Source organism: uncultured Bradyrhizobium sp., assembly GCF_936943645.1.
Lineage (GTDB): Bacteria > Pseudomonadota > Alphaproteobacteria > Rhizobiales > Xanthobacteraceae > Bradyrhizobium.
On sequence record NZ_CAKZJO010000088.1, the window covers coordinates 56,898 to 114,054 of the forward strand.

The window sequence follows — 57,157 nt, forward strand, 5'->3', positions numbered from 1 at the left end:
AGCGCTCCGTGCTGCCCTACCGCCGATACCCGCTCGCGCGCGAGTAGCCCTGGCGGTTCTGTTGCATCGGGCGGCTGGCGACGCTCGCCCGCGATTCGCTGGAGAGCGGGGTCGCGAGCTTCAGCTCCTCCAGGAAGATCGGGCGCGAGAAGTAATAGCCCTGCGCGTAGCGGATCTTGGTCGCGGCCTGGAGGTAGGCGAGTTCTTCGTAGGATTCGAGGCCTTCGGCGATCACGGTCATGCCAAGCGCCTCGCTCAGGGATTCGATCGCGCGCAAGATGCCCTGGCTGCGCGGGCGCTTGTGGATGTCGGTGATGAAGGAGCGGTCGATCTTGATCTCGTCCGCGGTGATGTCGGCCAGCGCCGAGAGCGAGGAATAGCCGGTGCCGAAATCGTCGATCGAGATGCCGACGCCGAGCTTGCGGAACATCGGCAGGATCTCGGCCTGGAAGTGATTCTTGGCGACGAAGGCGTCTTCCGTCACCTCGATCATGAAGCGCTGGGGAAAGCCGGTCTCTTCCAGCGCCCGCGCGAAGCTGCGCATGAATTCGGGATTGCCGGCCTGCTTGGCGGCGACGTTGATGCTGATGGTCGCTTCCGGGTCGAAGGTCTCGTTGATCAGGTCGATCGATTTGACGATCTCCGCGAGCACGAGGTGAGTGAGCTCGTCGATCAGGCCGAGCTCGCCGGCGAGGTTGATGAATGAGCCCGGCGCCTGGATCACGCCTTCGTCGTCGCGCAGGCGTACCAGGGCCTCGATGCCTTTCACGGCCTGGGTGCGGATGTCGACCTTGGACTGGAAGGCGCAGCAGAAGCGCTTCTCCAGGATGGCGAGCCGCAGCGACTGCTCGATCTTCATCCGCGCCAGCGCTTCGCGTTCCATGCTGGAGTCGAAGAAGGCCGCCGATCCCTTACCGTCGTTCTTGATGCGGTACATCGCGATGTCGGCGTTCTGGCGCAGCGTCTCGAAGCTGCGGCCGTGGTCGGGATAGAGGCTGATGCCGACGGAGGTGGAGGCGAAGACTTCCGAATTGTCGATGAAGAACGGCGCCGTCAGTCGCTCCAGCGTCGACTGCATGAACTCGGCGACCTCCTCCTGGCTCTGGATCGGGGAGAGCAGCAGCAGGAATTCGTCGCCGGAGATGCGCGACAGCATGTCCGAATCGCGCAAGTCGCGTCCGAGCCGCTTCGACAGCTCGACCAGCAGCGCGTCGCCGACGGCGTGGCCATAATAGTCGTTGATGTGCTTGAAATTGTCGACGTCGAGGAAAGCCAGTGCGAAACGCTCGCCGCCGCTTCTCTCCGAGAGCAGGCCGTTGGCGCGATGTTCGATCACGCGCCGCGAGGGCAGGCCGGTCAGCTCGTCGAAATAGGCCGAACGGAACAGCTGGTCCTCGAAATTCTTCTGCTCGGTGATGTCGGAGGACGCCGAGATCAGCAGCTCGCGCCCGGCGAGGCGGACGGGACGATGGGTGGTGAGCAGCACTTGTCGGGCAGCGCCTCCGTGAAGCGCCTCCTCGGTGACGACAGGCTGGCCGGCACTCAGAGCCTGACGGCAGGCTTCGCGGCGCGGCGAAAGATCGGGTGAGGGACGGCTGCCGTCCATGCCGAGCTGCGCGGCCGCGGCGTCGTTAACCAGCAGAAGCTCGCCATGCGCATCCTGCACGGTCAGGCCCGCCGGCAGCATTCTAACGATTTCCTTGAGAAATCCGAGCTCGGCTTCGCTCGCGCCGGAATATTTGTTGTCGTTCATAGAAGTCATGAATCTTGTTGTTTCAGCGCGTTTTGCAATGAGCGCAGTCTTGCGTGGTTCCCTCTTAAGTTTGGTTAAGGGCTCCGGAGAAATACGGGGGTGTTTTGGGGGAAACTTGCGACGATGCGAGGTGCGCCGACGATCGTCATTAACAGAGCGTCAACGGCACATGCGAAACGGCAGGTAGCGCGCGGGTTGCGCTTTCGCTTGGTGCGCGATGCTATTCGCTTCGCGGGATTCGACACTGCATGATGCAATGCAGCCCGGTCTTCAAATAGGAGATCTCGGTCCTGCCGTCGAAAGCCGACAATGCCGATTTCAGCAGCTTGGTGCCGAAGCCGGGTTCGGACACCTTGTCCACGCTCGGCCCCTCGTTTTCGTCCCAGGTGATGGTCAGGCGGTCGTCGCTGACGGTCCACGAGACCTGCAACAGGCCGCGTGGCGAGGAGAACGCACCATATTTGCCTGCATTGGTGGCGAGCTCGTGAAACATCAATGACAGCGTCACTGCGAGCTTCGGCGGCAGGAACAGCCGGTCGCCATTGAGGGTGAAGCGGACGTGGCCGTAGGGGCCGAGCTCCGAGATCAGGAGGTCGCGGATGTCGCAGCCGGCCTTGTCGATCCGCGAGATCAAATCGTCGGTCGCGGCCAGCGAGCGCAGCCGCGGATCGATCCGGGCCCAGACCTGCGGCTGGTCATGCAGCACCTGATGCAGCACGGCATGCACGGTGGACAGCTTGTTCTTCAGCCGGTGCTGGAGCTCGTCGACCAGCAGCTTGCGATACTCTTCCTCCTCGATCAGGCGCTTGGAGATCCGGCGCTGCTCCGCCAGCATGGTGCGATAGTGCTCGACGCCCCAGATGGTGAGCGCGCAGACTGCCCAATAGAGCGCCAGCAGCGCAAACCGGGCGTGGTCGGCCATCGCATCGCTGAAATTGACGACGACGCCGAGCACGCCGCCGATCAGCGCGGTCACGATCCCGATCCGGAAGCCGCCGAACGCGGCGGCAAAGAACACGGCAGGAAAGTAGGGCGTGAAGTAGACGTCGGGCCGCACATGGGCCAGCGCCCAGCGCGCCAGCGTCGCAACCAGCAGGCAGGCCACTGCAAACGCAATGCTCAGGCCGAGCGATGGCGGCGCCGCGCCCTGCCAACCCCTGCGGAATTCGTCGATCAGCTTCCCCATGGGCAGCTCAGTTGCGATATGCGTTCGAAATTCGATCGGTCCATGAGGATGTTACGCATCCCGTTCGCCCAAGCATAGCTTGCCTTGTCGGAGGCAGGCAGGGATAGTGGCCGCTGCTGCGACGGCAGCGGTCGATGTTCGCCATTTGTCATCAAATCGTTCGAGAACAGGAACATTCCATGGGCAGGCTGGACGGCAAGGTTGCGGTGATCACGGGAGCGACGAGCGGGATCGGATTGCGCACCGCGGAAGTCTTCGTTGCCGAAGGTGCCAAAATTGTGATCGCGGGCCGACGTGTACCGGAAGGCGAGGCGCTGGCATCGCGGCTCGGGTCGAACTGCGTCTTCCGTCAGACCGACGTGGCCGTCGAAGCGCAGATGCAGGCCCTGATCGCGCTGGCCGTGGACAAGTTCGGCCGGATCGACTGCCTGTTCAACAATGCCGGCGGCCCGGCGCAGACGGGCGGCATCGAGGGCCTCGAGGTCGAGCGCTTCGATGCGGCGATGGCGACACTGGTGCGCAGCGTCATGCTCGGCATGAAGCACGCCGCGCCGGTCATGAAGAAGCAGGGGAGCGGCAGCATCATCAACAATGGCAGCATCGCCGGTCGCCTCGCCGGATTCTCGTCCTCGATGGTCTATAGCGCGGCCAAGGCGGCGGTGATCCATCTGACCAAATGCGTGGCGATGGAGCTCGGCGAGTCCAATGTGCGCGTCAACGCGATCTCGCCCGGTGCGATCGCAACCGGCATCTTCGGCAAGGCGCTGGGTCTGTCGACCGACGCCGCGGAGAAGACGCCGGCGGTGATGCGCGAGGTCTACAAGACCGCGCAGCCGATCCCGCGCGCCGGCCTGCCCGACGACATCGCCCAGGCCGCAGTGTTCCTGGCCAGCGACGAATCCAGCTTCATCAACGGCCACGACCTCGTCGTCGACGGCGCCATGACCGGCGGTCGCAACTGGAGCCAGCAGCAGCAGGGCTACGTGGCGTTGCGCAAGGCGTTCGATCAGGGATCGTAGAGTTTGGTCTCGTGCCCCGGACGCGGTGCGGCGCGAAGTGCCGCTCCGCAGAGCCGGGGCCCATCCATCCGCAGCTTGCCTGTCGCTTCCTGGGTCCCGGCTCGCGCTTCGCGCGTCCGGGACACCAGAAACTCACACCGCCTTTACCCGCACCCGCAAGCCGTCCCGCGGCTTGGGGATCGGCCACATCTGCCAGTCCGGCTTGTAGCCCGGCTCCAGCGACACTTCGAGGTTCTGCAGGAAGTGCCGCGCGAAGCATTTCGCCTGCATGTAGGCGAAGTGCAGGCCGAGGCACATATGCGCGCCGCCGCCGAAGGGGACCCAGGCAAAGCGGTGGCGGCCCCGCTGCGCTTCTTCGGTGAAGCGCAGGGGATCGAAGCGATCCGGCTCCGGCCAGATGTCCTTCATGTGATGCGTATAGAGCGGATTGACGCCGACGGCGGTGCCGGCGGGAATCGTAAAGCCCTTGAACGTGAAATCGCGCATCGCGCGGCGCGGCATCGAGGGCACTGGCGGCTTGATCCGCAGCGCCTCCTTGAACGCCATCTCCGACAGCGGCATTTTTTCGAGATCGTCGAAGCTGCTGGGAGCATCCGTCGCGAGCCCGAGCGCGAGAACCTCGGCGCGCAAGCGATCCTGCCAGTCCGGATTGGCGGCGAGCTCGCCGATGAAGGAGGTCAGCGACGAGGTCAGCGTGTCGTGCGCCGCCATCATCAGGAAGCTCATGTGGTCGATGATGTCCTGCTCGGACAGCAGCGCGCCGTCCTCATGGGTGGCGCGGCAGAGCTGCGAGAACAGATCGTCGCCACCGTGATTGCCGCGGCGCAGCGGGATCTGCTCACGGAAATAGGCGACGATGCGTTTGCGGCCTCTTACGCCCCGCGCCATCTGGGTGCCGGGCAGGGGGCGGCGGATCGGCGCGACGGCAGCCGCGACCATGTCGACGAAGGCGCGGTTGATCTCGTCGACCTCCGGCCCGATGTCGGCGCCAAGGAACGAGGCCGCCGCGAGATCGAGCGTGAGCTGCTTCATTGCGGGGTAGAGCTGCATCTCGCCGGGCTTGGCCTTCCACTGCGCGACCCGCGCCGAGATGCCGCGGTCGAGATCGGCCAGGTAGGACTTCATCGGCCCGGACTTGAAGGCAACCGACAGCGCCTTGCGGTGCAGCCGGTGCTCGTCGAAATCGAGCAGCATCAGCCCGCGCGGAAACAACAGGCCGAGCACCTTGTTCCAGCCATGGGTCGAGGAAAACAGCTTCTGCTGGTCGAACATCACGAGCTCGTTGGCCTCGGGCCCGAGCAGCACGACGTTGGTCTCGCCGAACACGTGGGTGCGGTAGACCGGGCCATATTTGGCGCCGTTCGCCTCGATATGGCCTTTGGGATCGGCCAGCACCTGGAAAGTCTTGCCGACGATCGGCCAGCCTTCATCGCCGGGGATGTGCGTCAGGGCATTGCGTTTGGGCGCGGTGTAGTCGGGCGCCGTTGCGGCCACATTCTGCATCGACATGACGATTGCTCCGATTGGCAAGCACTACGAGCATAACACGATCCAGGCGCGATGAGCTGACGTCGTGTAACGCACAAAACCGTCACACCCACCGCTGTCGTCCCGGCGAACGCCGGGACCCATACCCCCAAGGAGAAGTTGTGGTGCGAGATAGAGGTTAGCAATCTTCGCCAAACATCTCCCTGCGGCTATGGGTCCCGGATCGGCGCGCGCTTTTGGCGCGCTTGTCCGGGACGACGAGAAGAGATCGGGGCTCGCCGACGGCTCCCTATCGCTTCGCCGCCTCCTTCTGCAGGTCCGGCGCGTTGACGGCGGGGATGGCGACTCGGCCGGGGCCGGTGACCTTCAGCGCCTCGGCGGCTTTCTCGTTCTCCATGATCTTGGCCATCACCGCCTGTCCCGCGCGTTCGAAGATGGCGCGGTTCTCGATCACGAATTTTTGCGACCTGCGCAGGCCGTCGATATAGCCGTTGATCTCGGGCACGACGTAGCGCGCGACCATGTCCCAGCTCCGGCGCGTGTTTTCCGGATTGGCCCAGTCGTGCACGAAGCCGATGATGGCGCCGACGCCGCCCGACACCTGCATCACGTTCTTGATGGTTTTGACGAGGTCGTCGGGCGTGCCGATGGTGGACGCCGCGCCCTCGACGAAGGCGGTCTTGTCGACGGCTTCATCGGGCGAAGAGAAGGCGGTGAGGCCCGGTCGCTGCAGCGTGCCGACATTATATTCGTTGTGCCAGCGCATCAGCCCGGCGCCGGCCTCGCGGCGCGCCTGCTCGCGGGTCTCGGCGATGTGGAAGGTCAGCAGCACGCGCCAGTCGGCGCGGTTCACCGTGGTGCCATGCTTCTTCGCGGCATCCTCGGCGAACTGCCATTGCTGCTGCAGCGACATCAGCCCCTGCGTCGTCATCGAGCCCAGCGAGATGATGCCGCAGCCGTATTTGCCGGCGAGCGTCATGCCCGAGGGGGAGATCTGCGACGCCACCACGAACGGCATCTCCTCCTGCAGCGGCAGGATCTGCAGCGCGGCGTCGTTCATGGTGAACCACTCGCTCTTCGCCGTGACGCGCTCGCCGTTGAACAGACGACGGATGATGCCGATCGCCTCGTCCTGGCGGTCGCGCTGCGTCATCGGGTCGATGCCGAGCGTATGGGCGTCAGAAGCCAGCGCGCCGGGCCCGGAGCCGAAGATGGCGCGGCCGCCGGTCATGTGGTCGAGCTGCACCATGCGCTGGGCGACGTTGTAGGGATGGTGATAGGGCAGCGACACCACGCCGGTGCCGAGCTTGATCCGCTTGGTACGCTCGCCGGCCGCGGCCAGGAACATCTCGGGCGAGGCGATCATCTCCCAGCCGGACGAATGATGCTCGCCGCACCAGAACTCGTCGTAGCCGAGCGCATCCAGCTGCTCGACCAGGTCGAGATCGCGCCGGAACTGGAGCATCGGATGCTCCCCGATCGGGTGATGCGGGGCAAGGAAGGCTCCGAACTTCAGGCGCGCCATGGCGTTTCTCCGGCTTCGATTTTCTGTTTGTTGAGAGGGTGAGGCTACGTGCCGGAGGCAGCAAACGCAATCGCGCCATGTCCCGTGTTACGGAATGCAGGCATGCGTTAGGTCTTCTTCCTCTCCCCGCTTGCGGGTGAGGGGGGGGACTCTCCACGGCGACAGAGTTGGTCAGGGCTTTCGGACCCCTCAGCGTCATTGCGAGCGCAGCAAAGCAATCCAGAGTCTCTCCGCGGAGGGAAGTCTGGATTGCTTCGCTGCGCTCGCAATGACGTGCTGAAAGAGCATCGATCCTACCTCGGAGGTAATCGCGGCGCGGCATGCCGTCTGAAATCATCGGCGATCCTCCCGAGGCCTCTTCCGATGCATCAAATCGTCACGCAACAAGTCGATTCCTCCCGCCGCTGGTGGGTGCTGGCGATCGTCGTGGCTGCCCAGTTCATGTTCGGCGTCGATGCCTTCATCGTGAACGTCGCCATCCCCACCATTGCGTCCGATCTCAAGGCGACGCCTGCGCAGATCGAATCCGTGATCGCGATCTACCTGATCGCCTATGCCACGCTGGTCGTCACCGGCGGCCGTCTCGGCGACATCCACGGCACGAAGAACGTATTTCTCGCCGGGGTGCTCGGCTTCACCCTGACCTCGCTGTGGTGCGGCCTTGCGCAATCCGGTGCGGAGCTGATCATCGCCCGGCTGGCGCAGGGCGCGACCGCGGCGCTGATGGTGCCTCAGGTGCTGGCGACGCTGCACCTGTTGTTCACCGACGGCCAGCGCAGCCGCGCCTTCGCCATCTACGGCATCGTGCTCGGGCTGGCCGGCGCCGCAGGCTTCCTGCTCGGCGGCCTCCTGATCACGGTTGATCTCGCAGGTGCCGGCTGGCGTTCGGTGTTCTTCGTCAACGTGCCCTGCGGGCTTGTCATTGCCTGCGCCGCCTGGCGCATCATGCCGTCGGTGCCGCGGCGATCAGGCACAAGGCTCGACATCAAAGGCAGCGTGGTCCTGTTCGCGGGGCTGCTGTGCCTGATCGGTCCCCTGCTGTTCGGTCACGATGTCGGCTGGGCACCCTGGCTGTGGGCGGTGATGGCGGTCGGCGGCGTCGTGCTGGCTGCCTTCCTGAAGCTGGAGCATGCGGTCGCGCGCGCCGGCGGCATGCCGCTGATCGACCTCACGCTGCTGGCGGACGCAGCGTTCCTGCGCGGGCTCGGCGCCGCCTTCTTTTTCTTCTTCGCCAATCTCTCCTTCTACCTCGTCATGACGCTGTTCATGCAGCGAGGCCTCCACATCCCGCCGCTCTCGGCCGGCTTGGCTTTCATTCCGCTCGCGCTCGCTTTCGTCGTCGCGTCGCGCCATAGCGGCGCGCGGGCGCGGCATCGCGGCACCAAGGTGTTGATTGAAGGCTGTGCGGTCCAGATCGCAGGCCTCGCCACGCTCGCGCTCGTCGCAGGCTTTGTCGATGCGCCGTCGCCGTTCCTGCTCGCCTTCACCATGATCGTCTTTGGCTACGGCCAGGGATTGGTGATGGCGCCGCTCTCCGGCGCGGTGCTCTCGACCGTCAAGCCCGTCGCCGCAGGCTCGGCCTCCGGCATCTACGGCACCATTGCGCAGATCGGAAATGCGGCCGGAGTGGCCGCAATTGGTGCGGTGTATTTCGCGCTGGAGGCGCTGCAATCAGCGCGCGCAGGTTTTCTGGTCTCGCTCGTCCTGTTTGTGACATTCATCATGATCTCAGCCGTATTTTTGTCGTGGCTGCGCCGCGCATCTGCATGAAGTTGAGGCATTGCGGTTAATACGTGCGGATTTCCCGGGGATTTCCGGTGATTTTAATCGGATTGACAGCGCACGGACTTTTTATTTTGCAGCGCAGCAACTATCTGGTTTGGCTGGACGTTGAACGTCGCCCACCAGGAAGTTGCCGTGTCTTTAGCCAGAAATGTTGATCTGTTGAGACGTCTGCCGAGGCTGGACGGTCTGCGCTTTGCCGAGCTCGGTCGCCGCGCGGATGAGTCCAGTCCGTTGCAAGAGGTCACGGGCTTCGGCGACAATCCCGGAGCCTTGCGCATGTTCGCGTTCGTTCCGGCGCAATTGCAGAAGCCGCGCGCGCTCGTCGTCGTGCTGCACGGCTGCGGCCAGACGGCAGCGGCTTACGATCTCGGCGCCGGCTGGTCGACGCTGGCTCAGCACTACGGCTTCGCGCTGCTGATGCCCGAGCAGCAGCGCATCAACAACGGCAACACCTGCTTCAACTGGTTCAGCCCGGAGGACACGGCGCGCGGCGGCGGCGAGGCGCATTCGATCCGCGAGATGATCGCGCACATGGTCGAGGCACATCGCATCGATCCCCGGCAGGTCTTCATCACCGGCCTGTCCGCCGGCGGCGGCATGACGTCGGTGATGCTCGCGACCTATCCGGAAGTCTTCGCGGCCGGCGCGGTCATTGCGGGATTGCCCTATGGCATTGCCTCGAATCTGCGCGAGGCACTGGACGGCATGTTTCATTCCCCGGTGCGTCCGGCGCGCGAGCTCGGCGATCTCGTCCGCAACGCCTCGGATCATCGCGGTCCCTGGCCGAAGATCTCGGTGTGGCACGGCAGCGCCGACCGCACCGTCAATCCCGGCAACGCCAACGAGATCGTCAAGCAGTGGCTCGATCTGCACGGTCTGCCTGATACGCCGATGGCAGAGACCATTGTCGACGGCTATCCGCGCCAGGCCTGGTGGGGCAAGAACGGCGAGACGCTGGTCGAATCCTACGCCATCACCGACATGGCCCATGGCACGCCGCTCGGACTTGCCGACAACGATCAACGTTACGGCGTCGAAGGCGCGTTTCTGATCGAGGCCGGCATTTCCTCGTCCTACCACATCGCAAAATTCTTCGGCCTCACCGACTGGATTGCCGACGCTGCAAAGGTGGAGGCCAAACCAGCCGCTAAGCCTGCCACCAAGCCGACGCTCTCGCCCGCGCCGCATCTCGCCCGCTCGATCCGCGCTGCGGTCGCCGAGCAATCGGCGGAGCCGAAGCGCGAGGAGGCCCGCAGCTTCGATCTCGGCCAGATCATCACGCGCGCGCTGACCGCCGCGGGGCTGATGAAGTAGCTCGTCGCTCGTTAGGCGACCCACACTCCGCTGTCGTCCCGGACAAGCGCGCCTCGAGCGCGCGCCGATCCGGGACCCATAGCCACAGGGTCAAGTGAGGTGCGAAAGCGCAACTCCGAATCCCCGCAACCACATCTCCCTGTGGTTATCGCGACGAGCGCAAGCGCTCGCGCGGGGGTCCCGGATCGGCGCTTCGCTTCGCTGCGCTTGTCCGGGACGACAGCGGAGCTTGTGGTGGCGTCAGCGGCTGAACCTGGCCTCGGCCGAGCAACCTCACATCTCGCCGGTGATGAACGGATTGGTCATCCGCTCCTGGCCGATGCTCGAGCCGGCGCCGTGGCCGCAGATGAAGCCGACGTCGTCGCCGAGCGGCAGCAGCTTGGTCAGGATCGAGTTGATCAGCGTCGCGTGACTGCCGCCGGGCAGATCGGTGCGGCCGACCGAGCCGGCGAACAGCACGTCGCCGACATGGGCAAAGCGCAGCTCCTTGTTGAAGAACACCACGCTGCCCGGCGAATGGCCGGGGCAGTGATAGATCTCGAACTTGAGGTCGCCGATCGACACGGTGTCGCCCTCGTTGAGCCAGCGGTCGGGCGCAAAATTGCGCACGCCGGTCATGCCGAAACGCGCGCCGCTCTCGACCACGTTGTCGAGCAGGAACTTGTCGGCTTCGTGCGGGCCCTCGATCGGCACCTTCAGCGCATCGCGCAAATCGGCGGCGCCGCCGACATGGTCGATATGGCCATGCGTCAGCCAGATCTTCTCCACGGTGACGCCGGTCTGCTTGATCGCGTCCAGGATCTTCGGCACGTCCCCGCCGGGATCGATCACCACGGCCTTCTTGGACGGCTCGCTCCAGATGATGGTGCAGTTCTGCTCGAACAGCGTCACGGGGACGATGATCGCGCCGGCCTTGGGTTGCGAGGAGTCTTGAGTGTCATTTTGCTCGGTCATGGCGCCACAATGCCGATTTTTGCCATGCCGCCAAGCAAAAGATTCGGGTGAAGGTCCCGGGAACAAGAGTCACAAGGCCGTCCCAATTGGCCTGCCAATTTGAACCCGGGCGGTGTTGTCGCGTTCTCCCGCGCAAGACGCGGATTGGGTGGTCTTCCGGCATGGCTCAAAGCGAAGAAAATTGGTGGCGCGACGGCATCTTCTACCAGATCTATCCGCGCTCCTTTCAGGACAGCGACGGTGACGGCGTCGGCGACCTCGCCGGCATCTTGCGGCGGCTGCCTTATGTGAAGTCCCTCGGCGTCGATGCAATCTGGCTGTCGCCGATCTTTCCCTCGCCAATGGCCGATTTCGGCTACGACATTTCGGACTATACCGGCATCGAGCCGCTGTTCGGCACGATGGCGGATTTCGATGCGCTGATCGCGGCCGTCCATGACAACGGCCTGAAGCTGATCCTCGATCTCGTGCCGAACCACACCTCCGACCAGCATCCCTGGTTCGTCGAGAGCCGCGCCTCGCGCGACAATCCGAAGCGTGATTGGTACATCTGGCGCGATCCGGCGGGCGACGGCGGTGTGCCGAACAACTGGTTGTCGGAGTTCGGCGGCAGCGCGTGGCAGCTCGATCAGACCACGGGGCAATATTACTATCATGCCTTTCTCGCTCAGCAGCCGGACCTGAACTGGCGCAACCCGGATGTCCGCAACGCCATCTACGATGTGATGCGGTTCTGGCTGGAGAAGGGCGTCGACGGCTTTCGTGTCGACGTGATCTGGCATTTGATCAAGGACGCCGAATTCCGCGACAATCCGCCGAACCCGCATTACGTCGAGGGTCGGCCGCCGAACGAAAGAATCCTGACGCAATATTCCACCGACCAGCAGGAGGTGCACGAGGTCATCGCCGAGATGCGGCGCGTCACCGATGCCTATTCCGCGCGCGTCCTGATCGGCGAGATCTACCTGCCGCTGCATCGGTTGATGGCCTATTACGGCAACGACCTTACCGGCGCACAGATGCCGTTCAACTTCGCGCTGCTCTCGACCTTCTGGAGCGCGCGCTCGATCGAAAAGATCGTCGAGGATTACGAGAAGGCACTGCCGCGCGGTGCCTGGCCCAACTGGGTGCTTGGCAATCACGATCGCCCGCGCGTCGCGAGCCGCGTCGGTCCCGAGCAGGCCCGCGTCGCCGCCATGCTGCTGCTGACGCTGCGCGGCACGCCGACGCTCTATTATGGCGACGAGATCGGGATGCACCAGGTGGCGATCGCGCCGGAGGATGTCCGCGATCCCTTCGAGAAGAATGTGCCGGGCATCGGCGTCGGCCGCGACGGCTGCCGCACGCCAATGCAATGGGATGCGTCCGACTTCGCAGGCTTCTCCGCGGTTCGGCCGTGGCTGCCGCTGCCGGAGCATTATGTGCGCGACAATGTCGTCAATCTCGAAGCCGACACACGCTCGATCCTCAATCTCTACAGGCGCCTGATCGGCTTGCGGAAGAGCTGCCCGCCGCTGGTCGCGGGCGAGTATCACCCAATCGCGGCGCAAGGCGACCTCCTGATCTATCGACGCGAGACTGAGGGCAAGGCGGTGATCGTCGCGCTCAATCTCGGTCCCGACCCGATCTCGGTGACGACGAGCGCGATCCGTTTCGGCAGCAGGATATTGCTGTCGACGTTTCTGGATCGCGAGGGCGAGGAAATCGAAGGCGTGCTGGATCTGCGCGACAATGAGGGGGTCATCGTCGTTCCGCCGTAGCTATTGGAGAGCATCGTGATCGCCTCATTCTCCCATGTCGTCCCGGACAAGCGCAGCAAAGCGGAGGGCAGATCCGGGACCCAAAGCCACAGGGAGATGTTTTGCGAAGACTCGGAGTTGCCCGCTCGCCTCCACACTTCTCTCCTGCGGTTATGGATCCCGGATCTACGCGCGCTTAGGGCGCGCTTGTCCGGGACGACGGCGGAGCATGTGATGCAGCGCCGCCCACATCACCCCGGATGCTTGTTCCCTCGCACCGTATTCCCGTCGATGTCGCTCCGCTTCAACAGATAATCCAGCCCGCCGACGCGGTACCAGCGATAGCCATAGGGCTCGAGCACAATGCGGTGCTGGCCGCGCTTGTCGGCGTGGCTGTGGTCCTCCGCGAGCAGATTGATCAGGTGCGCGCCGGCCTCGCCCGACAATCCTGTCGCGAACGCGATCTCGCGCGGCTTCTCGTCGAGATTATGCACGAACAGCACCGAATTGTTGCGCCAGTCGTAGCGCATGATGAACACGGCGGGATCGCGGGTGGCAATGATGGCGAAATCGCCCCAGCCGACCTCCGGCACTTCCTTCCGCATGCGGACGATGCGCTCGGTCCAGTTCAGCATGGAGTTGGGATCGCGCCGCTGCTTGGCGACGTTGACATGCGGATAGCCGTAAGGTCCCGTATCGATGACGGGGCAGGCGGGCTTGTCGCTCTTGGTGAAGCCGCCATGCGGCTCGGTCGACCATTGCATCGGCGTGCGCGCGCAATTGCGCTCGGGCAGCGAGAGGTCGTCGCCCATCGCGATCTCGTCGCCATAGCGGATCACGGGCGTTCCCGGCAGCGTGCACATCAGGCTGTAGGCGAGCTCAAGCCGCCGGCGGTCGCCGCCCAGCATCGGCGCCAGCCGCCGGCGGATGCCGCGGTCGTAGAGCTGCATGTCCTTGTCGGGGCCGAAGGATTTGAACACGGCATCGCGTTGCGCCTTGGTCAGCCGGCCGAGATCGAGCTCGTCGTGATTGCGCAGGAACAGGCCCCATTGCGCCGAGGCCGGCCGCGGCTTGGTCGCCTTCAGCGCTTTGCCCAAGGGCCGCGAGTCGGCGGACGCCAGCGCATAGAACAGATGCTGGTTGACGTGGAAGTTGAACATCATGTGCATGCGGTCGGCGTCGCGGCCGAAATATTCCATGTCGGTTTCCGGCAGCACATTGGCTTCGGCGAGGATGATGGCATCGCCCTGCCGCCATTGCAGGAATTCGCGGAACGCGCGCAGCATGTCGTATTGCTCGACCGGCTTCTTCACCTTGGCGCCCTTGGTCGCGATCACGAAGGGCACGGCATCCATGCGGAAGCCGGAGACGCCGAGCTGGATCCAGAAGCCCATGATCTTGAGGATTTCTGCCTGCACATGGGGGTTCGAGGTGTTGAGGTCTGGCTGGAAATCGTAGAAGCGGTGGAAGTAGTAGGCGCCGGCTTCCTTGTCGCGCGTCCATGTCGATTTCTGCACGCCGGGAAACACCATGCCCTTGTTGGCGCCGGCCGGCTTCTTGTCGGACCACACATACCAGTCGCGATACGGTGAGCTCTTGTCGCGCCGCGCCTCCTTGAACCATTGATGCTGATCCGAGGTGTGGTTGACGACGAGGTCGATGATGACGCGGATGCCGCGCTGCTTGCAGCCATGGGTGAACTCGACGAAATCGCCGAGCGTGCCATAGCGGGGATCGACGCTGTAGTAATCGGCGATGTCGTAGCCGTCGTCGCGGCCCGGCGAGGTCTGGAACGGCATCAGCCAGATCGTGGTGATGCCGAGGCCGTGGAGATAATCCAGCCGGCGCAGCAGGCCCTTGAAATCGCCGATGCCGTCGCCGTTGGCGTCCATGTAGGAGCCGACGGACAGGCAGTAGATCACGCCGTTCTTGTACCAGAGATCGTCGATCATGCGTCGCAGCCTCGGTGGTTCCGCCGAGGAGCGGCGGCTGCGTGATAAGTGCGTGGGGGAGGGGAGGTTCCGCGCTCTCGCACCACACTCGCTGTCGTCCCGGACAAGCGCAACGCCGATCCGGGACCCATAGCCACAGGGAGCAGTTTTGCGAAGACTCGGAGTTAACCTGAGAGCCCTGCAACAACTCCCTGTGGTTATGGGTCCCCGCGTTCGCGGGGACGACAACGGAGATCGAGGGTGCGCTTATCCTCCATCGAGCAGTGTGCAGTTCTACGGAATCGGCTATCCTCCCCGCCATGGACAGCCCCGCCCGCAACATCGCTCTCGTTCCACCGCCGGACCGCCGCCAATCCGAGACGGCGCTTGCGATCGCGCGCGGCACGTCGCGGCTGCTGCGCTCGCTCGGCTTCTGCTGCATCAGCGAATTGCCGCTACCCTCGGGCCGGCGTGCCGATCTGGTCGCGCTGAACGAGCGCGGTGAGATCTGGATCGTCGAGATCAAATCGTCGGTGGAGGATCTGCGCGCGGACCAGAAATGGCACGAATACCGCACCCATTGCGACCGGCTGTTCTTCGCCTTCACGCAGGATCTGCCGTGCGAGATCTTTCCCGCGGAGACCGGCCTGATCGTCGCCGACGCCTATGGTGCGCACATGCAGTGCGAGGCGCCCGAGCACAAGCTCGCCGCCGCCACGCGCAAGCAGATGACGGTGCGTTTCGCCATGGCGGCGGCACTGCGCATCAACCGCCTGGTCGATCCGCAAGGCCACGCGGAGTTTTGGGAGTAGGACGGTCTCGTGTCCCGGACGCGCTGCAGCGTGAAACGCTGCTGCGCAGAGCCGGGACCCAGAGGGCCGTGGTTCAAGCTGAGGCATGGGCCCCGGCTCTGCAGCGCATCACTTCGTGCTGCGCAGCGTCCGGGGCAAGCGGTGCTGTAGGGTGGGCAAAGCGTAGCGTGCCCACGTCTTTCTTCGATGCTGAGAAGAATGGTGGACACGGCGCTTTGCGCCTTTGCCCACCCTACGGCACCGTTACCGCGGCGCGCGCTTGGCCAGAATCCGCTGCAACGTCCTGCGGTGCATGTTGAGCCGGCGCGCGGTTTCCGAGACGTTGCGGTTGCACATTTCGTAGATGCGCTGAATGTGCTCCCAGCGCACGCGGTCGGCCGACATCGGGTTGGCCGGCAGCTAGGATTTCTCCGCGCTGGTCGAGAGCAACGCCGCGACGACGTCGTCGGCATCCGCGGGCTTGGAGAGGTAATCGATCGCGCCCATCTTCACCGCGGTGACGGCGGTGGCGATGTTGCCATAGCCGGTCAGCACGATCGCGCGCGCATCCGGGCGCTTCTTCTTCAGCGCCGAGACCACGTCGAGGCCGTTGCCGTCGCCGAGCCGCAGGTCCACCACGGCGAATGCGGGTGCTGCCTTGCCGATCTGCGCAAGACCGTCCGAGACCGTGTCGCATGACGTCACCGCGAAGCCGCGCGTCTCCATGGCGCGCGACAGGCGCTCCAGGAACGGCTTGTCGTCTTCCACGATGAGAAGCGAGCGGTCGGTCTGTTCGTTCAGTTCGGCGATGGCGTTCAAGGTTTTTCCTCTCTCCTGCTCATCTACATATGGCCTTGCAATCGGGCGGTGCCAAGGCCGCCGATAGTCGATCGGCCCCGTCGTGCGACGCAAGGTCGCGGCCTCAAGCGCGATGAATTGCCATCGCGCTCGCGATTCCGGTTTTCAGCATGACCCTATCGGAAAACCGCTGAACACTTTTCCGGGATCATGCCTATCCTATTGTTTCTTCGAGCGTCTCGATAGCCTCAAAACGCTCTCGCGGCCACGTGATGTGGACCACCGCGCCGTGTTCCGGGAACGTCCGGTTGGTAAACGAGACCTTGGCGCCGGTGCGCTCCAGCAGGGTGCGCGCGATGAACACGCCGAGTCCCAGGCCCCGCCGCTCGCCGCCGCCGTCATCCTGGGGGCGCCGCCGCGACAGATAGGGCTCGCCGATCCGGTTCAGGATGTCGGGCGGAATGCCGGGGCCGTCGTCGGAGATCACGAGCTCGATATTGTCCTTGTTCCACCACGCGTTCGCCTCGACGGTGGTATGGGCGAAATCGACCGCGTTCTCGACGATGTTGCCGACGCCGTAGAGGATCGCCGGATTGCGCGAGCCGACCGGCTCGGCCACGGCGGCCACCGCGATCCGCACCTTGATCTCGACGCCGAAATCGCGGTGCGGGGCCACCACCTCCTCGATCAGCTCCGACAGCTTCATGCGGTCGAACGGTGCGTCGGTGGAGAGCTGGGTGATCTTGCTCAGGATGTCGCGGCAGCGCTGGGTCTGCTCGCGCAGCGTCTTCAGGTCGGCGGCGAAGCTGGCGTCCTTCACCGTCTTTTCGAGCTCGCGCGAGATCAGGAAGATGGTCGCAAGCGGCGTGCCGAGCTCGTGCGCGGCGGCCGCGGCAAGCCCGTCGAGCTGGGTCAGGTGCTGCTCGCGCGTCAGCACCAGTTCGGTCGCCGCCAATGCGTCCGCGAGCTTGCGCGCCTCTTCCGTCACCTGGAACGAGTAGAGGCTGGTGACGCCGATCGCGAGCACGATCGAGAGCCAGACGCCGACCAGATAGATCGGCGGCAGCACCAGCGGATCGTCAGAATCCCAGGGCAGCGGCAGATGGAAGAAGAACAGCACCGAGGCGCAGGCCACGGCGAGCAGGCCGAGGCCGAAGGTGAAGCGCGCCGGCAGCGCGGTCGCCGAGATCAGCACCGGCGCGAGAAACAGGAACGAGAACGGGTTCTGCAAGCCTCCGGTGAAGAACAGCAGGCCGGCCAGTTCCACGATATTCAGCGCGAGCAGCCCCGCGGCCTGGATCGGCTCCAGCCGGTGCATCGGATTGGCTGCGGTCTGGAGTGCCAGATTCAGCGATGCCGACAGGGCGATGATGCTGACGCAGGGGACGATCTCGACGTTGAATTCCAGCCCCTGCGCCACGATGAAGATCGCGGCCAGCTGGCCCAGCACCGCGAGCCAGCGCAGCCGCAGGATCGTATCCAGGCGGATATGCCGCTGCGCATGGCGGAAGTTGGAAGCGGCAATTTCGGTCATGTCGGCCAATGTGGCGGTGCCTTCTAAGCTCACAAACGCTGGGCTCGCGGAACCACCGGATTACAAGCCTTGCGCTCCCTGCCGCAATAGCAGAAGAACGGTCAGCATGACGGAGAATGACGAGGCTTCAAGTCGGCCGACTGTCGCGGAGAGCAGCTTGCCCGCGGCGATCGCCGTCGATCACCTCGTCAAGGTCTACAAGCAGACCCGGGCCGTCGACGATATCTCCTTTTCGCTGCCGCGCGGCAGCATCACCGGGCTTCTGGGCGGCAACGGCGCCGGCAAGACCACGACGATTGCGATGATCATGGGCCTGGTGCTGCCGACCTCCGGCCGCGTGCAGGTGCTCGGTCATGGCATGCCCGAGGAGAGCGCTTCCGTGCTGGGGCGGATGAACTTCGAGAGCCCCTATGTCGACATGCCGATGCGGCTCACGGTGCGGCAGAACCTCACCGTGTTCGGCAAACTCTATGCAGTGAAGAACCTGTCGGAGCGCATTGCCGCGCTCGCCGACGATCTCGACCTCACCGACTTCATGGATCGCCCCAACGGCAAGCTGTCCGCCGGGCAGAAGACCCGCGTCGCGCTGGCAAAGGCGCTGATCAACCAGCCCGAGCTGTTGCTGCTGGACGAGCCGACCGCCTCGCTCGACCCTGATACCGCCGACTGGGTGCGGGGACATCTGGAGCGCTATCGCCGCGACAACAACGCCACCATCCTGCTGGCGTCGCACAACATGCTGGAGGTCGAGCGGCTCTGTGACCGCGTCATCATCATGAAGCGCGGCCGCATCGAGGACGACGATACACCCGAGGCGATCATGGCCCGCTACAACCGCGCCACGCTGGAGGAGGTGTTCCTGGACGTCGCGCGCGGCCGGGTGAACGGGGCGAAGGAGGCGGCGAGGTGAGGGGGAGTTGCAGATCCCTGGATAGAGTCCCGTCATTCCGGGGCGCGCGGAGCGCGAGCCCGGAATCCATAACCACAGGATCGAGTTTGACGAAGACTCGGAGTTACCAGTCTCGCCCTACAACAGCCGCCTGTGGTTATGGATCCCGGGCCCGCGACTACGTCGCGTCCCGGGATGACAGTTTCCATCCGGGCCGCGGATTACCCCCATGACCGAGCTCCCCCTCCACCGCGGCATCTCCGCCCATCGCATCGGCGCGATGATCCTGCGCTATTGGTATCTGCTGCTGTCGTCTTGGCCGCGGCTGCTCGAATTGCTGTACTGGCCGGCGCTTCAGGTCATCACCTGGGGCTTCATCCAATACTACATCGCGGAGAACGCCAGCTTCTTCGCGCGCGCCGGCGGCACGCTGATCGGCGCCGTCATCCTCTGGGACATCCTGTTCCGCGGCCAGCTCGGCTTCTCCATCTCGTTCCTGGAGGAGATGTGGGCGCGCAATCTCGGCAACCTCATGATGAGCCCGCTCAAGCCCATCGAGTTTCTGCTGTCGTTGATGGTGATGAGCCTGATCCGTCTCGCGATCGGCGTCATCCCGATGACGCTGCTGGCGCTGTTCCTGTTTCACTTCAACGTCTATGCGCTTGGCCTGCCGTTGATCGCCTTCTTCTGCAATCTGATCTTCACGAGCTGGTCGGTCGGCATCTTCGTCTCGGGCCTCGTGCTGCGAAACGGCCTCGGCGCCGAGAGCATCGTCTGGACCCTGATGTTCGCGATCATGCCGCTCGCCTGCATCTATTATCCCGTCAGCGTGCTGCCGGGCTGGCTGCAATATGCCGCCTGGACGCTGCCGCCGACTTACGTGTTCGAAGGCATGCGCGCGCTCCTGATCGAAAACACGTTCCGCGCCGACCTGATGCTGGATGCGCTGGCCATCAATGCGGTGCTTCTGGTTGCATCTTTTGGGGCATTCCTTGCCCTTCTGCGCAGCGCCAAGCGACAGGGCTCGCTGCTGTCCGGCGGCGAATAGCGTCACTTTCTCGTGGATTCGGGCAGGTTTAGCGGTTTCGGCCACGTAGATGTACGGAACCATGCATTGACGCAATATTACGCATTCGGCAGTATGCTGCGATGCGAAGAGGAATATAGCGATGCCCATTGGTGAGTTTGGCGGCGCGCCGCCCCTGGCGGCAGAAGGCAGTCCGGTCCTGACGACGCCGATGTACTGGATGTACGAGATGGCGCACGCCGCTCTCAATCCGGCACGTGCCGTCACCGACGCCACCAAGCTGCTGTTTCAGAATCCGCTCAATCCCTGGACCCGCACCGAGGTCGGCAAGTCGGTCGCCGCGGCCTGCGAATTGTTTGAGCGCACCACGCGCCGCTACGGCAAGCCGGAGTGGGGCCTCAACGACACCGAGGTCAACGGCATCCGCGTCCCCGTCGAGGTCCGCTCGGTCTGGGAAAAGCCGTTCTGCCGGCTGCTCTACTTCGATCGCAAGTTTGCCCGTCCCCTGCGCAGCCCGCAGCCGCGCGTGCTGATCGTCGCGCCGATGTCCGGCCATTATGCGACGCTGCTGCGCGGCACGGTCGAGGCTTTCCTGCCCGCGCATGAGGTCTACATCACCGATTGGGCCGACGCCCGCATGGTGCCGCTCAGCGACGGCCGTTTCGATCTCGACGATTACATCGACTACGTCATCGAGATGCTGCACGTGCTCGGCGGCAACACCCACGTCATGGCGGTGTGCCAGCCCTCCGTGCCCGTCGTCGCCGCGGTCTCGGTCATGGAAGCGCGGCGCGATCCCTTCGTGCCGACCTCGATGACGCTGATGGGCGGCCCGATCGACACCCGCCGCAATCCCACTGCGGTGAACAACCTCGCCCAGGAGCGCGGCATCGACTGGTTCCGCAACCACGTCATCACCAAGGTGCCGTTCCCGCATCCGGGCATGATGCGCGACGTCTATCCGGGATTCCTGCAGCTCAACGGCTTCATCAGCATGAATCTCGACCGGCACATGGATGCCCACAAGCAGCTCTTCGCCCATCTGGTGAAGGGCGACGGCGACCTCGTCGACAAGCATCGCGAGTTCTACGACGAATACCTCGCGGTGATGGATCTCTCCGCCGAGTATTACCTCCAGACCGTCGACACCGTGTTCGTGAAGCATTCGCTGCCGAAGGGCGAGATGACCCATCGCGGAACACGCGTCGACCCCTCCAAGGTCACGCGCGTCGCGCTGATGACGGTCGAGGGCGAGAACGACGACATCTCCGGTCTCGGTCAGACCGAAGCGACGCACACATTGTGCAGCTCAATTCCCGATCATCGCCGTGTTCATTACGTCCAGAAGGGCGTCGGGCATTACGGAGTGTTCAACGGCTCGCGCTTCAAGTCGGAGATCGTGCCGCGGATTCATGACTTTATGGTCTCTGCAGCGAATCCGAGCTCGTTGCAGGCGCGCGCGGCCGAATAACCTTCGTTTTCGGCTTTCCCGTCAAAAAATCAGGCCCGGCCGGAGACTCCGGCGGCGTCAATTTCCCGCCAGATTCGCGGTATTTAGGTAGCTCCATAGGAGTGAGTCGGCACTCACCTCTTGGGGGTGCCGCATGCGTCCAGCGGGGGCGAAAAAAGCCGGTTCCGACCCCAGTCTGTAGGGTCTCCCGGACGCCAGACCGCTGTATATTGGGCAAATGATTTGTTTTTGCGCCGAGCGCTTTCCCTGGCGGCGGTTATGGCAGAATCCGGGCGCCCTCCTGCCCCCCGGACTGACAGACATGGCCACTCGCGCTCTCCTCTATCGGCGGCCCCACGAACCGAAGACCCTCGTCATCACCCACGGATCGCAATTTTTTGCCATCCGATTGCGCCGGCATCGCCGCGCGCGCCGCTATACGCTCAGAATTCATCCGAGCGATCGCGAAGCCATCCTCACCATGCCGCCGCGCGGCACGCTGGCCGAAGCCAAGGACTTCGCGCAGCGTCACGGTGCGTGGATCGCCGCACGTCTCGGTCGTTTGCCGAAGGCCGCACCGTTCCAGCCGGGCACGGTGATACCGCTGCGCGGCACGCCGCATCGTATCGTTCATCGCGCGGGCACCCGTGGCACCGTGTGGACGGAGGTACGCGACAGCGGTGAACGCATCCTCTGCGTTGCCGGCGGGCTCGAGCATGTCGACCGTCGCGTCAGCGATTTCCTCAAGCGCGAAGCACGCCGCGATCTGCAGCGTTCGGCGGAGGCCTACGCCGCCGAGCTCGGGGTCAGGGTCAAGCGCCTCTCGATCCGCGACCAGTCCAGCCGCTGGGGTTCCTGCACCTCGGCGGGCTCGCTGTCGTTCTCCTGGCGCCTGATCCTCGCGCCGCCCTTCGTGCTCGACTACCTCGCCGCGCATGAAGTGGCGCATCTGGTCGAGATGAACCACTCGGCCCGTTTCTGGCGCGTCTGCGGCAAGGTCTGCCCGTCAATGGAGCGCGCCAAGAAGTGGCTCGACACCTACGGGAACGACCTGCACCGGTATGGGGTCGAGGACTAGTGCGCGGCTCGTTAAGGCGCAGCCGCGACCGCGAAGCGGTTTTCCGGAAAGATCATGCGCAAACAATAACCTAAAGCGCGATGGCGATTCATCCAGGTCTCATCGCGCTTTATAGTGCGTCGCCAGCCGACACCATTGCTTGGTCCTGTTGAAGCGTTTTGTCGTCCACGTCCCTGAACGACGTCACGCGCCGATTGCTGCACACAGATCACTGAGGCAGCGCCACCCCGTCGATTTGCATGACGCCGAGCTGGTCGAACAACTCAATGTGCTCACCGTTCAGCACGGGAATGTAGCAGCGACGTTTGGCACCCGAGATACAGAGCTTGTCCTCCACGACCGTCCATGTCCCGGCCTTAGGTCCAAGGGACTCGTCCCAATGCGGATAGGTCATCCGGCCGTCGGGCTCGAATCGCATCGTGAACGGGCCATCCCTGAGCTTGGTACCGAAGCTGATCGTCTTGCCCTGGAGTTTTGTGGCCAAGGTCTCACCTGTCGGTCGTTCGCCGGCCGCTGCGGTGAGCGAGGCATCGGGCCCGGGATCATAGCCCTCGGCTTTCAGGATCAGCCAGAAGAGCCTGCCAATGCTACGCATGGTCGGCTCGGTGAAGGGCATGTCGCGGTCGACACGGTGCACCACGACGAGGTCGAGTGCGGGCACGACCAAGGCGTATTGGCCGCCGGATCCCTGGGCCATAAAGCTGCCCTCCGGCAAAGTGACCGTAGGCGCAACGGCACCGCCCAGAAAACCGATCCACCAGAGATAGCCATAGCCCATCCCTAACGCGGCTCTCGAATGGCTACGCGTGCTCTCTTCCACCCACCCCCGGGGCACGATCTGGTGCCCGGCCCAATTGCCTTTGTGTAGATAGAGAAGTGCAAATCGCGCCAAGTCCCGTGCGCTCATGCGGATCGCATAGGCGGGGTGGATCGAGGCTTCGCCGCGGACGTAGCTGCCATCCTGTGGCCGGTAGTCCTGCATGCCGATTGGCTTTGCGATCTTTTGGTCGAGCGCCTCGAAGATGCCGTTGCCAGTTGCGTGCTCGTAGATCGTGCCGAGCGCGTTGAAGTCCCAATTGTTGTAATACCAGAAGGTCCCGGGCGGGTGGCTGCCGCGCGGCGGTCTCAACTTGGCCATGTCCGGCGTCTCGTAGAGCGCGACGTGGTAAACCCCGGAACGCGCTTCGAGGAGTTCGCGCGCCGTCGCGCCCTTCTCGATCACGGTCAATCCAGGCGGATTATCGTCGATGCCGAGTTCGCCAAGCGTGCTGTCGAGGTTGAGCAGGTGATCCGACACTGCGATGCCGATCAGGGCGCCGAGCACGCTCTTGCGGATGGAAGCGAGTTCCATCGGCTTCGTGGTATTGCCCCACTCGGCCACCACCTTTCCGTGCTGAACGATCACAACCGCGCTCGAGCGAATCTGATCCGAAAAGGATCGCGCTTGGGCCAATTCGGTCTCTGACCAGCCCAATTCTGCAGGGGTGACGCGCTCCCACTCCGCGGCCGGGAAGCCATCTTCGGCCGTGGCGGCCCCGGACCGAACCAAAACGCAGAGCAGCACGACGACGAAAACAATCTGGCGCATATACATTGGGTCCCACGCGCTGCGCGCTTCACCTGATCGCAGCACGATACTCATTGACGGCGCCAAGCAGAACGCCTGTTGACGCATTTTTGGGATTCCCGCCAACGCTATCGTCACCCGGCCTGGCCGGACGCCGTTGTTGTTACGCCGAGAAAGCCGCAGCGAACTGGATTCCCCGCCCCAGTGCGCAATTGCGCACAAGGCGGGGAATGGCGGCGAGAGTGGAGCTGCATCAGGCAACCCTCACGGCACTCCTTCCCGCTTGCGTGCCTGACGCCAGATAAGCCGATTGCCGCTGCGCGCTTGCCTTCTGCCCCTCCGCCAGCATCGCCTGGAAGGCGGCGTCGAGTTGCTCGCGGCTGTAAGTCGTGGACGCGCTTTCGCGCGGCGTCCATTGCGATTGGGTGATGGCGGTGGAGGCCTTCTCGACGGTGCCGCCGAGCCGCGCGGCGTATTGGTCCGCCCGCCATTGCGCGAGGTGCGGTCCGCCCAAACCCGGGGGATCTTCCAGCTTGCCGATCCTTGCCGCCGCATCGTTGGTCATCGTCGAGGATCCGCCGTTGTACAGCGTGGCGACCACCTGACCGTCAACCTTGACCTGAGCGTAAGTGTTCTCAGGCGCATCGTCTGAGACGGTGGCTTGCGTCGCGGTCGCGCCGTGAGTCATCAGCCAGTTCGTGGCCATGAGGTCATGCAGGACAGGATCATCCGCCACCGAGATCGGCGTGGCGCCCGACAGCAGCTTCACCTGCGAGACGTCGACCCGAAATCCGTTGGCGGCAGCTTTGGTCTCATCCGGTGCCACCGGCTCAAGACCCGATGTTGCATGTGAAGCGGACGTCGATGCGGGCCGCAGATAGGGCAACGTCGCGCCGGACACACCTGACATCATGGAACGCTCCTTCCCACTCGCTCAACTTATGAGAGCAAATTCCGGGCCGGTGGCGCGTGCTTGAAGAGACTGGTGTTTTTGCTTTTCGGGCGCAGCCCGACTCGGTTGATCTTGCCGTGGTCGGCAGGACTTGCCGAAGGGATGCGGCTGCTGTCCGGCGCGAGTTTCACGCGTCCGGGCGGCCCGCGCAAGCCGTTGATTTCGTTAGCCTCGGCTACTGTGCATGGGGTTGTTTTCGCGATTTTTGTTTTGAGGAGCCTCAATGCCCTCAACCCGGGCCTAGCGGTTTCCGCCAAACAGCCGGTCCATCAGCCAGCCATCGAGCCCTGCCGCAGGCTCCGGTCGCACGTTGGCGCGTGTCGGTGGCGGCGGGCGATAGCCGCCGTTGTTCGCCGCTGCCGGTGCGGGCGCAGCCGCCGTCGGCGGCGATACCTGCGATGCCGCCTGCGCGAGATTTGAAAGGCCCCAGCCACCCGGCGCGCTCGGCAGGGCCGCCACGGGTACGCCCTCGTGCGCCGTCTTCATGAAGCGCGTCCAGACTTCCACCGGCAGGCCGCCGCCGGTCGCCTTCTTGGTCGGCGAGTTGTCGTCATTGCCGAGCCAGACGCCGGTGACGAGATTGGCGGTGTAGCCGATGAACCAGGCGTCGCGATAATCCTGGCTGGTGCCGGTCTTGCCGGCTGCCGGCCAGCCCGGGATCTCCGCCTTCTTGGCGGTGCCTGAGATCAGCGTCTCCCGCATCATCGTGTTCATCATGCCGACATAGCGGGGGTCGATGACCTGGGTGTGCTCGTCCGGCTGGCGCATGTAGAGCAGCTTGCCGCTGAGCGTCCTGATCCTTGTGACGACGTGCGGCGCCACTGCGAAGCCGCCATTGGCGAAGGGCGCATAGGCGCCGACCAGCTCGACCACCGAGACTTCCGAGGTGCCGAGCGCGATCGAGGCATTGGGCTCGAGCTTGGAGGAGATGCCGAGGCGGTGCGCGGTCCGCACCACGTTCTTCGGCCCGACCTCGAGGCCGAGGCGGATGGCGACGGTGTTCAGTGACATCGCCAGCGCCTGCGTCAGCGTCACCGCGCCGAAATATTCGTGGGTGTAGTTCTCGGGTTTCCAGCCCTTGACCTCGATTGGCGCGTCCTGGCGCATCGTGTCCGGCGTCAGGCCCTGTTCGAGCGCGGTGAGATACACGAACGGCTTGAACGAGGAGCCCGGCTGGCGCTTGGCGGTGACCGCGCGATTGTATTGGCTCTCGGAATAGTTTCGTCCGCCGACCATGGCGCGGACCGCGCCGTCAGGCGTCATCGCCACCAGCGCGCCCTGGCTGACGTTGAATTTCACGCTCTTGGCGGCGAGCTCGTCGATGATGGCGGCTTCCGCCACGCCCTGCAGCCTGGGATCGATCGTCGTCTCGACCTTGATGCTCTCGTCGATCTGGCCGACCAGATCGTCCAGCACCTCGCCGATCCAGTCGGCGACGTAATTGATCGTGCCGGCACCGACCGGCTTCACATTGTAGGAGGGATGGCCGATCGAGGCCTGCGCCTGCGCATCGGTGATGAACTTTGCGTCCGCCATCGCCGCGAGCACGATCTGCGCGCGCGCTTCGGCGCCTTCCGGATTGCGGTTCGGCGCAAGGCGCGAGGGCGATTTGACGAGGCCGGCGAGCATCGCGGCCTCGGCGATGGTGACGTTCCTCGCCGACTTGCCGAAATATTTCTGCGCGGCGGCTTCGACGCCGTAGGCGCCGGAGCCGAAATAGACCCGGTTGAGATAGAGCTCCAGGATCTCGTCCTTGGAATGCTTGCGCTCCAGCCAGATCGCCAGCTCCACCTCCTGCAGCTTGCGCTGCATGGTGCGTTCCTGGGTCAGGAACAGGTTTTTCGCCAGCTGCTGCGTCAGCGTCGAGCCGCCCTGCGACACGCCGCGATGCATGACGTTGGTGACGAGCGCGCGCAGGATGCCGACGGGGTCGATGCCGAAATGCGAATAGAAGCGGCGGTCCTCGATGGCGATGAACGCCTTCGGTAAATAGGGCGGCAGGTCCTTCAGCGCGATATTGGCGCCAGCCATCTCGCCGCGCTGCGCCAGCACGCTGCCGTCGATGCCCACGATCTGGATCGTCGGCGGTCGCTTGGGAATCTCCAGCGACTGGATCGGCGGCAGGTGGGCGCCGACATAGATCACGACGCCGATCACGGCGATCACACCCCACAGGCTCAGCACCGCGCCCCAATAGACCAGGCGACCGAGACTGAACCCGCCCCGCGACTTCGCCCGGCGCTTGGCGCCGCTGCGGCTGGCCGGTGCCTTGCGCTCGCGCGGCGGCTCGTCGCCGGCATCCTCGCTCTTGCGTTTGCCTGATGATTTGCCTGATTTCTTCGGCTTGTCGTCGCCGCCGCCGGGAATGCGGTCGGCCGGGGTCAGGCGCAGATCGGCGAGCGCCGCGGGCAAGCCGAACAGCGGCTCCTTCCGCCCACCCTTTTTCTTTCCCCACGCCATATGCAAACGCCCGGTCAGCCCGCCCCGCCGCACGCTAGCGGTCGCTGTTTAAGGCCCGGTTACCCCGGCGTTAACGCGTGATTAGGAGGTGGGGCATTCGCACCCCGCAGTTCCGCTCTCTCGGCGCCGGAGCTAGGATCGCGGGCGCAAAACACGATGAAGCACGCAGAGGAAACCCATATATGGGCCACATCGATCCGACCAAGGAGATCTTCGCGCAGTTCCGGGAGAACGACCGTCCCGGCCCGATCCACATGCTCAACCTGGTGAGGCTGCGCAAGGACGCGGCCTATCCGGACGGCCGCAAGGCGAGCGGCGCGGAAGCCTATGCCGCCTATGGCCGCGAGAGCGGTCCGGTGTTCGAGCGCCTCGGCGGTCGCATCGTCTGGCAGGGCAAGTTCGAGCTGATGCTGATCGGTCCGCAGGAGGAGCGCTGGGACCATTGCTTCATCGCGGAATATCCAAGCGTTGCCGCCTTCGTCGAGATGATCCGCGATCCCGTCTATCGCGAGGCCGTGAAGCACAGGCAGGCGGCGGTCGAGGATTCGCGGCTGATCCGGCATGCCGTGTTGCCGGTGGGAAAGAACTTTGGGGAAGTGCCGACTTAGATCAATCGCGTAGGTCTCACCCCGTCATCCTGAGGCGCGAGTGGCGCGATGCAAAGCATCGCGCCGGGAGCCTCGAAGGATGCACGGCCCCGATGCTTCCGCGTGGCTGCCAGCCGGGCCGTCGCCCTTCGAGGGCCGCCAAGGGGCGGCCACCTCAGGGTGACGGTGATGGATTGGGCCCGCCCCCCAAAAAAAATCGGCGGCCCGCAGGCCGCCGATTGCATTCCGGAATTCAGCCACTAACCCGCCGAACCCGTATCCTCCAGGATCGGGCCGAACAGCTCCCAACGCTCGCCGTTGAACTTCATCATCTGAAGCTGCTTGTTGACGCGGTAGTCGGTCGGCGAGGTGTTGACCTTGATGCCGGGCAGCGCGGTGTCGGTGGCGAAGTCCTTCACCGAGGCCGCCTGCTTCATGACGTTTTCGCGGGTCAGGTCGTCGCCGCACTGTTTCAGCACATGCACCAGCAACTGCGCCGTGCTGTAGCCGTAGGTGTTGAAGTTCGAGTCCTTGTCGCCATCGGGATAGTACTTCGCCATGAAGTCGAAATACTTCTTCAGGCCGGCATCGTCCTTCCAGGTCGGATCGAGCGGCTCCTTGCCGTAATTGACGCTGATCAGGCCCTTGGCGGCGTCAAGGCCTGCGGGCTTCAGCACCGCGCCGACCGAGGTGGCGTTGATGTCGACGATCTGCACCGGATGCCAGCCCATCTCGGCGATCTTCTTGATCGCCTGCGCGGCCTGCTTCGGCGTGCTCGCACTGAAGAACAGGTCGGCGCCGGCATCCTTGATCTTGAGGATCTGCGAATCGACGGTGGGATCGGACACCTCGTAGGAGGCTTCGGTCACGATCATCTTGGCGGCCTTGTCGCCGAGGCCGGCCTTGATGCCGTTCAGGTAGTCCTTGCCGAGGTCGTCGTTCTGGTAGAGCACGCCGATCTTGGCGTTCGGATGCTCCTTCAGGATGTACTGGCCGTAGATGCGGCCCTCGACGAAATAGTTGGGATTGAAGCCCATGGTCCACGGAAAGTTCTTCGGGTCCGTGAACCTGGAGGCACCAGTCGCCGCGAACAGCTGCGGCACCTTCTTGGCGTTGAGATATTTCTGCACGGCCGCGTTCACGGGCGTGCCGATGATCTGGAAGGTCAGCAGCACCTCGTCGCTCTCGACCAGCTTGCGGATCTGCTCCACGGCTTTCGGCGGCGAATAGGCGTCGTCATACTGGATCAGGTTGATCTTGCGGCCGTTGATGCCGCCCTGGTCGTTGATCATCTTGAAATAGGCGGCCTGCGTCTTACCGATCGACGAATAGGCCGACGCCGGTCCCGAGAACGGCATGGTCTGACCGATCTTGATCTCGGTGTCGCTGGCGCCTGGATCGTATTTTTTCTGGGCATTGGCCGCTGAAATCGACAGCGCCAGAGCAAGCGCCGTGGCCAGATGCAGCTTTCCATTCCTCATTCGCAATTCCCTCAGTCTGTTTTTGCCGATGATCTCTCGGCGCACGCTTGCGCGTCCGATGCCACCGCTGAGGGCGAGTGTGGAGGAACGATTGTTGCGATGCAAGACGGGGGAGGCACGCAGTTCGTAGGGTGGGTTAACCGCCCGCCTGCACGAAGTGCAGTCCGCTGGCGGAACCCACCCTGCGTCGTCCCTAACCCGCGGGCCCGGAGTCCTCGATGATCGGTCCGAACAGCTCCCAGCGTTCGCCGTTGAACTTCATCATCTGCATCTGCTTGTTGACGCGGAAGTCGTTCGGCCCGGTGTTGATCTTGATGCCGGGCAGGGCGAAGCTCGGTGTGAAGTCCTTGATGTTGGCGACCTGCTTCATGATGTTCTCACGCGTCAGGTCGTCGCCGCATTGCTTCAGCACCTGCACCAGCAGCTCCGCCACCGAATAGGCATAGGTGTTGACGGTGTTGAGCTTGTCGCCTTCGGGGAAATACTTGTCCATGAAGGCGAAGAAGGCCTTCACGCCGGGATCGTCCTTCCACTGGGGATCGCTGGGCTCCTTGCCGTATTGGGTCGAGATGATGCCCTTGGAGATGTCGAGGCCGGCCGGCTTCAGCGTCGCCGAGATCGGGCTCGCATTGATGTCGAGGATGTGCACCGGCGTCCAACCGAGATCAGCCAGCTTCTTGATCGCCTGTGCCGCGAATTTCGGCGTCGAGGCGTCGAAGAACACGTCGACGCCCATCGACTTCAGCTTGACCACCTGGGAGTCGACGGTGGGGTCGGTGACCTCGTAGGAGACCTCGCCGACGACCATGCTGGCGGCCTTGTCGCCGAGGCCGCTCTTCAGGCCCGCGAGATAGTCGCGGCCCATGTCGTCGTTCTGGTAGAGCACGCCGATCTTGGCGTTGGGATGCTCCTTGAGAATGTATTTGGCGTAGATCCTGCCCTCGGACACGTAGTTGGGATTGTAGGCGATGGTCCAGGGATAGTTCTGGGGATCGTTGAAGCGCGCCGCGCCGGTGGAGGCCAGCAGCTGCGGCACCTTCTTGCCGTTGAGATATTTTTGCACGGCCGCGTTGGCCGCGGTGCCGATCAGCTGGAAGGTGAACAGCACCTCGTCGCCTTCGACGAGCTTGCGCACCTGCTCGACCGTCTTCGGCGGCGAGTAGGCGTCGTCATACTGGATCAGATTGATCTTGCGGCCGTTGATGCCGCCCTGATCGTTGATCATCTTGAAATAGGCGGCCTGGGTCTTGCCGATATTGGCATAGACGGAGTAGGCGCCGGAGAACGGCACGGTCTGGCCGATCTTGATCTCGGTGTCGGTTGCGCCGGTGTCGTATTTCTTCTGGGCAAGCGCCTGGCTTGCGGAGAACGCGAAGGCGAGCGTCGCCGTGGCAGCTATGAAGGCTCTGCGATTGTTCATCTTGGTTGTTCCTCCTGACGGAATTTCCGGTCGACGGTCTTTTCCCGTTGATTGCAACGGTCGCCATCGCTGCCGAAGATTGTGGAGGAAGGTACGCCGCCGCGCAAGGATCGCAGCGCTGCGCTTTAGCGTCTCAGGCGTGGCAGTCTGAGGTCGGCCGCTCAGGCCAGGATCAATGCAACCAGCGCGATCGCCGCCGGCAGCGCCTGCACCATCAGGATCCGCGTGCTGACGGTTGCGGCGCCATACGCTCCGGCCACGATCACGCAGAGCAGGAAGAACGCCTTGATCTGGAATGCGAAGGCCGGATTGCCATGGACGAGTCCCCAGACCAGGCCGGCGGCGAGAAAGCCGTTGTAGAGACCCTGATTGGCAGCCAGCACCTTCGTGATCTCTGCCTTCTCGGGCGTGTTGCGGAATGTCTTCAAGCCCAGCGGCTTGTCCCAGAGAAACATCTCCAGGATCAGAAAGTAAGCGTGCAGCGCGGCGACCAGCGCCACCAGGACATTGGCGATCAAGTTCAAGGTGAGCTCCCCCAAAGCGTCAGCTTTCGGGTGGACGTTAGCATGGCCGGCGTGTCAAACGCGATGGCATGTTTCGATGCAATGGTGCCGCCATGCCCGCGCGATCAATCAAACCATCTGTAAGCTTCGGCCTCGATCGTCTGGCGACGCCGATCGGGATCGCCTTGCTCGTCACCGATGCCGAGGGAGCGTTGCGCGCGCTGGACTGGGAAGACTATGAGCATCGCATGCGCGAGCTGTTGCGCCTGCACTACGGTGCGGTCGATCTCAGTGACCATCCTGCGCCCGCGTCCATGCGGACGGCGCTGTCCGCATATTTCGAGGGCGATCTCGGTCGGCTCTCGAACATCACGTGGCGCATAGCGGGCACGCCGTTCCAGCAGAAGGTCTGGACCGCGCTCGCGCAAATCCCGGCGGGGACCACGATGAGCTACGGAGCGCTCGCCGCGAAGATCGAAACGCCCGAGGCCATTCGCGCCGTCGGTCATGCCAATGGCTCCAATCCGATCAGCGTCGTGCTGCCGTGTCATCGGCTCATTGGCGCCGACGGCTCGCTGGTGAAATACGGCGGCGGGCTCGCGCGCAAGCGCTGGCTGCTGCGGCATGAGGGGGTGGAGGTTTAGGGCTCAGTCTGTCGTTATTCTGGACGTCCTACACCGACTCATGCCCAAGCTAAGAGGGGAATAAGCGGTTCAGCCGCAGTACCAACTGGTGGGTCTATTGACGATACGCAGGCCGTCGGGTTGTAATCGCGCTATTGTTCACTCACTTTAGGGTTTTCAATGGCCCGCGTTGAGCCTCCAGTGCTGCCGCCGCACCTGTACCGCTATCGGTCACTATCGCGCAGAGAAGAGAGTCTAATTCAGGAGATCCTCTCGATCCGAGAAGCCTATCTCTATTGCCCCAACTTCGAACGTATGAACGATGCTATGGAGGGATTTTACGATCCCACGGATGGATTGCGTGGGACGGAGGATTTCAAGAGAGTCGTTCATCGCATCTATGACGCAAAGAGTGATCACGGCATTGCCTGCTTCAGTGAGACGAACGCGAATGAGCTGATGTGGGCACACTATGCTGATAACTACGCTGGCATATGCGTTCGATATGAGACGCAGGCGCTGATCGATGGATTGCCGCTAGATGTTCGTGTTGCGAGGGTTGCTTACGGTGATGCTCCGCCACCAATTGGTCCGGAAGATGCACTCAATAGCAGGAATGCCGCTATTAAGATCCTTTCGCATAAGAAAGCAAACTGGGCGTATGAGCGAGAATGGCGTGTTATGGGTCGCGTTGGCGAGAACAGCTATGACGATGAAAGAGTTGTGACCGGGATATACTTTGGCTCTCGCATAAATTCCGAATACCGTTCGCAGATTCTCCGGGAACTTGATGGACTACGCCTAGAATTCTTCGACATGTCTGTGGAGGGCTATAAGCACGTCTTCAAGGCCGTAGATTTTGATCAGCCTCGGAGGCGACGCCGTGCGGGACGCGCGTGATGTCGATAAATGCACTATCTGCAGAATGGGAATGGCATCGCCGAAGAGGAAGTCGTGAGAATCTCAAAAAAGCGTGCTGCCATACTTCTAGAACTTGAACAGATCGTCGGGTGCGAGACATTCAACAGCAAGATCCAGAACTATGGATCGGATGGCACTTTTCTCGGTGAAGGACGAGATTTTAGATACCCGTTGAGTTTCACAGATGAAGCAGGTCAGAAAATCAAACGCAGGTCGCCATATGCCGATCTGCCGGTCAATGTGCAGATGACAGGACGTTATGTGATGGGGGCGAACGAGCTGCACATCATGCGTGCGCTCGAAAAATTAGTTCGATATCTGGAGGAAAGGCACGAACTCAAGATCTAGGCCACTTGATCCCGACGGGCTCTGGTTGTCTCCAAGCACGAAGTGGGCCGTGCCGAATCTGTCCTCCAAATGCCCTTTTTGTGCGTCGCGCGAACGTTTCACGCCGCCGGCTGGACCGCCTTGTCGCCGGCCATCACATGGGTCAGCGCGCTCTTGATCGCGGCCTGACGGGTCGGCGCGTTGATCTGCGCGCCCAGGAGATCGGTGACGTAGAACACGTCGCGGGCACGCTCGCCGAAGGTCGCGACGTGGGCTGAGGCGATGTTGAGGTTGAGCTTCGAGATCGCGGTGGTCAGCTCGTAGAGCAGGCCGGGGCGGTCGAGGCCGGAGACCTCGATCACGGTGTAGCGGTCGGACCATTGGTTGTTGATGGTCACTTCCGGCTCGATCACGAAAGGCCGTGCCTTGCTGCGCACCGTGCGCCGCGCCACCACTTCGGGCAGGCGCAGCTTGCCTTCCAGCACGTCCTCGATCATCTCGCCGATGCGCGTGGCGCGCCGTCCCTCGTCTTCGTCGCGGTCGTATTCCCGGGAGATCGAGATCGTGTCGAGCGCGCGGCCGTCGGTCGTGGTGTAGATCTGGGCGTCGACGATGTTGGCGCCGGCCGAGGCGCAGGCGCCCGCGATGATCGAGAGCAGCCAGGGATGGTCGGCCGCGAAGATCGTCAGCTCGGTGACGCCGCGCACCTCGTCGAAGCCGACATTGATCGCGAGCTTGTGGCCGGCCTGCTCGCTGGAGCGCACGAAGCGCGCGTGGCGGATCTTGCGCGGCAGCTCGACCTTGAGCCAATAGGCCGGATAATGCCGGCCGATATAGGCATCGAGCTCCTCGGCCGGCCATTCCGCAAAGGCGTTGCGGAACTCGGCATAGGCGGCCGTGAGGCGCTTGCCGCGATCGACTTCCGAGAAGCCGCCGGTGAGCACCGGTTCTGTCTCATAGTACAGCGAGCGCAACAGCTGCGCCTTCCAGCCGTTCCACACGCCGGGACCGACGCCGCGGATATCGGCGGTGGTCAGGATCGTCAGCAGCTTCATCTGCTCGACCGACTGCACGACGGCGGCGAAATTCTCGATAGTCTTGCGGTCGGACAGGTCGCGCGACTGCGCCACTGTCGACATCGTCAGATGCTCCTCGATCAGCCAGGCGATGAGCTCGGTGTCGGCCGGGCTGAAGCCGAGCCGCGGGCAGAGCCGGCGCGCAACCTTGGCGCCGGCGATCGAGTGATCCTCCGGCCGCCCCTTGGCGATATCGTGCAGCAGTGTCGTGATGTAGATCACCGCGCGATGCTCGGGCCGGGTCTTGCGCATCAAATCGCTGGCCAGCGCGAATTCCTCGATGCCGCCGCGCTCGATGTCCTGCAGAAAGCCGACGCAGCGGATCAGGTGCTCGTCGACGGTGTAGTGATGATACATGTTGAACTGCATCATCGAGACGATCTTGCCGAAGGCGCGGATGAAATGGCCGAGCACGCCGGTCTCGTTCATCCGCCGCAGCACGATCTCGGCGTTGTCGGAGGTCAGGATTTCCATGAACAGCCGGTTGGCCTCGGGATTCTCGCGCATCTGCGCGTTGATGAGGCCGAGCGAGCGCGTCACGTCGCGCATCGCATCCGGATGGAAGGCGAGGTTGTTCTTCTGCGCGAGGCGGAAGATGCGGATCAGATTGACCGGATCGTGCTTGAAGACGTCGGGCGCGGCGACGTTGATGCGGTTGTTGTCGACGATGAAGTCGTCGCTGTCGGGGACGCGCCGCTTCGCAGCGGTCGGGCGCAGCCGCGCCATCATCCGGCTCAGCACCGGGGCAGGCTTGGCCTGCTGGTCCTCGAGCTTGGCGCACAGGATGGCGGTGAGGTTTCCGACCTCCTTGGCGACCAGGAAGTAGTGCTTCATGAAGCGCTCGACGTCCTGCATGCCGGGATGCGAGGTGTAGCCGAGCCGCACCGCGATCTCGCGCTGGAGGTCGAAGGAGAGGCGCTCTTCGGCGCGGCCGGAATAGAAATGCAGATTGCAGCGCACCGACCAGAGGAAATCGGCGCAGCGGCGGAAGCTGCGATATTCCTGCGCGTCGAACACGCCGCGCTCGACCAGCTCGCCGGTGTCGCGCACGCGATAGACGTATTTGGCGATCCAGAACAGCGTGTGCAGGTCGCGCAGCGCGCCCTTGCCGTCCTTGACGTTGGGCTCGACCAGATAGCGCGACTGACCGCCGCGGCGATGCCGCTCCTCGCGCTCGGCGAGCTTGGCGGTGACGAATTCCGAGGCGGTGCCCTGCACCACCTCCTTGTCGAAGCGTGCGACCAGCTCGTCATAGAGCGGCCTGTCGCCGGTCAGGAAGCGCGTCTCCAGGATCGCGGTGCGGATGGTCATGTCGCCGCGCGCCTGCCGGATCGATTCGTCCACCGATCGCGTGGCGTGGCCGACCTTCAGCCCCATGTCCCAGAGGCAATAGAGGATGGCCTCGGCCACCTGTTCGCCCCAGGCGGTCTGCTTGTAGGGCAGGATGAAGAGCAGATCGATGTCGGATTCGGGAGCCATCAGGCCGCGGCCATAGCCGCCGGTCGCCACCACCGCCATGCGCTCGGCGCCGCTCGGGATCGGCGAGCGGTAGAGATGGCGGGTCGCCGCCGAATAGAGAATGCGGATGATCTCGTCCTGGACATGGCACAGCCGCTCGGCGCAGCGGCGGCCGTGGCGGTCCTTCAAGAGGATCTCCTGCGCCGCGGCGCGCGCCGCGATCAGCTCGGCCTTGAGCAATTGCGCCATGGCCGTGCGGAACGTGTCCTCGCGTCCCTGGTGCTTCTCGGCAAGCGCATCGACTGCGGCGGTGATCCGCGCCGTGTCGAAACGATCGTCCACCTCAGACTTGTGCTCAGTTGTGACGCTGTCCATGTCTCACCGGATATAAGAGGTGACAGGCGCTGTCACGAGACATTCGCGAGAGGGTCGCAGATGATGCCGATCGCACGGATGGCACTGGCTCGGGACCGGGCTTGACGACCGTGTGTAACGTAATGAAATCACTGGATTTTCGGGATTTCACTCGGGACCGTCATGGCAGCTTCCATTGATCATGGGCTGACACGAAACGGATCGCCTTCTATACCGATCATCAGACGCGATTTCCCCGGGAGAGAACAAGATGGACGCCGCCCAACTGCGCCAGATGCAGGCTCCGATCAAGGAGCGCTACAAGACCGATCCCAAGACCGCACTGATCACCCTGAAGGCCAAGGGCTCCACCGATAGCGAAGGCATCGCCTGCAAGGTCGAGACGGGCCGCGCCATTGCGATGGCGGGCCTGCATCCGGCGACGGGCGGCTCCGGCCTCGAGCTCTGTTCGGGCGATATGCTCCTGGAAGCCTTGGTCGCCTGCGCCGGTGTCACGCTGAAATCTGTCGCGACCGCGATCGAGGTGCCGCTCAAGACCGGGAACGTCTATGCCGAGGGCGATCTCGATTTCCGTGGCACGCTCGGCATCGACAAGGAGACGCCAGTCGGCTTTGCCGAGATCCGTCTGCGCTTCGAGGTCGACACCGACGCGCCGCAAGACAAGCTCGATCTGCTGCTGAAACTCACCGAGCGTTATTGCGTGGTCTACCAGACCATCAAGAACGGCCCGAAGGTCTCGGTGTCGATGCAGCGGATGTGACTCACTTACCCTCCCCCGGAGGGGGAGGGTCGATCGCGCGTAGCGCGAGCGGGGTGGGGTGATCTCTCCACTCGGGCACTGTTGGCTGTGGAGAGACCGTCACCCCACCCCGTCTCACATTTCGCGGCGCTCCATGTGAGCCGACCCTCCCCCTCCAGGAGAGGGTGTTCTGCCTAAGTCCCCGGCTTCTCCACGTCCCACTCATTGCGGAACACGTGTCCTTCCGTATCCCTGGCTTCCGCACGGAAACGCCTGGCGCCGTTGGACACGTAGGTGAAGCGCAGATTGGGATCTTCCGAGATCGAGATGCCGCCTTCCATCGACAGCACGGGGCTGTCGTCCTGAGTGAGCTTCAGCTGGTTGACGAAGAAGGCGGGAATGTAGAGCTGCGTGACCTGGTCCATCTGCAGGCCGGAATTGTTGGGATGGCCGATCATGATCTGCGCTTCGCGGATGCGGCTCGCCGGCGCTTCCTCGCGCGCGAACTGCCGGTAGCGCATCTGGCCGAGGCGGTTGTTGGCCTCCTCGGCGTTCTTGCCCGCCGGCGCCGAGCAGCCGCCCGAGGCCTTCACGTAGACTTTCGAGACATAGAGCTGACCATCGCTGAGCTCGGCCACCGCATGAACGTCGGTGTAATTGTTGACGCGGACGCGCGTCGAGATCTCGGTGACGTTGGCGTCGGGACCGAGCTCGAACTTCGCCGCCATCGGTGCCGGGTTGCGGTCGATCACGAGCGTGATCGAGCGGATCCGGCGGCTGTCTGCGGGTGACAGCTTGCTGCGCAGGGTCACCGGCACGATCGCCGCATCCTCTGCGCGATATGGCATCTCGATGCCGATGACGGCGCCGCCGTCATTCATCGGACGATTATTGAAGATGTCCTGCTTAAGGCCCGGCCAGGGATCGTAAGCCTCTTCAGCCTGCGCGGGCACGGCGAAAGCGATGCCGAGCAGTGCGGCGATCAAGGGCAGTCGGCGTGTCCATCCCGTCATGGTCATGGCTCCCTGAGTCAGCGGAGCTGATCTCCGAGTCAGCGAAGCTGATCTCCGAGTCGGCGTAGCTGATCTCGTGCAGATGATAGCGTGCCCGCTACTCCCATTCAATTTCCGAGAATGCTGCAGTTGCGTTCCGGGCATTGTAATCGCCGAACAGTTCCCAGCGTGGCCGTTCTTCTGCGGCTGCCTTGTCGGCAGCGGCCCGGATCGGCTCGCCCTTCTTGTTCAGCGCGCGCACGTCGGACAGCAGCGTTGACAGGTAACGCCGTTCGTCGGCCAGCGCGGCCGGCCAGTCGCTCACGGGACCGTGACCGGGCACGACGCGTTGCGCCGGGATGGTCTGCAATTCCTTCAACGTGTCGAGCCAGCCGCGAATGCTGCCGTCCATGACCGGAATGTGGCGGAGAAAAACCAGGTCGCCCGCGAACAGGGTTTTGGTCGTCTCGTCGAACGCGGTGAGATCGTTGTCGCTATGCCCGGTTCGCCACGCCCGCAGGACGAGGCGACGGGACCCGAGATCAAGCGTCATCGTGTCCGAAACCAGCAGGGTCGGAGGTATGATCTTCACCGGATCGATCAACGCGCTGCCCATGATGCGGCGGAAATTGTCGAGATAATAGGGGCCGCGCGTCGCGAGCGCCTGCGGCAGCCTGCTGTGGCCGACGAAGGTGGTGTCCGTTGCGGCAAAGGCCGCATTGCCGAAGACATGGTCGGGGTGGCCGTGGGTGTTGACGACATAGCGGATCGGCTTCGTGGTGTGGGCTCGCACGGCCGCCAGCAGGGCCTCGCCCTCGCGCAGGCTGCCGCCGGTGTCGATGATGGCCACGGCCTCATCGCCGACGATGAAGCCGACATTGGCAATGTCGCCCTCATTCTCGCGGGTCATCAGCGCAATGGTCCCGGAGTGCACGAAGATACCCGGTGCGACTTCGCTCACAGGCAATTCGGCTGCGCCGGCCCGTGCTAGCGTTGCGGTCCCCAGCAGGGACAAAGCTGCGATCACTCGAGCGATGCGAGACACTTTTCCGCCTCAGTTCAAAGGATTGCCTGCATTGCACTGCAACAAAGCGAAGCCAGCCAAAGTCAGGCAAGACAAGGCCTGCAATACCAGACATGCAAGACATGGCGCGTCATGCGTTGCATGGATAGCATTCAAACAAAACGAGGAGGAAGCGCGATGACGGAGGCCGGGCGACATCGTCGCTGGTTGATTTCTATGTGGGTCTTGGTTGCGTCCTGCGCGCTTGGCGATGTCGCCATGGCGCAGACCAAGGACAGCGGCGACCTCTCGTTCGAGCTGGTCGATCCGAACGTGCTGCGCGTCTGCGCCGATCCGCGCAATCTGCCGTTCTCGAACGAGAAGGGCGAGGGCTTCGAGAACAAGCTCGCCGAGTTCTTTGCCGACAAGCTCAAGAAGAAGCTCGATTACGTCTTCTTCCCGCAAGCCACCGGCTTCGTGCGCATGACGCTCGGTGCGCATCGCTGCGACGTCATCATGGGTTTCCCGCAAGGCGACGATCTCGTGCAGGGCACCAATCCCTATTACCGCACGAGCTATGCGTTGGTGGCGAAAGCCGGCAGCGGGCTTGAGGAAGTCGACACGCTCGAAGATTCGAAGCTGAAGGGCAAGCATGTCGGCATCGTCGCCGGCACCCCGCCGGCGACGAACATGGCGTTGGCCGGCCTGATGGGCAACGCAAAGCCCTATCCGCTCATGATCGACACCCGCTACGACAATTCGGCGCAGGCCATGATCGACGATCTCACAGCCGGCAAGATCGACGCCGGCGTGCTGTGGGGTCCGATGGCCGGGTTCTATGCCAAGAAAGCCGGCTCGCTGCACGTCACGCCGCTGGTGAAGGAAACCTCAGGGCCGAAGCTGGTCTATCGCATCGGCATGGGCGTGCGTCCCGCCGACCAGAACTGGAAGCGGCAGCTCAACAAGCTGATTCAGGAGAACCAGGGCGAGATCAACAAGATCCTGCTCGACTTCGGCGTCCCGCTGCTCGACGAGAGCGATAAGCCGCTCGGCGCGGAGACGGCCAAGAAGTCGCCATGAGACGGCGCCTTGCCGCTGCGCTCGTCGCTGCCGCCTTCGCGGTGCCGGCATTCGCGCAGCAGCAGGAGCCGTTCGAGCCCGAGGGGTATCGCACCGACAATTACCGCGCGCCGGTGCCGGCGACGCTCGCCGGCGCGCGCGTGCTGTCGACGGCGGAAGCCGAAGCGATCTGGCGCGCGAAGAGCGGCGCCTTCGTCGATGTGCTGCCGCGCCCGCCGAAGCCGAAGAACCTGCCCGCAGGCACGGTGTGGCGCGATGCGCCGCGCAGGAACATCCCGGGCAGTATCTGGCTGCCGGATACCGGTTACGCCACTCTGCCGCCGGCCATGGAGGATTATTTCCAGCGCGGGCTCGCCCGTGTCTCGGGCGGCGACAAGGCCGCGCTGCTGGTGATCTATTGCCTCGCCGATTGCTGGATGTCCTGGAACGCCGCCAAGCGCGCGCTCGCCTATGGCTATTCCAACATCGCCTGGTACCCCGACGGCACCGACGGCTGGGAGCGCGCCAAGCTGCCCACCGCGGAATCCCAGCCGGAGGTGAGGCCGGAGCAGTGAACAAAGGTCGTCATGCCCGGGGCTCGTCCCGGGCATCCACGTTCTTCGTGCCGTGCGGTTAGGCGTGGATGGCCGAGACAAGCCCGGCCATGACGGCGGTGCAAGCGGAGGGCAGAAACTACCGCTTCTGCAGTTTCGTCAGCGTGCCGGTGCCGTTCGTCTCGGTCGCAGAATAGTTCACCCTGTCGCCGGCATGCACGGCATCCAGCATCGCGGCGTCCTTGGTCTTGTATTCCTGGAGGGCGCCGGCGCTGCCCGAACTGGCGCCGACAGTGCCTTTCTGTATCTGCTGGATCGAGATGGTGCCGTTGAGCCGGTCGATCCGCATGACCATGCCAGTCAGGTCGTCAGCAAGAGCGCTGGTCGCGAGCATGCCGAGGGCTGCAGCGCCCGCAAAGATGAATCTGGTGGTTCCCATCGAGGCCTCCCGACGTCTTGGAGTTCACTTCGACAAGCCATAGTAGATCGATTTGGTTCCAGCAGATAGCGGGGCAAAGGTTAACCGGGCCGATCCGGGAACCTGCGGGGAGCCATCGGCGGGCGGACGCTATTCCATCTCCTGCTGTATCACGCGGCCGAGCGCGAACAGGCGCTGGTCGATCGTGGTGGGAACCTCGCAGACGAACCGCACCACCTTGTTGCGGTCCTCGAAAATGCGGGTCTTCCAGATCAGCTCGTTGCCAAGCGCCTCGACCTTGGCCTCGTCGCGGGGCGTCGCGCCCTGAAGCGCCTGGAGCTGAATGGTCTCCTCGCGAATCTTGTCGGCGGCTTCGCGCTGCTTGCGGCTGACGCGTTCGAGCCCGTTCATGACCTGCGAACGCTGGGCGTTGAGCGTGTCGAACAGACCGGCGAACAGCAGCTTTGCGTTGGTGGTCTTGTCGGTGGAGGAGGCGGCCAGGAAGTCTTTCACCGACTTTTCGGCCTCGTCCATCGACGTCTTGCGCGCCGACAATTTTGCGACCAGCGCGGTGACTTTGGTGTCGTCCTTCCATTTGGTCTCGGCGTCGTCGAGCGCGGGACCAGCCCACACTGCGGCGAGCGAGATCTCCGGCACCTTGGCTTGCGTGCAGGGCCAGTTGGGATAGCGCGGATCGGCCGCGCGGGCGGCCGTGCCCGACAGCGCGAGCACGAGTACAGCCATCGCCAGAACCTTCATCCTTCGCCTCCTGCCGGCCCCCGTCGCGCCAGCCCACGCGAGGGATCATAGGCCCAAATCGCGCCGATCATGAAGACGATTGTGCAGCTTGCTACCACCGCCAGCGAGATCCAGTTGATTTGCCCGTACAATGCAAAGCGGATCAGCTCGACCGCGTGGGTGAACGGATTGGCCTCGCAGAGATAATACAGATAAGGGCTGCCCTCCTGTACCCGCCAGAGCGGATAGAGCGCGGAGGAGGCGAAGAACATCGGGAAGATGACGAAATTCATCACGCCGGCGAAGTTTTCCAGCTGCTTGATGCCGGAGGAGATCAACATGCCGAGCGAGCCCAGCATCAGCCCGGAGAGGATCAAGGCCGGCAGCACGGTGAGATAGCCCTGGGACGGCGGGGTGATGTCCCAGAACCAGGCGATCAGGAGGAATGCATAGACCTGGAGCAGCGATACCGCGGTGCCCGCCAGCAGCTTGCAGAACAGCAGGAAGCCGCGCGGCAGCGGGCTCACCAGCAGCGTGCGCATGTTGCCCATCTCGCGGTCGTAGACCATCGAGAGCGAGGATTGCATGCCGTTGAACAGCTGGATCATCGCCATCAGCCCGGGCGCGATATAGACCTCGTAGAGAATGTAGGTCTCGTAAGGTGGGATGATGGAGATGCCGAGCACCTGGCGGAAGCCGGCGGCGAAGATGAACAGCCAGACCAGCGGCCGCACCAGCGCCGAGACGAACCGCTCGCGCTGATGCAGGAAGCGCAATCCCTCGCGCCAGACGATGCCGGCGAGGCAGGTCATGTATTCGGCAAACGAGAAGCCGCGCGGGGTGTCGCGCGTGGTGATGCTGCTCATGCGCCGCCTCCCGGCATGGTTTGCGCGCCGGTCAGGCGCATGAAGGCGGTGTTGACGTCCTGCGCGCCGGCCTCGGTGACGACGCGGCTCATCGGTCCCTGCGCCAGCACCTTGCCCTGATGCAGCACCACGAGGTCGTCGCTGGGCATGATCTCGTCGAACAGATGCGTGGCCCAGAGCACGCCGATGCCTTGCTCGGTCACGAGCTGGCGGACCTGGCTGATGATGTCGGCGCGCGCCTTGACGTCGAGGCCGACGGTCGGCTCGTCGAGCAACAGCAGACGCGGCCGGTGCAGCAGCGCGCGGGCGATCTCCAGCCGCCGCATCTGCCCGCCGGAGAGATCGCGCACCTTGCTGCCGGCGCGGTCGGAAAGCCCGATACGGTTGAGCAGCTCGGCGCTGCGCGTAGCGGCCTCACGGCGGCTGATGCCGTGCAGAGCGGCGTGATACAGCAGGTTCTGCGTCAGCGACAAATCGAGATCGAGCGTGCGCGGCTGGAACACGACACCGAGCAGCCGCAGCGCCTCGCCGGGGCTTTTGCTGATGTCATGGCCGAAGATCGAGACACCGCCGGACTGGATTCCGAACAGGCGCGTGATGAGCGAGAACAGCGTGCTCTTGCCGGCGCCGTTGAGACCGAGCAGGGCCGTGAAGCTTGCCGGCTGCACGTTGAAGGAGACGTCGATCAACGCCCGGCGCGGCCCGTAGGCATGACTGACGCCGTCGATCGACAGCGCCGGCACCGCGGCCGGATCGAGTCTCGGCACCTCGCGCGGGTCGGAGATCGGAGCAGGACTGGTCATGGCGCGATCGCGATGCCCCAGGGCAATTCGCCCACCTGAATGGTCTTGATCACCTTCTGTGCGGCGACGTCGATGACCGAGACGTCGTTCGAGACCCCGTTGGTGGTGAGCAGATATTTTTCATCGGGCGTGAACGCCATGTGCCACACCCGCTGCCCGACCAGCAGATATTTCGTCACCTTGCGCGAGGCGACATCGACCACGGCAATGCGGTTGGCCGGCCCGAGCGCGACGAAGGCGGTCTTGTCGTCCTTGGTCATGCCGATGCCGACTGGCTGGATCGCCTCTTTCCGCAGGCCCGGAATCTCGAACGTGACCTTGCCGATGACTTCGTGCTTTTTGGGATCGACGATCGAGACGGTGCCGCCGATCTCCGAGGAGACCCACACTTCCGACGAATCGTGCTTGAACTCGGCGAAGCGCGGCCGGGCGTCGACCAGCACGTTGGCGACGATCTGGCGCGACGACGTGTCGATGAAATGCGCCATGTTGGTCGTTTCCGACGTGTTGATCAGGGTCTTGCCGTCGGGGCTGATGGTCATGCCCTCGGGCTCGACGCCGACCTGGATGTCGCCGAGCCGGGCCCGCTTCTCCAGGTCGATCACGGTGACCGTATTGTCGTTCTCGTTGGCGACATAGAGAATTTTTCCCGCCGCATCCTGGGCGAACAGCTCGGGGTCGGGGCCCGAGGGCAGGCTGTCCACCACGGCTTGCGTCTTGGCGTCGATCATCTGGATGGTGTCGTCATCGCCGACCGCGACCATCACGAACTTGCCGTCGCGCGTGAAGTCGATGCCGCGCGGGCGCTGGCCGACCTTGATCGTCTTGGTCACGGTCCAGGTCTCGGTGTCGATCACCGAGACCGTGTTGCTCTTCTCGTTCGAGACATAGGCGATGAAGGCATGCGCGGGCGCCGCCGCCAGCGCCAGTCCGGAGAGAAGGCCAATACGCCACATGCGCGACATCTGAATCCTCACTTCAGCTTGCATTTGCTCTCCGGACGATCATAGCCGAGCGTGTCGAGCTCGGAGACCTGATGCAGAAACCCTTCCTGTGGCGACACCGACACCACCATGCGGCCGTCGACCAGGAGGATCGGCTGGCGGAGCTGGAGGTTCCAGTCGCGCAGGGTCAGTCGCGTGCCCTTGAAAGCGGCGATCGAAAAGTCCGGGCCCTTGATGTAGTCCGTCACCTTCTTGACGTCGCCGGAATTGGTGCGCGAGGTGGCTTCGCCGATCATGCGCGCGGCGGTCCATGCCTGCATGTCGAGCGCGGTCATGCGCCGTGAATTGAGTTTCATGAAGCGGTTCTGCATCTGGATCGCGCCCCATTGGTCCTGCGCCGGGTCCCAGCTGCGCGGCACCAGTCCGGCCGAGCCCGCGACGGGCCGGGGATCCCAGGTGCGATAGGGCAGGTAGGCGCCGAACACCTCGCTCTCGTCGGCGGCGACCAGCACGTCGTAAGCCGGCGCGCCTTGCGTGAACACCGGCATCTGACGCTGGATCAGCGTCACGCCGCTATCGGTACGGCGCGCGCCGCCCTTGTCCTCGAAAGTCTTCTCCTGCACGATCTTGGCGCCGAACCGCGCGGCGGTGCGCCGGAGCGCATCCGCAAACAGCTTGTCCTCGTCATGCGAGCCGACCACGAGCAGCCAGCGCGACCATTTCTTCCAGACCAGATATTGCCCGAGCGCATCGGCCAGCATCGCCCGCGCCGGTGCGGTGTGGATGACGTTGGCGCGGCAGTCGGCCTCGCGCAGCCGTTCGTCGATCGCCCCCGCATTGAACAGCAGCGTGCCGCGCTCGCGCAGGGCGTCCGAGACTTTCAGCAGCGCATCGGCGGGCAGGTCAGCGATGATGAAGCCGTTCTTGTCGGCAAGAGCCGTCGCGGCCTGGACCGGGTCCTCGCCCTCCTTGATGCGGCGCTCCTCCAGCGTGAAACGCTGGCCCAGGAATTTTCCGGTGGTGTTGTTGTCCTCGATGGCGAGGCGGGCGCCGGCGACGCCGTCATTCTCGGCCGGTTGCTCGACCAGCGACAGCGTCGATCGGGGCCCGGCGACACCGAGATAGCCGATGCCGATCAGGACAGGCTCCGCCGCAAGCGCGCTCGTCGCGGCAAGACCAAAGCCGATCAGACCGGCCAACCATCGGATCATGTTTCCTCCGAACGATCCCCCCGGCTTGACCGCAGGTGGAGAATTGTCTCTGCTTCAAGCATGACCAATTTGTCAGGGCATGCAACCCCGCATTTCGTCCCCGCGCGCGCGAGAGGCGGAATCACGATCATGCGAGCATTGATGGTGATTGCCGCTTTGCTGTTGACGCCGTCGGTCGCGCGCGCCGATCCGCCGAAGCTCGCCGTGTTCGATTTCGAGCTGATCGATACCAGCCTGCCGGGCGAGTTCTACGGCTCCCGGCCTGAAGAGGCGCGGCTTCTGCTCATCAGCGAGCAGTTGCGTAAGGAACTGATGCAGTCCGGCAAGTTCCAGGTGCTCGACATCGCGCCGGTCAGGGACGCGGCCCGTCACGCTAATTTGCAGGCCTGCGGGGGGTGCGATCTCAAGCTCGCCGAGCAGCTCGGCGCCGAGCTGGAGATCACCGGCATGGTGCAGAAGGTCTCGAACCTGATCATCAACCTCAACATCTATCTGCGCGACGTGAAGACCGGCGCGATGATCACGGCCGCCAGCGCCGACATGCGCGGCAACACCGATGAAGCCTGGACGCGCACGATGAGCTATCTGATCCGCAACCGCCTGCTGGCGCCGAATTACGGCAAGCGGGAGTAGGGCTCTCTACCCTCCCCTGGAGGCGGAGGGTCGATCGCGCGAAGCGCGAGCGGGGTGGGGTGACAGTCTCTCCATTGAGACGCTGCCCGTGTGGAGAGATCACCCCACCCCGCCACGCATTTCGCTTCGCTCGATGCGTAGCGACCCTCCCCCTGCGGGCCCTCCAGGGGAGGGTAAGCAAGCAATCACCCCTTCAGCTTCTCCGCATGCCAGTGCAGGTGGTCGCCCATGAAGGTGGAGATGAAGTAGTAACTGTGGTCGTAGCCCGCCTGACGCCGGAGCGTCAGCGGGATGCCTGCCTTGCTGCAGGCGGCTTCGAGCAGTTCGGGCTTCAACTGCTCCTTGAGGAAATTGTCGGCCTCACCGACGTCGACCAGGAAGCTGGAAAACTTCGCGCCGTCCTCGATCAGTGCCACCGTGTCGTGGCCGCGCCAGGCGTCCTTGTTCGGTCCGAGATAGCCGGTCAGCGCCTTGGTGCCCCAGGGCACCAGCGAAGGCGCCACGATCGGCGCGAACGCGCTCGCCGCGCGAAAGCGGTGCGGGTTGCGCAGCGCCACCGTCAGCGCGCCATGGCCGCCCATCGAATGGCCCATGATCGACTGTCGTTTGGCGTCGACGGGAAAATTTCCCGCCACGAGCTTGGGCAGTTCGTCGGTGACATAGCTCCACATGCGATAATTGCGTGCAAACGGCTCCTGCGTGGCATCGACATAGAAGCCGGCCCCGAGGCCGAAATCATAGGCATTGTTGGCATCGCCCGGCACGTCGGGCCCGCGCGGCGAGGTGTCGGGCGCGACGAAGATCAGCCCGAGCTCGGCGCAGGCCTTTCGGAATTCGCCCTTCTCGGTGACGTTGGCATGGGTGCAGGTGAGGCCGGAGAGATACCAGACCACGGGCAGCTTGGCGCCGTCGGCATGCGGGGGAACATAGACCGAGAACACCATGTCGGTTCCGGTCGCCTGGCTGGCATGGCGATAGACGCCCTGCACGCCGCCATAGGATTTATTGGTCGAAACAGTCTGTATCGTCATGCCTTGGAGCTCCCTGGCATCTCACCACATCAAGATTGCAACGCTTATGTGACCGAAATTTGCGGCGTCGTCAGGCGACACCGCTGTCGATCGCCAGCCGCACCAGCTCGACCGAGGTCTTCACCCCGAGCTTCTGGCGCATGATGGACGAGGTGTTGGCGACCGTCTTGTACGACGATTGCACCAGCCAGGCGATCTCTGACAGGCTCTTTCCGGCGCTGAGCAGCCGCAGGATCTCCATCTCCCGCGCGTTCAGCTTGGACAGCGGGCTTTGCGCCAGCGTCGGTCCCGCGAAGGCGATGCTGCGCGCGATCGCGCTTGGCAAGTATGTGCCGCCGCCGCCGACGGCGCGGATCGCCTCGACGAGGTCGTCGGGGTCGCCGGTCTTCGAGACGTAGCCCTTGGCGCCGCACTCGATCGCCCGCGCGGCGAAGGCGGGGTCGTCGTTCATGCTGAACATGATGATGCGGGCCTCGGGCGCACGCTCGAGGATACGGCGTGCGAGCTCGAAGCCGGAGACGGTCGGCAGATTGATGTCGATGATGCAGAGGTCCGGACGCTCGACGATGAAGATGCACTCGCCATCCTCGGCGTCGGCGGCCTCCAAAATCTCGATCTCGCCCTCGTCGGCCAGCACGGCACGGCAGCCGGAGGCGACAATGGGATGATCGTCGACGATCAGAATGCGCATAGGCGTTTCCTTGTGACAGCGCCGACCTGTTTCGCGCCCGGCCGGGATTGCTGTACGCTTCCGATTAGATATCCGCCGCTTCGCCCCTGTCAACGCCATCGGACAGTGGCCGGCAAAGCTTCGCGAGGCACGAGCGACACCCATGTGGCAAAATCTATCCTTGCGCGGGCGCATCAACCTGCTGCTGGCGCTGCTGCTGGCGCTGGGGCTCGCCGTCAATATCGGCCGCCAGGTCGCGGAGGCGGGGCCCCGCGTGCAGGCCGAGGACCAGAGCGTGATCCGCCTCGCGCGCGAATTCATCGAGATGATCGTGGCCGATCTCAGCGAGGCCCCCGATCCGGATGCCAAATTGAACCAGATCGCGCGCGACCTCAGCCGTCTGCGCCATGTCAGCATCACGCTCCGGGATACCGGCGGCAATCCTCAGACGCCGCCCCGGCTCGACACCGAGGCTGACACGCACGGGCCGCCAGCCTGGTTCGTCAGCCTTGTTCATCCCGAGCAGACCGCGGTGAGCGTTCCGGTGTCGATCCACGGCAAGCCCGGCTCGCTCCTGATCACTTCGCATCCGGACGACGAGATCGCCGAGATCTGGGACGGCATCGTGACCCAGCTCGAGGTCGGCTCGATGATCGCGCTGGCGCTGTTTTTCCTGATGATGAATGTGGTTGGCCGGGCGCTGGCCCCGCTGCAATCTCTGGCGGAGGCCATGGGGAGGCTCGAGGGCGGGCATTACGACGCCCGCGTCGCACCGGGCGGCGCACCCGAGCTCGCCGTGATCTGCACCAAGCTCAACCATCTTGCAGCGACCCTGGGCGAGGCCGTCGAGGACAAGCGGAAGCTTGCCGAACGTGCGGTGTCGCTCCAGGACATCGAGCGCAAGGAGATTGCGCGCGAGCTTCATGACGAATTCGGGCCATATCTGTTCTCGCTGCGCGCGCACGCCGCCGCATTGGCGAAGCAGGCGGACGGACGCGTTCCGAGCGCCGAGGCCGTGCGCAAACATGGCAACGCCATGCTGGAGCAGATCAACGCGCTGCAGCAGTTCAACCGCCGCGTGCTGGAGCGTCTGCGCCCCGTCGGCCTCGCCGAGCTCGGCCTGCGTCAGGCGCTGGAATCGCTGTCGCGGCTGTGGCGGGAATCCCATCCAGACGTTGCGATCGAGACCGTGATCTCGCCGTCGCTTGGGGTCACCGGCGAGACCGCCGATCTGACGATCTACCGCATCGTGCAGGAGGCGCTCACCAATGTGTTCCGCCACGCCGGCGCGACCTCCGTCAATGTCGTGATCGAGCCGGCGGAGCAGATGGCTCATGACGGCCGCTTCTGCGCCCGCGTGCGGGTCAGCGACAATGGCCGCGGCATGGAGCCGGATCAGAAGCTCGGCTTCGGCCTTGTCGGCATGCGTGAGCGAATTCTGGCGCTGGGCGGCACGCTCAACGTCGTCTCCGGAGCCGGCGGCTTGACCGTCGAAGCGCTGGTTCCGATGGCCGCGGCCTGATCGCACCCGAAATGATCGGGAAAAATTCCTGATTTGATCGGGAAAACGGGAGCGGATATTGCCCGACCTTTTGTGGCTGGCGCACCGATCGCGGCCGAATACACTCGCCTCAACCAATCGGCGAAGATCAAAACAGCCGGTGGTCACGGATGGGAAGGCGGGGATGGGCAGGGTTCTTTCGTTCAGGCGTGGTCTGTTGATGGCCTCGGTGTCATCAGGCCTGGTGTCAGGCGTGGTCTTCGTGAGTCCTGCCGGGGCCGCGCAAGACGAGGAGACCAACGTCCAGAATCTGCCGCCCGTCGAAGTGGCAGCGCCGCAGTCGGTGGCGAGGCGTACCGCGCCGACGCGGCCGGTCGCGCGTATCGGGGCCGCGTCGTCCGCCGCACCGAAGACACGGCTTTATGTCTACCCGACTGCGCCCGGCACCGGACGGGGTCTCGATGTCGACAAGGTCGCCTCGTCGATCAACGCCGTCGATGCCAATCAGATCAAGCGCACCGGCTCGCTGAACGTCACCGACGCCCTGCGCGACAACATCGCCGGCGTCAACATCACCGAAGTCACCGGCAATCCGTTCCAGCCGGATGTCGAATTCCGCGGCTTCGTGGCTTCGCCCGTGACGGGCACGCCGCAGGGCCTTGCGGTGTATCAGAACGGCGTCCGCATCAACGAAGCCTTCTCGGACGCGGTCAACTGGGACCTGATCCCGACCGCCGCGATCAGATCGGTGACGCTGGTGACTAACAATCCCGCCTTCGGCCTCAACGCGCTCGGCGGCGCCATCAACCTGCAAATGAAGGACGGCTTCACCTATCAGGGCGCCGAGATCGACGTGATGGGCGGCTCGTTCGGCCGCGTCCAGGGCTCGGCGCAATGGGGCAAGCAGGTCGACAAGAATTTTGGCGTCTACGCCGCGCTCGAAGGCCTGCGCGACAACGGTTTCCGCAACTTCTCGCAATCGACCGTGCGGCGCTTCTATGGCGATGTCGGCTACAAGGCCGGCGATAGCGAATTCCACGCCAATATGGGTGTCGCCAAGAACGATTTCGGCGCCAGCGCCACGGTCCCGGCCGAGCTGCTCGACAAATATTGGGGCGCGACCTACACCACACCGCAGACCACGTCGAACCGCGTCGGCTATCTGAACCTGACCGGCAAGGCCGATGCGACGCCGACCTGGACGCTCGAAGGCACCGCCCATGTGCGCAGGTACGAGCAGAAGCTCGTCGACGGCAATCCGACCGACGCGCAGGAGTGTGCCATCGATCCGGCGCTGCTGTGTTTCGGCGACGACGCCACGCCCGCCAACGGCGCGGGTGGCGTGCAGCTCGCCAATCCCTTTGCGCCGGGCACCATCCTCGGCGAGATCGACCGCAGCACGATCCGTTCGACCACCTTCGGCGTGTCGGGCCAGGCCACCAACACCGACCAGCTGTTCGGGCATGAAAACCGCTTCGTGGTGGGCTCGAGCTACGACGCCAGCGTCACGCGCTACAATGCGACCGCCGAGATCGGCTCGATGGGAGAAAACTACGTCGTCAGCGGCAGCGGTGTCTTTCTCGGCGCGACGCCCGTGGCCGATCCCGTTGCAGGCCCCGTCTCGCTGCGGACCGTCAACCAGTATAACGGCCTCTATGCGATGGACACGTTCAACGTCACGGATGCGTTCGCCGTCACCGGCGGCGGCCGCTTCAACGTGGCGCGTATCACGCTGGAGGATCAGCTCGGGACCGATCTCAATGGCGATCACACCTTCACGCGCTTCAATCCGGTGATCGGCGGCACCTACAAGATCACGCCGGGGTTGACCGCCTATGCCGGCTATTCCGAGGCCAACCGGGTGCCGACGCCGCTCGAGCTAGGCTGCTCCGATCCCGCCAGGCCCTGCCTGATCGCGGCGTTTCTGGTCTCCGACCCGCCGCTCAAACAAGTGGTGTCGAAGACCATGGAGGCGGGCTTCCGCGGCACCAAGGAGTTGAACATCGGCACGCTCGGCTGGAAGATCGGCGGCTTCCGCGCCACTAATTACGACGACATCGTCGCGGTGCCCGTGGTCGGCCGGACCGGCTTCGGCTATTTCTCCAATGTCGGGCGGACGCGCCGGCAGGGCCTCGAAGCCGAGGTCAACATCAAGTCGCCGACACTCCAGTTCCAGGCGAGCTACGCCTTTGTCGATGCGCGCTACCTTGACCCGCTCGAGCTCGGCTCGGAAAGCCCCTTTGCCGACCCGGCGACCGACACAATTCACGTTTCTCCCGGCAACCAGCTCCCCGCAATCCCCCGCCATCGTGTCAAGGTCGGTATCGACTATGCCGTGACCGACGTCTGGAAGGTTGGCGGCAACGCGCTGTTCGTCTCCAGCCAGTACCTGGTCGGCGACGAGTCGAACCAATACGCGAAGCTGCCGTCCTACACCGTCTTCAACCTCCATACCTCCTATCAGGTGGCGAAGAACATCCAGCTCTATGGCCGCGTCGACAACATCTTCGACAAGCGCTACGCAACCTATGGCCAGTTCTTCGACCGCGAGGCCTTGCCCAACTTCACCAATGGCGGCAACGACTTCACCGATCCGCGCTCGCTGAGCCCGGCAAGGCCCCGTGCGTTCTATGCGGGGATGCGGGTGACGTTCTAGCTGTCGAGGCGCAGCTCCTGATGCCGGGGCGGAGGGTTCCGCAACACCCCGGCGGATCGCTTGCGTAGAATATCCCGCTTCCGGCATCATGCCGCCGGAGGCTCGCTTTGCCGTGTCGTTGAAAAATCCGGATGCCGTCGCCGCAATCGTTGCCGCGCTCCGACATGTTTATGGCGACGAGGTCGCGCGCCTCATGCTCATCGAGGGCATGAGCCTCGCCAACCTGATCGATGCGATGTCTTCCGGCCCCCTGGCGCACCGCGATGCCATCAGGGCCATCACCGACGGGCTCGACGACTTCGTCATTTCGCCCGATCTCGGCCTGATGTGGCACCTCAAATACGTCTACGGAGACGAGCCTGGCTCCCTGCACGTCATCGACATGGAGATCGCCACGCCGAATGGCACGCTGGCAAGCAAGGATATCTGGCTGCGCCTGTCCGCCTAGAGGGGAGGCGGGTGACGCTCCTCGAAAGTTTACCAACCAGCAACCATCGCAAATGATCTGAAAAGTTTAACGAAACTGCCCGCCGCTCTCTGCGTCAGTTTGTCGGAGGGTTCATCTGATGACAGAGCGCCAATTGAGAGAGCAGGAATGCCAGCTCGCGCGTTATCGGCATTTGGAGCGGGAAGTGACGGATCCGCTCGCCGCAGGTTTGCTTCACAGCATCGTCGAGGAACTTGAAGCCGAACTGCGCAAGGATAGTCCGCATTGGCACGGGCTGCGCGATTAACGCTTTGTTAGCGCTAATCGTGCGGATGATCGCGCGGGAATGCCAGGGGAGACTGCTCCCATGTTGAAGGACGGGACATATGCGGCGTGGTACCAGACGCCGCTCGATCAGGGGACCGGCATCGTCCACGTCGCAGACGGACAGATCTGGGGCCGTGACAGCCTGATGACCTATCACGGCTCGTGTCAGGTCGATGGCGATCGCTTCACCGCCACGGTGTCGACGAAGCGCCATACCGACGGACGCGCAACGGTGTTCGGCGTGGAAGACGAGCTCACCCTGGACATCGAGGGCAACTGCCCCGGCAAGATCGCGACCTACACCGCGACGGCACAACAAGTGCCGGGAATGATTCTCCAGGGAACGCTCATTCTCGCCGAGCAGCAATCGCCGGCACGCGTCGAGCCGCGTCCGCCGTTCACCCCCGGCAAGCTGCCGAAGTTGCCGAAGCGCTCGCGCTGACCGGGGGAATGGCGCCAGGCGCAGGATCGTCTTGAACTGACGTCCAGCCGGCGACGAACCCCGCCCGCGACCCGTGAGCTCCCCCGCTCCGCTGCCGCCTCGCGCTCACCGCCTTGCTCGCGTTGAGCCCGGCAAGACCATGGTCGGTCTCATGCGCAGATGCAGGGACCAGGCAGGTTTCGAGCGCCGACATGCATTCTAGCGCTTGCGGCGAACCCTCGCACGGAAGTGCCTTGTGTTCGCCCCTGGAACTCCGAGTTCGAATTGCCATCAGCCCCGATGCTCTTCTTCGGGTAGATCTCGCTCGGCTGCACAACCGATTAACGCCGCGTTAGAGGACTCTATTGAAAATAGTCCTGAAGGATAACAACAACCCTGCCGGGTTCAATTACCCGGAGCATTTGCGTGAATGTACCGGTTCCCCTGACCGCAGAAGACTTCGTCGCGCGCGGCGCTCGCTCGGATCGATCGGTCGCGACCGTCGTGTTCGCCCTGCTCGCCGTCGCCTCGCTTCTCCCGACGCTGCTTGCTCCCATTCCGGCGATGGGGGATTACGTCAATCATCTCGCCCGCATGTATCTTCTGAGCGAGATGGGCGCCGCCGATGCCAATCCATATTACCAGGCGGCGTGGGCTCTCTATCCCAACCTGGCGATGGATCTGGTGGTCCCACGGATGGCGCGGCTGTTCGGTGCTGAGACCGCCACCCGGCTGTTTCTTCTCGTCAGCCAGATCCTCGTCGTCGGCGGCGCGCTTGCACTCGAATGGGTCGTGAAGCGGCGCGTTCATCTCGCCGGCTTTGCGGCGCTCATGTTGCTCTACTGCCTTCCATTCTCCTGGGGGTTCATCAATTTCGAATGCGGCCTCGGCATCGCCCTTTGCGGCATCGCCGCCTATCTGGCCGTTGGCGGTCAACGCGCGCCCGTGCGTTTCGTTGTCAACGCAGCTTTCGTCGTGCTGCTGCTTGCGGCGCATCTCTTCGCCTTGGGGGTCTATGGCGCGACGCTCGGATTCCATGAGCTGTGGCGCGCCTTCGACCGAAAATGTCCTGCGCGAGACGTCGCACTTCGGTTCGTGACGCTCGCAACACCGGCCGTTGCGTCGTTGGTCATCATGCGGTTGAGCGCCGGAACCGTCGGGAGCGAGGGTACCTTTTGGAGCCTTGACCACAAGCTGCTCTGGCCGTTCTTCATCATGAATGGCTACAGCATGGCCGTCTCGGGGGCGAGTGCGATCGCGCTTATGGCAGCATTATACGTCGCCGCCAGATGCAGCATGCTGACGCTGGCGCCTGCCGGGCTCTGGATCGCAACGGGCTTCGTGCTGCTCTATCTTGCGATTCCGCCGCGGCTGTTCGACACGGCGTTTGCGGATATACGGGTTCTGCCTGCAGTCGCCTTGATCCTTCCAGCCTTCTGCTCGCTGTCGCTGCCAAGTCGACGATGGACGATGGCCGCGCTTGCCATTGTCGGTGGCATCACGCTCGCAAATCTCGGCCTGGTACTCAATGTCTGGCTCTCTTACCGTCCGGAATATTCGGCCGTCATCGAGTCCTTTCAGCATATCGATCGTGGTTCGAAGATCTTGATCGGGACCAGCGCAGAGAGTGAGGATCCACCGTTCCAGGATCTTACCCAGTTCCCGGTGTACTACGCGCCGACGCTCGCCGTGCACTACGCGAAAGCCTTTGTGTCGAACCTGTTCACCGAGACCGGCAAGCAGCCGATTCAGGTGCGCCGCGAAGTTCGCCGCCTCGGCGTCCCCAATGGGGGGCCCGTACCGATACGCCTGCTCCGTGCCGTCGCCGCAGGAAGAACGGCCGAGCCCGAAGACATCGCCGCCGTCCGCACCTGGTATCGGGATTACGACTATCTCTATCTGGTCGGCCCTGCCATCGCGAACCCGCTGCCAGGCCTGCTGCAGGAATTGGACAGGTCCGGGCGCTTCGTTCTCTACAAGATCCGCCGCGCGCCCTAGGGAAGGGCCGAAGCGATCACTCAGAGGCGAGGGCAATTTGCCACGTCCGGCAATTCTGCACGCTCAGCCCTCGGCCCGCCCGCTTCTCAAACCGCCCTGAACTCGCCATTGTGCGCCCGCAAGAGGTCGGAAGTGGAGCTGCATCAATGTCGGACAAGGTTTCGCGTCGCCGATTTGCGAAACTCGCGGGGCTGTCTGCTGCCGGTCTGGCAAGTCCGCGGGATGTCGCAGAGGCCAGGCCGGCCGCGTCGTCGCGCTATACGAACGGCTTTCCGGCCGGCTTTCTCTGGGGCACGGCGACCTCGTCCTATCAGGTCGAGGGTGCGGTCAACGAGGACGGGCGAGGGGCCTCGATCTGGGACAAGTTCGTGCGCATCCCCGGCAAGATCGAGGACGGCACCACCGGTGACCGCGCCAACGAGCATTATCACCGCTACAAGGACGACATCGCGCTCATCAAGGCGCTCGGCTGCAAGGCCTATCGTTTCTCGGTGGCCTGGCCGCGGGTGTTTCCAGACGGCGACGGCAAGCCCAACCCGAAAGGGCTCGACTTCTACAACCGTCTGATCGACGAGCTCCTGAAGCATGGCATCGAGCCGTGGCTGACGCTCTATCATTGGGACCTGCCGCAATCGCTTCAGGATCGCTTCGGCGGCTGGCGCTCGACCGAGACCTGCAAGATCTTCGGCGACTATGCCGCCTATGTCGCCGAGCATCTGACCGATCGCGTCAGGAACGTGTTCACGCTGAACGAGAGCGGTCGCTTCGTCTATTTCGGCTACGGCATCGGCATCGACGCGCCCGGGCTGACGCTGCCGCAGGCCGAGGTCAACCAGATCAGGCACAACAGCGCGTTGGCGCATGGGCTCGCGGTGCAGGCGGTGCGGGCCCATGGCAGGCGCGGCACCAGAGTGGGCCCGGCCGAAAACGTCGATGCCTGCCTGCCGGCAATCGACACGCCGGAGAACGTGCGGGCCGCCGAGATCGCGCTGCGCGAGATGAATGCAGGCTATCTCAACGTCATCATGACGGGCCATTACACCGACGCCTTCCTGAAATACGCGGGGCCCAACGCGCCGAAATTCATCGAGGCGGAGCTCAAGATCATCTCCTCGCCGGTCGACTTCCTCGGCCTCAATATCTACGCGCCGCAGAACTACGTGGTGGCGTCCGATCAGGGCGCGGGCTTCATGCCGCTGCCGATCCCGAAATCGTTCCCGCACATGAATTCGGACTGGCTGCGCGTCGGGCCCGAGACGCTCTATTGGGTGCCGAAGCTGGCAGCCAAGATCTGGAAGACGGATGCGATCTACATCAGCGAGAACGGTGCATCCGGCGACGACGTCGTGACGCCGGACGGCAAGATCTACGACACCGACCGCATCATGTATCTGCGTAACTACCTCGCCCAGCTTCAGCGCGCCACCGCCGAGGGCGTGCCGGTGCGCGGCTATTTCCTCTGGAGCCTGATGGACAATTTCGAGTGGGTGTATGGCTTGAACAAGCGTTTCGGGCTGTACCACGTCAATTTCGACACGCAGGTGCGCACGCCGAAGCTCAGTGCGAGCTTCTACCGTAACGTGATCGCGAGGAACGCGGCGGGGGCGTGACTGAGGTCTCGGTGCCTTCGCCTCTCCCCGCGTGCGGAGAGAAGCCGGAATGTGCCACATCAAATTCCGGGTGAGGGGGACTCTCCGCGAGTCCATCTGCCACTGAGTTTGCTGAAGCTCCCCCTCACCCGGATTTTCCGCTGCGCGTAAAATCCGACCTTTCCCCGCACGCGGGGAGAGGCGAAGACGGCGTCCCACATTGACTCCCTTCTCTCCCTGATTCAGAACCGTCCTCAATAACCCACAACAAGAGGACGACGCCCATGGCTGACGCACTGATCATCGATGCCTGCCGCACCCCGCGCGGCGTCGGCAAGGCCGGCAAGGGAGCGCTCTCGGGCATTCACCCGCAGCAACTCGGCGCCACCGTGCTGCGCGCGCTTGCCGAGCGCACGGGAATCGATACCGCCGACGTCGACGACATCGTCTGGGGTTGCAGCGCGCAGGTCGCGACCCAAGGCGGCGATCTCGGGCGAATGTCGGCGCTCGATGCCGGCTATGACGTGCGCGCCAGCGCGGTGACGCTGGATCGTTTCTGCGGTTCC

The 57,157-nt window shown here is 63.9% G+C and carries 49 protein-coding genes and 1 pseudogene (1 of these 50 running past the window's edge); 25 read left to right on the top strand and 25 right to left on the bottom strand.

What is annotated here, in order from left to right; genetic code table 11:
* Positions 1-16: 16 nt before the first annotated feature.
* Both Q0743_RS26730 and Q0743_RS26735 read right to left on the bottom strand, forming a co-directional pair.
* Entirely contained in the window at positions 17-1,753 is a 1,737-nt protein-coding gene (locus Q0743_RS26730) for an EAL domain-containing protein (protein WP_298244473.1), read from the bottom strand.
* Positions 1,754-1,973: 220 nt separating this feature from the next.
* A complete protein-coding gene (locus tag Q0743_RS26735; protein WP_298244474.1) occupies positions 1,974-2,939 on the bottom strand; it encodes a sensor histidine kinase in 966 nt (321 codons plus the stop codon).
* 179 nt (positions 2,940-3,118) lie between these two features.
* On the opposite strand from Q0743_RS26735, the gene Q0743_RS26740 reads away from it, so the two are divergent.
* Positions 3,119-3,958: an SDR family NAD(P)-dependent oxidoreductase gene (locus Q0743_RS26740; RefSeq protein WP_298244475.1), complete on the top strand. Its 840-nt coding sequence runs from the start codon at positions 3,119-3,121 to the stop codon at positions 3,956-3,958.
* 132 nt (positions 3,959-4,090) lie between these two features.
* On the opposite strand, the gene Q0743_RS26745 is transcribed toward Q0743_RS26740, so the two are convergent.
* Together Q0743_RS26745 and Q0743_RS26750 are read right to left on the bottom strand one after the other, a co-directional pair.
* On the bottom strand, positions 4,091-5,467 hold the full coding sequence (locus tag Q0743_RS26745; protein WP_298244476.1) for a cytochrome P450: 1,377 nt from the start codon (positions 5,465-5,467) through the stop codon (positions 4,091-4,093).
* Positions 5,468-5,735: 268 nt separating this feature from the next.
* Positions 5,736-6,971: an LLM class flavin-dependent oxidoreductase gene (locus tag Q0743_RS26750; protein WP_298244477.1), complete on the bottom strand. Its 1,236-nt coding sequence runs from the start codon at positions 6,969-6,971 to the stop codon at positions 5,736-5,738.
* Between the two features lie 363 nt (positions 6,972-7,334).
* Here Q0743_RS26750 and Q0743_RS26755 point away from each other — a divergent pair, with 363 nt between their 5' ends.
* Both Q0743_RS26755 and Q0743_RS26760 read left to right on the top strand, forming a co-directional pair.
* A complete protein-coding gene (locus Q0743_RS26755) occupies positions 7,335-8,741 on the top strand; it encodes an MFS transporter (protein ID WP_298244478.1) in 1,407 nt (468 codons plus the stop codon).
* 147 nt (positions 8,742-8,888) lie between these two features.
* Positions 8,889-10,070: a PHB depolymerase family esterase gene (locus tag Q0743_RS26760; RefSeq protein ID WP_298244479.1), complete on the top strand. Its 1,182-nt coding sequence runs from the start codon at positions 8,889-8,891 to the stop codon at positions 10,068-10,070.
* Between the two features lie 273 nt (positions 10,071-10,343).
* Here Q0743_RS26760 and Q0743_RS26765 read toward each other — a convergent pair whose 3' ends face one another.
* The gene (locus tag Q0743_RS26765; RefSeq protein WP_298244480.1) at positions 10,344-11,024 is read right to left on the bottom strand and encodes an MBL fold metallo-hydrolase; all 681 of its coding nucleotides are present in this window, start codon (positions 11,022-11,024) and stop codon (positions 10,344-10,346) included.
* Between the two features lie 161 nt (positions 11,025-11,185).
* Here Q0743_RS26765 and Q0743_RS26770 point away from each other — a divergent pair, with 161 nt between their 5' ends.
* Entirely contained in the window at positions 11,186-12,784 is a 1,599-nt protein-coding gene (locus Q0743_RS26770; protein ID WP_298244481.1) for an alpha-amylase family glycosyl hydrolase, read from the top strand.
* Positions 12,785-13,014: 230 nt separating this feature from the next.
* Here Q0743_RS26770 and Q0743_RS26775 read toward each other — a convergent pair whose 3' ends face one another.
* Positions 13,015-14,715 carry an alpha-amylase family protein gene (locus Q0743_RS26775; protein WP_298244482.1) on the bottom strand — a complete coding sequence of 567 codons (1,701 nt, stop codon included), beginning with the start codon at positions 14,713-14,715 and terminating at the stop codon, positions 13,015-13,017.
* A 299-nt stretch (positions 14,716-15,014) separates the two neighbouring features.
* Here Q0743_RS26775 and Q0743_RS26780 point away from each other — a divergent pair, with 299 nt between their 5' ends.
* A complete protein-coding gene (locus Q0743_RS26780) occupies positions 15,015-15,506 on the top strand; it encodes an MmcB family DNA repair protein (RefSeq protein ID WP_298244483.1) in 492 nt (163 codons plus the stop codon).
* Between the two features lie 243 nt (positions 15,507-15,749).
* Here the strand turns inward: Q0743_RS26780 and Q0743_RS26785 are convergent.
* Together Q0743_RS26785 and Q0743_RS26790 are read right to left on the bottom strand one after the other, a co-directional pair.
* Positions 15,750-16,304, bottom strand: a pseudogene (locus Q0743_RS26785) (ActR/PrrA/RegA family redox response regulator transcription factor).
* A gap of 193 nt (positions 16,305-16,497) precedes the next feature.
* Positions 16,498-17,817 carry an ActS/PrrB/RegB family redox-sensitive histidine kinase gene (locus tag Q0743_RS26790; RefSeq protein WP_298244484.1) on the bottom strand — a complete coding sequence of 440 codons (1,320 nt, stop codon included), beginning with the start codon at positions 17,815-17,817 and terminating at the stop codon, positions 16,498-16,500.
* 106 nt (positions 17,818-17,923) lie between these two features.
* Here Q0743_RS26790 and Q0743_RS26795 point away from each other — a divergent pair, with 106 nt between their 5' ends.
* The 4 genes from Q0743_RS26795 (at position 17,924) to Q0743_RS26810 (ending at position 22,261) form a co-directional block, all read left to right on the top strand.
* Positions 17,924-18,727: an ABC transporter ATP-binding protein gene (locus Q0743_RS26795; protein ID WP_298244485.1), complete on the top strand. Its 804-nt coding sequence runs from the start codon at positions 17,924-17,926 to the stop codon at positions 18,725-18,727.
* A 208-nt stretch (positions 18,728-18,935) separates the two neighbouring features.
* Positions 18,936-19,754 (top strand): ABC transporter permease, encoded by an 819-nt coding sequence (locus Q0743_RS26800; RefSeq protein ID WP_298244486.1) that lies wholly within the window; start codon positions 18,936-18,938, stop codon positions 19,752-19,754.
* 121 nt (positions 19,755-19,875) lie between these two features.
* A complete protein-coding gene (locus tag Q0743_RS26805) occupies positions 19,876-21,204 on the top strand; it encodes a polyhydroxyalkanoate depolymerase (RefSeq protein ID WP_298244487.1) in 1,329 nt (442 codons plus the stop codon).
* 217 nt (positions 21,205-21,421) lie between these two features.
* Entirely contained in the window at positions 21,422-22,261 is an 840-nt protein-coding gene (locus Q0743_RS26810; RefSeq protein ID WP_097661541.1) for a M48 family metallopeptidase, read from the top strand.
* Between the two features lie 208 nt (positions 22,262-22,469).
* Here Q0743_RS26810 and Q0743_RS26815 read toward each other — a convergent pair whose 3' ends face one another.
* From Q0743_RS26815 to Q0743_RS26825, 3 genes are all read right to left on the bottom strand, one after another.
* Complete coding sequence (locus Q0743_RS26815; RefSeq protein WP_298244488.1) at positions 22,470-23,903, bottom strand: serine hydrolase; 1,434 nt, start codon at positions 23,901-23,903, stop codon at positions 22,470-22,472.
* Positions 23,904-24,081: 178 nt separating this feature from the next.
* Positions 24,082-24,741, bottom strand: coding sequence for a hypothetical protein (locus Q0743_RS26820; RefSeq protein WP_298244489.1), 660 nt, complete (start codon positions 24,739-24,741; stop codon positions 24,082-24,084).
* 279 nt (positions 24,742-25,020) lie between these two features.
* Positions 25,021-27,240 carry a transglycosylase domain-containing protein gene (locus Q0743_RS26825; protein ID WP_298244490.1) on the bottom strand — a complete coding sequence of 740 codons (2,220 nt, stop codon included), beginning with the start codon at positions 27,238-27,240 and terminating at the stop codon, positions 25,021-25,023.
* A 182-nt stretch (positions 27,241-27,422) separates the two neighbouring features.
* Between Q0743_RS26825 and Q0743_RS26830 the strand changes: the two genes are divergently transcribed.
* The gene (locus Q0743_RS26830) at positions 27,423-27,848 is read left to right on the top strand and encodes a DUF1330 domain-containing protein (protein WP_298244491.1); all 426 of its coding nucleotides are present in this window, start codon (positions 27,423-27,425) and stop codon (positions 27,846-27,848) included.
* Between the two features lie 239 nt (positions 27,849-28,087).
* Here the strand turns inward: Q0743_RS26830 and Q0743_RS26835 are convergent, their stop codons facing one another.
* From Q0743_RS26835 to Q0743_RS26845, 3 genes are all read right to left on the bottom strand, one after another.
* Positions 28,088-29,308 carry an ABC transporter substrate-binding protein gene (locus Q0743_RS26835; RefSeq protein WP_298244492.1) on the bottom strand — a complete coding sequence of 407 codons (1,221 nt, stop codon included), beginning with the start codon at positions 29,306-29,308 and terminating at the stop codon, positions 28,088-28,090.
* Between the two features lie 193 nt (positions 29,309-29,501).
* On the bottom strand, positions 29,502-30,728 hold the full coding sequence (locus Q0743_RS26840; RefSeq protein ID WP_298244493.1) for an ABC transporter substrate-binding protein: 1,227 nt from the start codon (positions 30,726-30,728) through the stop codon (positions 29,502-29,504).
* Positions 30,729-30,889: 161 nt separating this feature from the next.
* Positions 30,890-31,246, bottom strand: a complete 357-nt coding sequence (locus Q0743_RS26845) for a DUF1304 domain-containing protein (RefSeq protein WP_298244530.1) — start codon at positions 31,244-31,246, stop codon at positions 30,890-30,892.
* 98 nt (positions 31,247-31,344) lie between these two features.
* On the opposite strand from Q0743_RS26845, the gene Q0743_RS26850 reads away from it, so the two are divergent.
* The 3 genes from Q0743_RS26850 to Q0743_RS26860 all read left to right on the top strand — a co-directional run bounded on the left by Q0743_RS26850 (position 31,345) and on the right by Q0743_RS26860 (position 33,123).
* A complete protein-coding gene (locus tag Q0743_RS26850; RefSeq protein WP_298244494.1) occupies positions 31,345-31,875 on the top strand; it encodes a methylated-DNA--[protein]-cysteine S-methyltransferase in 531 nt (176 codons plus the stop codon).
* A 159-nt stretch (positions 31,876-32,034) separates the two neighbouring features.
* Positions 32,035-32,754 (top strand): DUF2971 domain-containing protein, encoded by a 720-nt coding sequence (locus tag Q0743_RS26855; protein ID WP_298244495.1) that lies wholly within the window; start codon positions 32,035-32,037, stop codon positions 32,752-32,754.
* A gap of 9 nt (positions 32,755-32,763) precedes the next feature.
* Positions 32,764-33,123 (top strand): hypothetical protein, encoded by a 360-nt coding sequence (locus Q0743_RS26860; protein WP_298244496.1) that lies wholly within the window; start codon positions 32,764-32,766, stop codon positions 33,121-33,123.
* 98 nt (positions 33,124-33,221) lie between these two features.
* On the opposite strand, the gene Q0743_RS26865 is transcribed toward Q0743_RS26860, so the two are convergent.
* Complete coding sequence (locus tag Q0743_RS26865) at positions 33,222-36,011, bottom strand: [protein-PII] uridylyltransferase (protein ID WP_298244497.1); 2,790 nt, start codon at positions 36,009-36,011, stop codon at positions 33,222-33,224.
* 250 nt (positions 36,012-36,261) lie between these two features.
* On the opposite strand from Q0743_RS26865, the gene Q0743_RS26870 reads away from it, so the two are divergent.
* The gene (locus tag Q0743_RS26870) at positions 36,262-36,771 is read left to right on the top strand and encodes an OsmC family protein (RefSeq protein ID WP_142252088.1); all 510 of its coding nucleotides are present in this window, start codon (positions 36,262-36,264) and stop codon (positions 36,769-36,771) included.
* Positions 36,772-36,944: 173 nt separating this feature from the next.
* On the opposite strand, the gene Q0743_RS26875 is transcribed toward Q0743_RS26870, so the two are convergent.
* Positions 36,945-37,763: a quinoprotein dehydrogenase-associated SoxYZ-like carrier gene (locus Q0743_RS26875; protein ID WP_298244498.1), complete on the bottom strand. Its 819-nt coding sequence runs from the start codon at positions 37,761-37,763 to the stop codon at positions 36,945-36,947.
* A 97-nt stretch (positions 37,764-37,860) separates the two neighbouring features.
* Positions 37,861-38,787, bottom strand: a complete 927-nt coding sequence (locus tag Q0743_RS26880) for a quinoprotein relay system zinc metallohydrolase 2 (protein WP_298244499.1) — start codon at positions 38,785-38,787, stop codon at positions 37,861-37,863.
* A gap of 156 nt (positions 38,788-38,943) precedes the next feature.
* Here Q0743_RS26880 and Q0743_RS26885 point away from each other — a divergent pair, with 156 nt between their 5' ends.
* Positions 38,944-39,825 (top strand): substrate-binding domain-containing protein, encoded by an 882-nt coding sequence (locus Q0743_RS26885; protein WP_298244500.1) that lies wholly within the window; start codon positions 38,944-38,946, stop codon positions 39,823-39,825.
* Positions 39,822-40,379, top strand: coding sequence for a PQQ-dependent catabolism-associated CXXCW motif protein (locus tag Q0743_RS26890; RefSeq protein ID WP_298244501.1), 558 nt, complete (start codon positions 39,822-39,824; stop codon positions 40,377-40,379). The genes Q0743_RS26885 and Q0743_RS26890 overlap by 4 nt, the downstream gene beginning before the upstream one ends.
* A 118-nt stretch (positions 40,380-40,497) precedes the next feature.
* Here Q0743_RS26890 and Q0743_RS26895 read toward each other — a convergent pair whose 3' ends face one another.
* The 6 genes from Q0743_RS26895 to Q0743_RS26920 form a co-directional block, all read right to left on the bottom strand.
* On the bottom strand, positions 40,498-40,797 hold the full coding sequence (locus Q0743_RS26895) for a copper-binding protein (RefSeq protein ID WP_298244502.1): 300 nt from the start codon (positions 40,795-40,797) through the stop codon (positions 40,498-40,500).
* Between the two features lie 129 nt (positions 40,798-40,926).
* The gene (locus Q0743_RS26900; RefSeq protein ID WP_298244503.1) at positions 40,927-41,535 is read right to left on the bottom strand and encodes a hypothetical protein; all 609 of its coding nucleotides are present in this window, start codon (positions 41,533-41,535) and stop codon (positions 40,927-40,929) included.
* Positions 41,532-42,380, bottom strand: coding sequence for an ABC transporter permease (locus Q0743_RS26905; RefSeq protein WP_298244504.1), 849 nt, complete (start codon positions 42,378-42,380; stop codon positions 41,532-41,534). Before Q0743_RS26905 ends, Q0743_RS26900 begins: the two co-directional genes overlap by 4 nt.
* Positions 42,377-43,183 (bottom strand): ABC transporter ATP-binding protein, encoded by an 807-nt coding sequence (locus Q0743_RS26910; protein ID WP_298244505.1) that lies wholly within the window; start codon positions 43,181-43,183, stop codon positions 42,377-42,379. The genes Q0743_RS26905 and Q0743_RS26910 overlap by 4 nt, the downstream gene beginning before the upstream one ends.
* Positions 43,180-44,148, bottom strand: a complete 969-nt coding sequence (locus tag Q0743_RS26915; RefSeq protein ID WP_298244531.1) for a YVTN family beta-propeller repeat protein — start codon at positions 44,146-44,148, stop codon at positions 43,180-43,182. The genes Q0743_RS26910 and Q0743_RS26915 overlap by 4 nt, the downstream gene beginning before the upstream one ends.
* A gap of 8 nt (positions 44,149-44,156) precedes the next feature.
* The gene (locus Q0743_RS26920) at positions 44,157-45,338 is read right to left on the bottom strand and encodes an ABC transporter substrate-binding protein (protein WP_298244506.1); all 1,182 of its coding nucleotides are present in this window, start codon (positions 45,336-45,338) and stop codon (positions 44,157-44,159) included.
* A gap of 60 nt (positions 45,339-45,398) precedes the next feature.
* Here Q0743_RS26920 and Q0743_RS26925 point away from each other — a divergent pair, with 60 nt between their 5' ends.
* Entirely contained in the window at positions 45,399-45,971 is a 573-nt protein-coding gene (locus Q0743_RS26925) for a DUF3280 domain-containing protein (RefSeq protein WP_298244507.1), read from the top strand.
* Positions 45,972-46,156: 185 nt separating this feature from the next.
* On the opposite strand, the gene fghA is transcribed toward Q0743_RS26925, so the two are convergent.
* Together fghA and Q0743_RS26935 are read right to left on the bottom strand one after the other, a co-directional pair.
* Positions 46,157-47,002, bottom strand: coding sequence for an S-formylglutathione hydrolase (gene fghA / locus Q0743_RS26930; protein WP_298244508.1), 846 nt, complete (start codon positions 47,000-47,002; stop codon positions 46,157-46,159).
* 70 nt (positions 47,003-47,072) lie between these two features.
* Positions 47,073-47,693: a response regulator transcription factor gene (locus Q0743_RS26935; RefSeq protein ID WP_298244509.1), complete on the bottom strand. Its 621-nt coding sequence runs from the start codon at positions 47,691-47,693 to the stop codon at positions 47,073-47,075.
* A gap of 142 nt (positions 47,694-47,835) precedes the next feature.
* On the opposite strand from Q0743_RS26935, the gene Q0743_RS26940 reads away from it, so the two are divergent.
* The 8 genes from Q0743_RS26940 to Q0743_RS26975 form a co-directional block, all read left to right on the top strand.
* Positions 47,836-49,194, top strand: a complete 1,359-nt coding sequence (locus Q0743_RS26940; RefSeq protein ID WP_298244510.1) for a histidine kinase — start codon at positions 47,836-47,838, stop codon at positions 49,192-49,194.
* Between the two features lie 163 nt (positions 49,195-49,357).
* Positions 49,358-51,829 (top strand): TonB-dependent receptor, encoded by a 2,472-nt coding sequence (locus Q0743_RS26945; protein WP_298244511.1) that lies wholly within the window; start codon positions 49,358-49,360, stop codon positions 51,827-51,829.
* Positions 51,830-51,941: 112 nt separating this feature from the next.
* Positions 51,942-52,277 carry a hypothetical protein gene (locus Q0743_RS26950; RefSeq protein ID WP_367184942.1) on the top strand — a complete coding sequence of 112 codons (336 nt, stop codon included), beginning with the start codon at positions 51,942-51,944 and terminating at the stop codon, positions 52,275-52,277.
* 118 nt (positions 52,278-52,395) lie between these two features.
* Entirely contained in the window at positions 52,396-52,563 is a 168-nt protein-coding gene (locus Q0743_RS26955) for a hypothetical protein (RefSeq protein ID WP_298244513.1), read from the top strand.
* A gap of 60 nt (positions 52,564-52,623) precedes the next feature.
* Positions 52,624-53,025: a hypothetical protein gene (locus tag Q0743_RS26960; RefSeq protein ID WP_298244514.1), complete on the top strand. Its 402-nt coding sequence runs from the start codon at positions 52,624-52,626 to the stop codon at positions 53,023-53,025.
* A 405-nt stretch (positions 53,026-53,430) separates the two neighbouring features.
* On the top strand, positions 53,431-55,002 hold the full coding sequence (locus Q0743_RS26965) for a hypothetical protein (RefSeq protein ID WP_298244515.1): 1,572 nt from the start codon (positions 53,431-53,433) through the stop codon (positions 55,000-55,002).
* 146 nt (positions 55,003-55,148) lie between these two features.
* Positions 55,149-56,612, top strand: a complete 1,464-nt coding sequence (locus Q0743_RS26970) for a GH1 family beta-glucosidase (RefSeq protein WP_298244516.1) — start codon at positions 55,149-55,151, stop codon at positions 56,610-56,612.
* A gap of 263 nt (positions 56,613-56,875) precedes the next feature.
* A protein-coding gene (locus tag Q0743_RS26975; protein WP_298244517.1) for an acetyl-CoA C-acetyltransferase crosses the window boundary here: on the top strand, positions 56,876-57,157 show its start. The gene runs 951 nt beyond the window's last position; 282 of the gene's 1,233 nt are visible here — the first part of the coding sequence; it begins with the start codon at positions 56,876-56,878; its stop codon lies off the right edge, out of view.

Excerpts from the sequence above, each read along its gene's own strand:
- Q0743_RS26830 (WP_298244491.1), top strand. The coding sequence starts at position 27,423 with ATGGGCCACATCGATCCGACCAAGGAGATCTTCGCGCAGTTCCGGGAG.
- Q0743_RS26860 (WP_298244496.1), top strand. The coding sequence starts at position 32,764 with ATGCACTATCTGCAGAATGGGAATGGCATCGCCGAAGAGGAAGTCGTG.
- Q0743_RS26840 (WP_298244493.1), bottom strand. The coding sequence starts at position 30,728 with ATGAACAATCGCAGAGCCTTCATAGCTGCCACGGCGACGCTCGCCTTC.
- Q0743_RS26730 (WP_298244473.1), bottom strand. The coding sequence starts at position 1,753 with ATGAACGACAACAAATATTCCGGCGCGAGCGAAGCCGAGCTCGGATTT.
- Q0743_RS26850 (WP_298244494.1), top strand. The coding sequence starts at position 31,345 with ATGCCCGCGCGATCAATCAAACCATCTGTAAGCTTCGGCCTCGATCGT.
- Q0743_RS26945 (WP_298244511.1), top strand. The coding sequence starts at position 49,358 with ATGGGCAGGGTTCTTTCGTTCAGGCGTGGTCTGTTGATGGCCTCGGTG.
- Q0743_RS26815 (WP_298244488.1), bottom strand. The coding sequence starts at position 23,903 with ATGAGTATCGTGCTGCGATCAGGTGAAGCGCGCAGCGCGTGGGACCCA.
- Q0743_RS26740 (WP_298244475.1), top strand. The coding sequence starts at position 3,119 with ATGGGCAGGCTGGACGGCAAGGTTGCGGTGATCACGGGAGCGACGAGC.
- fghA (WP_298244508.1), bottom strand. The coding sequence starts at position 47,002 with ATGACGATACAGACTGTTTCGACCAATAAATCCTATGGCGGCGTGCAG.
- Q0743_RS26755 (WP_298244478.1), top strand. The coding sequence starts at position 7,335 with ATGCATCAAATCGTCACGCAACAAGTCGATTCCTCCCGCCGCTGGTGG.
- Q0743_RS26940 (WP_298244510.1), top strand. The coding sequence starts at position 47,836 with ATGTGGCAAAATCTATCCTTGCGCGGGCGCATCAACCTGCTGCTGGCG.
- Q0743_RS26805 (WP_298244487.1), top strand. The coding sequence starts at position 19,876 with ATGCCCATTGGTGAGTTTGGCGGCGCGCCGCCCCTGGCGGCAGAAGGC.
- Q0743_RS26745 (WP_298244476.1), bottom strand. The coding sequence starts at position 5,467 with ATGTCGATGCAGAATGTGGCCGCAACGGCGCCCGACTACACCGCGCCC.
- Q0743_RS26865 (WP_298244497.1), bottom strand. The coding sequence starts at position 36,011 with ATGGACAGCGTCACAACTGAGCACAAGTCTGAGGTGGACGATCGTTTC.
- Q0743_RS26870 (WP_142252088.1), top strand. The coding sequence starts at position 36,262 with ATGGACGCCGCCCAACTGCGCCAGATGCAGGCTCCGATCAAGGAGCGC.
- Q0743_RS26875 (WP_298244498.1), bottom strand. The coding sequence starts at position 37,763 with ATGACGGGATGGACACGCCGACTGCCCTTGATCGCCGCACTGCTCGGC.
- Q0743_RS26765 (WP_298244480.1), bottom strand. The coding sequence starts at position 11,024 with ATGACCGAGCAAAATGACACTCAAGACTCCTCGCAACCCAAGGCCGGC.
- Q0743_RS26885 (WP_298244500.1), top strand. The coding sequence starts at position 38,944 with ATGACGGAGGCCGGGCGACATCGTCGCTGGTTGATTTCTATGTGGGTC.
- Q0743_RS26770 (WP_298244481.1), top strand. The coding sequence starts at position 11,186 with ATGGCTCAAAGCGAAGAAAATTGGTGGCGCGACGGCATCTTCTACCAG.
- Q0743_RS26905 (WP_298244504.1), bottom strand. The coding sequence starts at position 42,380 with ATGAGCAGCATCACCACGCGCGACACCCCGCGCGGCTTCTCGTTTGCC.
- Q0743_RS26820 (WP_298244489.1), bottom strand. The coding sequence starts at position 24,741 with ATGATGTCAGGTGTGTCCGGCGCGACGTTGCCCTATCTGCGGCCCGCA.
- Q0743_RS26955 (WP_298244513.1), top strand. The coding sequence starts at position 52,396 with ATGACAGAGCGCCAATTGAGAGAGCAGGAATGCCAGCTCGCGCGTTAT.
- Q0743_RS26890 (WP_298244501.1), top strand. The coding sequence starts at position 39,822 with ATGAGACGGCGCCTTGCCGCTGCGCTCGTCGCTGCCGCCTTCGCGGTG.
- Q0743_RS26825 (WP_298244490.1), bottom strand. The coding sequence starts at position 27,240 with ATGGCGTGGGGAAAGAAAAAGGGTGGGCGGAAGGAGCCGCTGTTCGGC.
- Q0743_RS26855 (WP_298244495.1), top strand. The coding sequence starts at position 32,035 with ATGGCCCGCGTTGAGCCTCCAGTGCTGCCGCCGCACCTGTACCGCTAT.
- Q0743_RS26780 (WP_298244483.1), top strand. The coding sequence starts at position 15,015 with ATGGACAGCCCCGCCCGCAACATCGCTCTCGTTCCACCGCCGGACCGC.
- Q0743_RS26810 (WP_097661541.1), top strand. The coding sequence starts at position 21,422 with ATGATTTGTTTTTGCGCCGAGCGCTTTCCCTGGCGGCGGTTATGGCAG.
- Q0743_RS26935 (WP_298244509.1), bottom strand. The coding sequence starts at position 47,693 with ATGCGCATTCTGATCGTCGACGATCATCCCATTGTCGCCTCCGGCTGC.
- Q0743_RS26835 (WP_298244492.1), bottom strand. The coding sequence starts at position 29,308 with ATGAGGAATGGAAAGCTGCATCTGGCCACGGCGCTTGCTCTGGCGCTG.
- Q0743_RS26900 (WP_298244503.1), bottom strand. The coding sequence starts at position 41,535 with ATGAAGGTTCTGGCGATGGCTGTACTCGTGCTCGCGCTGTCGGGCACG.
- Q0743_RS26915 (WP_298244531.1), bottom strand. The coding sequence starts at position 44,148 with ATGTCGCGCATGTGGCGTATTGGCCTTCTCTCCGGACTGGCGCTGGCG.
- Q0743_RS26895 (WP_298244502.1), bottom strand. The coding sequence starts at position 40,797 with ATGGGAACCACCAGATTCATCTTTGCGGGCGCTGCAGCCCTCGGCATG.
- Q0743_RS26775 (WP_298244482.1), bottom strand. The coding sequence starts at position 14,715 with ATGATCGACGATCTCTGGTACAAGAACGGCGTGATCTACTGCCTGTCC.
- Q0743_RS26735 (WP_298244474.1), bottom strand. The coding sequence starts at position 2,939 with ATGGGGAAGCTGATCGACGAATTCCGCAGGGGTTGGCAGGGCGCGGCG.
- Q0743_RS26800 (WP_298244486.1), top strand. The coding sequence starts at position 18,936 with ATGACCGAGCTCCCCCTCCACCGCGGCATCTCCGCCCATCGCATCGGC.
- Q0743_RS26970 (WP_298244516.1), top strand. The coding sequence starts at position 55,149 with ATGTCGGACAAGGTTTCGCGTCGCCGATTTGCGAAACTCGCGGGGCTG.
- Q0743_RS26960 (WP_298244514.1), top strand. The coding sequence starts at position 52,624 with ATGTTGAAGGACGGGACATATGCGGCGTGGTACCAGACGCCGCTCGAT.
- Q0743_RS26790 (WP_298244484.1), bottom strand. The coding sequence starts at position 17,817 with ATGACCGAAATTGCCGCTTCCAACTTCCGCCATGCGCAGCGGCATATC.
- Q0743_RS26750 (WP_298244477.1), bottom strand. The coding sequence starts at position 6,971 with ATGGCGCGCCTGAAGTTCGGAGCCTTCCTTGCCCCGCATCACCCGATC.
- Q0743_RS26910 (WP_298244505.1), bottom strand. The coding sequence starts at position 43,183 with ATGACCAGTCCTGCTCCGATCTCCGACCCGCGCGAGGTGCCGAGACTC.
- Q0743_RS26795 (WP_298244485.1), top strand. The coding sequence starts at position 17,924 with ATGACGGAGAATGACGAGGCTTCAAGTCGGCCGACTGTCGCGGAGAGC.
- Q0743_RS26925 (WP_298244507.1), top strand. The coding sequence starts at position 45,399 with ATGACCAATTTGTCAGGGCATGCAACCCCGCATTTCGTCCCCGCGCGC.
- Q0743_RS26920 (WP_298244506.1), bottom strand. The coding sequence starts at position 45,338 with ATGATCCGATGGTTGGCCGGTCTGATCGGCTTTGGTCTTGCCGCGACG.